The organism is Kineosporia sp. R_H_3 (assembly GCF_002198675.1).
Classification (GTDB): domain Bacteria; phylum Actinomycetota; class Actinomycetes; order Actinomycetales; family Kineosporiaceae; genus R-H-3.
Map to the genome: position 1 here is coordinate 1 of NZ_MWLL01000232.1, position 53,264 is coordinate 53,264.

The following is a 53,264-nucleotide window of genomic DNA, read 5'->3' on the forward strand; positions in this document are numbered from 1 at the left end:
AGGAACCCCGCACAAGTGCTGCTCATGCTCGCGGCCGGTACCGGATTCGGCGTGCGGACGGCCGCGGAACGGTACGTGCCGCGAGCATGAGCAGCACTTGTGCGGGGTTCCTCGTTGCGAGGTGTGGTGTGTCGGGCGCGGTACTGCGGGATGTGTAGTACCGTCGTCCACGCAGGAGCGGCCCGCGGGGCCGCGGTGAGCAGGGGAGGGAGGCGACCACGTGGACACGACCCAGCTGCTCAAGGGGGTGCTCGACGTCGCGGTGCTCGCCGTCGTCGCGGACGCCGACGGGTACGGCTACGACGTCGTCCGCCGGCTGCGGGCCGCGGGGCTGGACGACGTCGGGGACGCCTCGGTCTACGGCACGCTGCGCCGGCTCTACGCCGCGGGTGCGCTGACGAGCTACGTCGTCCCCTCCGACGAGGGCCCGCACCGCAAGTACTACGGCGTCAACGCGCACGGCCGGGCGCTGCTCTCGGAGCAGCGGGTCACGTGGAACGCGTTCGCCGACACCATGTCCCGGCTGCTCGCGGGCCGGATCCCGCCGCCCGCGGGGACCACCGAGCTGCCCGTGGACCGTGCCGCCCAGGAGGCCGTGCGATGAGCCAGACCGTCCGTCCCGAGGTCGCGAGCTTCGTGACGCTCGTGCGTGCCCACCTGTCCGACCTGACGCCCGAGGAGGTCGACGAGCTGACCGGCGGGCTGGAGGCCGACCTCGACGAGCGGCTCGCCGAGACCCTGCCCGGTGACCCGCCCGCCGACCTCGGCGACGCCGCCGCCTACGCCGCGGAGCTGCGAGCGGCGGCCGGGCTGCCCCCGCGCGGCGCCGGAGGGGGACGCCGCGCGGGCGCCGCCGGGCCGGGGCTGCTCGTCCGCACCGCGCAGTCCGTCGACCGCCGGGTCCGCGGGTTCGTGGACCCGGTCGTGACGACGGTGCGCCGCCAGCCGTGGTGGCCCGAGTTCCGGGCGTCCGTCGTCGCGCTGCGGCCCGCGTGGTGGATCGCCCGCGCATACGTCGCGTGGTCGCTGTTCGCGGCCTTCGACGGCACGACGCACGGGTTGCTGCCCGACGGGTTCGGCGGTCTCGTCGCGCTGCTGCTCTTCGTCGGCGTCAGCGTCGCCCTCGGCCGCGGCCTGCTCGACGCACCGCTGCGCCTGGACGCAGGCCGGTGGCGACGGCGGATCGTCCTGGCCCTCAACGTGTTCGCCGTCCTCGCGCTGCCCTTCGTGCTGTCGTCGATCGACTCCACGCGGTACGAGTACGTCACGACCAGCGATCCCGGGTTCGACGGGCTCGTCCTCAACGGCGAGCAGGTGCGCAACATCTACGCCTACGACGCGCAGGGCAACCCGATCGGGGTCGTCCAGCTCTACGACCAGAACGGCCGCCCGCTCAACGTCGCGCACCAGCCGTACACGGACGCGTTCAACCAGCAGGGCTACACGGACGTGAACGGCGATCTCGTGGCGCCGTTCGTCGACGACCGCAGCCGCAACCGGTGGAACGTGTTCCCGCTGCCGACGGCGTCGTACCCCGAGCCGCTCTACGGGGACGACGGCAACCCCACGGCGACCGCCTCCCCGGTGGCGACCCTGCCGGCCGCGCCGCTCGTCGCGGTCCCGCCGATCACCTCCGTGCTCGGCATCCCGGACGGCGCGGCGCTCGCCTCGGGTGCGCCGGCACCGCCGACGGGACCGTCGGCCTCCGCCACGCCGTCGCCGTCGGCGCCGTCGTCGGCGTCGTCCGGGCCGTCCGCCTCACCGACGGCCTCCGCGCCGACGTCCGCCGGGGCGAGCGCGAAGGCCTCACCGGCCCCGTCGACGACGAGGTCCTGACCCGACACGCCACGAAGATCCCACGCTGCCTTGCCGCCCACCCGTGCGCGGTGTTGGGTGAGCGCCATGGGAGAAATGGTCACCTTCGCAAGCAACGGCAGCACGGCCGAGGGCTACGTCGCGCTGCCGGAGTCGGGCAGCGGTCCCGGCGTCATCGTCGTCCAGGAGTGGTGGGGCCTCGTCGGCCACATCAAGGCCGTCGCGGACCGGTTCGCCGCCGCGGGCTTCGTCGCCCTCGCGCCGGACTTCTACCACGGCGCCAAGACCGACGAGCCCGACGAGGCGATGCGCCTGCTCATGGGCCTCGCGATGGACCGCGCCGCCAAGGACATCGCCGGCGCGGCCGCGTACCTGTCCGACCTCGAGGCCGTGACGAGCCCGGGCATCGGCGCCGTCGGGTTCTGCATGGGCGGCTCGCTCGCGCTGTGGAGCGCGACGGTCGCCGAGAACGTCCAGGCCGCCGTCGGGTTCTACCCGGCCGTGCCGTGGGAGCGGATGGACCCGACCTGGCCGAGCTACGCCGGCAAGTCCGCGATGATCCACTGCTCCGAGGAGGACGGCACGTCGTCCGCCCCCGGCATCCAGCTGGCGAAGTCCTCCATCGAGGGCGCCGACGGCGAGGTCGAGATCTTCGACTACCCGGGCACCAAGCACGCGTTCTTCAACGACGAGCGGCCCGAGGTCTACGACGCCGCCGCCGCGGACGCGGCGTGGACCCGGACGGTCGACTTCTTCCACTCGAAGCTCGGCTGACCTGCTGAGCGGTCACCCGGAGCCCCGCCGGCCTCGTCAGCCACCGCTGCCGCACCCGGCCACCGGGGAGGCCTTCGCCTCCCCGGTGCCGCCGGGCCGCGGCTGGCCGGGTGACCCGGCGACCGCCCGCACCCCGGTCGCGCACGACGCGGACGACGTCACCCGGCTCGCGCGGTCCGCGCGGACGCTGCCGGTGCTCGAGGCCCGGACGTCGGTCTGCCGCGCCTGCCCGCGGCTCGTCGCCTGGCGCGAGGACGTCGCCCGCACCCGGCGGCGGGCCTATGCCGCCGAGCCCTACTGGGGCCGGCCGATCCCCGGGTGGGGCGACCCGCGCGCGGGCCTGCTCGTCGTCGGCCTCGCACCCGCCGCCCACGGCGGCAACCGGACCGGCCGGGTCTTCACCGGCGACCGCTCCGGGGACTGGATCTTCGCCGCCCTGCACCGGGCGGGCTTCGCCTCGCAGCCGCACAGCGTGCACGCCGCCGACGGGCTGACCCTGACCGGCGCCCGGATCGCCGCCGCCGTCCGCTGCGCGCCGCCGGACAACGCCCCGGCGCCCGACGAGCGGGACACGTGCGCCCCGTGGTTCGACCGCGAGCTCGACCTGCTCGCACCGCACCTGCGGGTCATGCTCGCGCTCGGGGCGTTCGCCTGGGACGCCGCGCTCGCCGCCGCCCGCCGCCGGGACTGGGCCGTCGCCCGGCCCCGGCCGAGGTTCGGCCACGGCGCCCGCGCCCTGCTCGCCCGGCCCGGCGGCGCCGCGCCCGTCGTCCTGCTCGGCTCCTTCCACGTGAGCCAGCAGAACACCTTCACCGGCAGGCTCACCGAGGCGATGCTCGACGACGTCCTCGCGCAGGCGCGAGCCCTTCTCCGGTAACGGCTCGCACCCGCCGCGGCTCAGCCGGCCGGCACGTCGCCGAGGGCGACGAGCACCGTCCGCAGCGCGTCGGCGACCTCGGCCCGGCGCGCCGCCGGCAGGGCCGCGAGCAGGTCGTCCTCGACCGCCATGTGCCCGGCGACGACCTCGTCGACGAGCGCGAGCCCGGCGGCGGTGAGCCGCACGGGGACGCTGCGCCGGTCCGTGCCCGGCACCCGCTCGACGAGCCCGCGCGCCTCGAGCCGGTCGACCCGGTTCGTGATCGCCCCCGTCGTCACCATCGCCTGCCGGACGAGCTCGGTCGGCGTGAGCGTGTACGGCGGGCCGCCGCGCCGCAGCGTCGCGAGGACGTCGTACATCCAGTCCTCCAGGCCGTGCCGCGCGAAGTTCTCCCCGAGGCGGCGGTCGACGAGCCGGGACAGCCGCGACACCCGCGCGACGACCTCGAGCGGGGAGTGGTCGACGTCCGGCCGGACGGCGCGCCACTGCGCCGCGACGGCGTCGACGACGTCCGGGGCGGCCGGTGCTCTCCTGGTCACGGCCCGATCCTAGCCGATGCCTTGACATTCGTTATCTCAACATTGAGATTGTTTGCATGACCACGCAGACGACCGGGCGGCGCACCGCCGGCCCGGGGACCGCGGCCCTGACCCTGCTCGCCCCGGTCAGCTGGGGGACGACCTACGTCGTCGTCGCGGCGCTCCTGCCCCAGGGCCGCCCGCTGCTCGTGGCCGCCCTGCGGGTGCTGCCCGCCGCGCTCCTGCTGCTCGCCGTCGTCGTCCTGCGGCACGGCCCGGCGGCCGCAGGCGGGGGTGTGCGGACCTGGCTGCGCGAGGTCCCCGCGTCGCTCGCGAGCTTCGGGCTGTTCTTCCCGCTGCTCACCGTCGCCGTGTACCGCCTCCCCGGCGGGGTCGCCGCGGCCGTCGGCGGGCTGCAGCCGCTGCTCGTCCTCGCGCTCTCCGGTGCCCTCGACCGCAGCCGGCCCCGGACGCCGGACCTCGCCGTCGGCGTCGTCGCGGCGGTCGGCGTGGGGCTCGTCGTCGTCCAGCCGGGCGCCGGGCTCGACCCGGTCGGCGTCCTCGCCGCGGTCGCCGCCAACGTCTCGTTCTGCGCCGGGGTCGTGCTCGCCGGCCGGACGTCGTCCGGTGCCGACCCGGTCCTCGTCACGGCCCGCCGGCTCGCCCTGTCGACCGTCGTCCTCGTGCCGCTCGCCCTGCTCGTCGAGGGGGCGCCGCCCGCCCTCGACGCCGGCGCCGTCCTCGGCGTCGCGTGGCTCGGGCTCGGGGCGACCGGGGTCGCGTTCGTCCTGTGGTTCCGCGGCATCCCGCGGCTGCCGGTCGCGGCGCCGCCGCTGCTCGGGATCGCCGCCCCGGTGACCGGCGTGGTCCTCGGGGTGACCCTGCGCGGCGAGGTCCTCTCCGCCGTCCAGGTCGCCGGCTTCGTGCTGTCCGTCGCGGCGATCGCCTACGGCGCCGTGCTCCCTGCGTGCCGCCCGGTGATCTCCGCCACTCAGGACGTCGGTCCCTTGAAGAAGAGGCCGTCTCGACTTGTGAAAGTTTTCACAAGTGCTTAGCGTAGAACCATGTCCACCCCCGTGACCCCGAAGGCACCCCGCATCCTCGTCCTCGGTGGGGGCTACGTCGGCCTCTACACCGCTCTGCGCCTGCAGTCGAAGCTGCGCGCCGGGGAGGCGACGGTCACCGTCGTCGAGCCCCGCTCCTACATGACCTACCAGCCGTTCCTGCCGGAGGCCTCCGCAGGCTCGCTGTCGCCGCGCCACGTCGTCGTGCCGCTGCGGCGGGTCCTCAAGAAGTGCGAGATCATCAACGCCCGCGTCGTCGCGCTGGACCACACCGCCCGCACGGCGCGCCTGGACCCGATCGACGGCCCCGAGTACGACCTGGCCTACGACATCGTCGTGGTCGCCCTCGGCTCGGTCGCCCGCACGCTGCCCATCCCGGGCCTGGCGGACGAGGGCGTCGGCTTCAAGACCATCGAAGAGGCCATCTACCTGCGCAACCAGATCCTCAACTGCCTCGACGTCGCCGAGTCGACCGACGACCTGGCCCGCCGGCGCCGCGCGCTGACGTTCTGCTTCGTCGGCGGCGGGTACGCCGGTGTCGAGGCGCTCGCCGAGCTCGAGGACCTCGCCCGGGACGCGACGAAGTACTACAAGAAGATCACCCCCGAGGACCTGCGCTTCGTCCTCGTCGAGGCCTCCGACCGGATCCTCCCCGAGGTCGGCCCGGACATGGGCGAGTACACGCTCCTGCAGCTGTCCGAGCGCAACATCGACATCCGGCTCAAGACCCGGCTCGAGTCCTGCACGAACGGGGTCGTGACCCTCTCCGACGGCACGACCTTCGAGTCGGACACGATCGTGTGGACCGCGGGCGTCAAGGCCAACCCGGCCCTGACGAACTTCGCGGGCCTGCCGACCGACGAGCGGGGCAAGGTGCGCTGCGACGCGACCCTGCAGGTCACCGGTGTCGAGGGCGCCTGGGGCGCGGGCGACAACGCCGCCGTCCCGGACCTGGCGAACCCCGGCAAGGAGACCGGCCCGAGCGCCCAGCACGCCGTCCGGCAGGCGAAGCGGCTGGCGGACAACATCGTCGCGACCCTGCGCGGCGGCGAGGTGAAGGAGTACCGGCACAAGTACGTCGGCTCCGTCGCGAGCCTCGGTCTGCACAAGGGCGTCGCGCAGGTCTACGGCATCAAGCTCAAGGGCTGGCCGGCGTGGTTCATGCACCGGACCTACCACCTGAGCCGCGTGCCCACCCTGAACCGCAAGCTCCGCGTCGTCACCGACTGGACGCTCGCGCTGTTCTTCAAGCGCGAGATCGTCTCGCTCGGGTCGATCTCCATGCCGTTCCACGAGTTCGAGGCCGCCGCCGGGGTCAACACCTCCACCGGGGCGCTCTCGACCCACGAGGCCGCGCGGCGCTGAGCGAGCACCGGCCCGGCCGGACGCCGGTCACCCGGCACGTCGTCAGGTGACCGGCGTCCCCAGGTCGATCCGGCCGTCGAGCAGCGTCGTCGCGCGCCGCCAGGCGGTGGCGCTCGCGCCCGCCGGGGCGAAGCGGGTGTCCCAGCGGCCCAGCCGCAGGCCTTCGCGGACGTCCCAGGCGAGCACCGCCAGGCGGCCGTCGAGCACCTCGCCGAACAGCCGGCCAGCGGCGCCGTGACCGGCCGCCGTCCGCAGCCCGTGCCGCAGGCACACGCCGTGCCCGGCCCGCGCCGCCGCGGTGAGCGGGCCGTCGGCGGCGACGGCGTCGAGCAGGTCCCACGCCCGGTCGAGCGCGGTCTCCGCGGCCGAGCAGGCCCGGCAGCCGAGACCGGCCGCCGGGTCGTCGCGCCGGCCCGCCCGACCGCGGCGCCCGGGCGCCGTCAGGGCCCGCCCGACGCGGGCGCGCGCCGCACCCGCCGCCTCCTCGACCACCTCGTCCAGGCGCGGCCCGCCGACGTGCGCCGCATCGCTGAGGTGCACCTCGCAGAGGACCACGTCCTGCCGGGACGGCGCGTCGCCCCGGCCCGGTGCCGCGGCCGCGCCGACGAGCCAGGCGACGTAGCGCCATCCGGTGACCGCCGCCGCGGTGCACAGCGGGCACGTCGGGCGCGCGAGCCACAGCCGGGCGAGGGCGGCGCCGCCGCCCTCCGCCGCGGCCTCGTCGTCCTTCGCGGCGAGCCGTTCGAGGGCGGGGAAGAGCGCCGCCCGGCGGGCCGCGTCGGGGTCGTCCCCCGTCACGGCGAGGAGGCGGTCCTGCCCGGGTGCGCCCTCCAGCCGGTCGAGGACGAGCCGGGCCGCGAGGTCGCGGACGGCCGCCCCGTCCCGGCCCGAGGCGGCGTCGCCGGCGAGGTCGACGAGGTGCGGCGCGCACAGGCCGCCGGCGGCCTCGAACGCCTCCCGGACCCGGGCGTCGGGCAGCGTCGTGACGAGCGTGCCGGCCGCGCCGTCGGCCGACCGGGCCGCCCGCACGCAGGCCGGGCAGACGGCGACCCCGGCCGGGCGCCGTCCGGCGAGCCCGCCCCCGAGCCGCTCCCGGCCTTCGGCGACGACCTCGGCCGCGACCGCGGGCAGCACCCACGACGCGGCCGGGTCGGCGAGCATCCGGCGCGTGTGGACCGGGCAGAACCCGAGGGCGTCGCGGACGCCGTCCATCGCCTCGAGGTCGGCGCGCGCCTCGTTGACGAAGGCCCGAGCCCACGCCTCGACGCCGTCGCGCGTCGCCGCGCAGACCGGGCAGCCGCCCGGCGCGAGCAGGTGCAGGGCGTCGTCGTGGGCGCGGCCCGCGCCGCCCGGGGTGCTCATCGCCCCATCATCCACGCGGGCGACCCCGCGCGGGCCGCCGCGTAGCCTGGGGACGCCCCGCCGAGGCGGGTGCGCCCCCGTAGCCCAACGGCAGAGGCAGGCGCCTTAAAAGCGCCGAAGTGCGGGTTCGAGTCCCGCCGGGGGTACTCCGCGGCCCCGTCGCCGCGCCGCCGCCGCGTCGCCCTGTGCGTCGCCCTGTGGGTCGGCCCGTGCGTCGGCCCGTGCGTGACGTCCGGTCGCGCGACGAGAACGTCACCTGTCGCCCTTCAGTCCGGCCTCCCGCGCGACGACATGAGTGATCGGGACGACGGCGACCCTGCCTGCGTCGCGCCACACGTGCTCGAGAGGTTGGACATGCTGAAGAACGCCGGGATCGCCGCGCGGCTCAACGCCCTCGCGGGAGTCGTCGCCGTGTCGATCGTCGCCCTCGTGGGGATCGGCTTCTACGAGCTGAACACCCAGGTGGCGAACCAGCGCACGCTCAACGCCCTGGGGAACACCCGGGCGGCGGCCCAGACGCTGCAGTACGACTTCGCCGACTTCAACGGCTGGCAGACGGCGTACTCGCTCGACGTCGCGCTGCAGGGCCCGACGGCCGCGGCGGACGACGCGCCGTCGCGCAAGGCGTTCCTGGCCTCGGTCGAGCGCACGCGCAAGAACCTCGCGACGCTGCAGGAGGCGGCCAAGACCACCGAGGCGAACGACCCGGTGATGCGTGCCGACATCCAGGCCGCCGCCGACGGCCTCGACAAGTTCATGGCGCTCGACGAGCAGATCGCCGCGCTCTACCGGACGGGGGCGCCGGCCGACAAGGCGAAGGCCGACAAGCTCGTCCTCGAGGACGAGATCGAGATCTTCACCGCGGCCGCGGACCGGCTCAAGCACCTGTCCGACGGGACCGGCGAGGAGCAGGCCGCCGACGTCGAGGCAGCGGCCGCCGCCGGCACCACCGCGCTCTGGATCGAGGGCGTCGCGGGCGGGCTCATCCTGCTCGTCGTCCTCGTGCTGGCGACCCTGCTCGGGCGCTCGGTCAAGCGCCCGCTCGCCGAGCTCGCCTCCGCCTCCGACCGGCTCGCCGTCGGCGACCTCGCGTTCGACGTCGACACGAGCCGCTCCGACGAGGCCGGCCGGGCGCTGCAGGCGATGGACCGGATGAAGGCGACGCTCGGCGCGCTCATCGAGCAGCTGGGCCGGATGGCGGCCGAGCACGACCGCGGCGAGACCGACGTCCGCATCGACGCCGCGTCGTTCCAGGGCGGCTACCGCGAGGTCGCGCAGGGCATCAACGACATGGTCGCGGGCCACATGACGCTCAACACCAAGGCGATGGGGGTCGTCACGGCCTTCGGCAAGGGCGACTTCGACGCCCCGCTCGAGCGGTTCCCCGGCAAGAAGGCGGCGGTCAACGAGACGATCGAGCAGGTCCGGTCGAACCTGCGCGCGGTCATCGACGACACCGACGCCCTCGTCACGGCGGCGCTCGCCGGCAAGCTCGACACCCGCGCCGACGCCTCCGCGCACGCCGGCGGCTTCCGCCGGATCGTCGACGGCATCAACAACACGCTCGACGCCGTCATCGGGCCGTTCGACGAGGTGTCCCGGGTGCTCAAGGCGCTCGAGGCGGGCGACCTCACGCAGTCCATCGACACCCCGTACCGGGGCCGGCTCGAGGAGCTGCGGGTCACGACGAACAACACCGTCGCGACGCTGGCCCGGACGGTCTCCGAGGTCGTCGCGGCGACCGACCAGCTCATGAACGCGTCCAGCCAGATCAGCGGTGCGTCCCAGACCCTGTCGCAGGCGACGACGGAGCAGGCGGCGAGCGTCGAGGAGACGAGCGCGAGCATCGAGCAGATGTCCGCGAGCGTCGAGGGCAACAGCGACAACGCCAAGGTCACCGACGGCATCGCGAGCAAGGCCGCCGACGAGGCCCGGGAGGGCGGTGCGGCGGTGCAGCGCACCGTGGAGGCGATGAAGCAGATCGCGGCGAAGATCGCGATCATCGACGACATCGCGTTCCAGACGAACATGCTCGCGCTCAACGCGACGATCGAGGCCGCCCGGGCCGGGGACCACGGCAAGGGCTTCGCGGTCGTCGCGACCGAGGTCGGCAAGCTCGCCGAGCGCTCGCAGGTCGCCGCGCAGGAGATCGGCCAGCTCGCGACCGACTCGGTGCAGACCGCCGAGCGGGCCGGCAACCTGCTCCAGGAGATGGTGCCGAGCATCCGCAAGACGTCCGACCTCGTGCAGGAGATCGCGGCGGCGTCGGGCGAGCAGACCACCGGCGTCTCCCAGATCAACCGGGCGATGTCCCAGATGAGCCAGATCACCCAGCAGAACGCGTCGTCGTCCGAGGAGCTCGCGGCGACGTCCGAGGAGATGTCGAGCCAGACGGCCCAGCTCCAGACGCTCATGCAGTTCTTCAAGACCGGTGCGCACGCCCGCGCGTCGGTCGCGGCCCGGGCCGCCGAGCCGCAGTCCCTGCCCCGGATCCCGGCGCAGGCCCCCGTCCAGATGAAGCGCCCGGACACCGCCCCGGTGTTCGACGAGGCGAAGTTCGACCGGTTCTGAGAGGCGAGAGACGATGACGAACACCCTCGAGTCCGGCCCGGCCGCACCCGCCGGCGCGGTGAGCCAGCTGCCGCGGCAGCTGGGCCGGGACGGCGACGCCGAGCACCTCAGCTCGAAGTCGGACCGCTACCTGACCTTCGTGCTCGGCGGGGAGGTCTACGCCCTGCCGATCCTCGACATCACCGAGATCATCGAGTTCCGTCACCTGACGGTCGTGCCGATGATGCCGTCGTTCATCCGTGGCGTGATCAACCTGCGCGGCCGCGTCGTCCCCGTCGTCGACATGGCGGCGCGGTTCAGCCGCGGCAACACGGACGTCGCCCGCCGGACGAGCATCATCATCGTCGAGGCGGCCGGCGGCACCGAGGACGGCGAGGCCGGCCAGGACATGGGGATCATGGTCGACGCCGTGAACAAGGTCGTCCACCTCGGCGCCGAGGACATCGAGCCGCCGCCCGCCTTCGGGGCCGGCATCCGCTCGGACTTCATCAGCGGCATGGCGAAGTACAACGGTGAGTTCATCATCGTCCTCGACGTCAGCCGGGTGCTGTCGGTCGAGGAGATGGTCCTGCTCAGCAAGGCGTCGACCTCGGTCGAGGCACGGGCGGAGACGGTGCAGGAGTGAGCACGTCGACGGACACCCGGCCGGAGATCTCGGCCGACGAGTTCGCCTGGCTCGCGCGGTTCCTCCACGCGATGACCGGGATCGACCTCAAGCCGGGCAAGGAAGCCATGGTGATGGGCCGGCTCGACCGCCGGCTGCGGCACTTCGGGCTCACGAGCTACTCCGAGTACTTCCGCCGCCTCGGCGACGGGGACCCGCTCGAGACGCGTCTCGTCGTGGACCTGCTCACGACGAACGAGACCTCGTTCTTCCGCGAGCCGGCGCACTTCGACTTCCTCGACGGGTGGCTCGCGGACCTGCCGCGCAACCAGCGCGTGCGGATCTGGAGCGCGGCCTCGTCGTCCGGCGAGGAGGTCTGGACGATCGCCATGACGCTCGCCGAGCGGCTCGGGACCGACGGCGACTGGGAGATCGTCGGGACCGACATCTCCAGCCGGGTGCTCGAGACCGCGCAGCGTGCGCTGTACCCGGTCGAGGCGGCGCAGCGGATCCCGCAGAACCTGCTGCGCAAGTACTGCCTCAAGGGCCGCGACGAGTACGAGGGCTACCTCGCGATCTCGCCCGCGCTCACCGAGCACGCCCGGTTCCGCAGCGCGAACCTCATCAACCTGCCGAGCGACCTCGGCACGTTCGACGTGGTCTTCCTGCGCAACGTGATGATCTACTTCAACGCCGAGACGAAGGGGCAGCTCGTGCGCCAGGTCGAGGGCATGATCCGGCCCGGTGGCTACCTGTTCGTCAGCCACTCGGAGTCGGTCAACGGCCTCGGTTCGGGCCTGCGGATGATCCAGCCCTCGGTGTACCGGGCAGGCGCCGGCGATGACTGACCTGGAGGGGCCTCACGAGGTCTTCCTCCGCCCCGGGGAGCTGTGGTTCGGCGGCGGAGACATCCGCGTCCGCACGCTCCTCGGGTCCTGCGTCGCGGTGACGCTCTGGCACCCGGCCGCCCGCATCGGCGGCATGTGCCACTACATGACCCCCAGCCGGCCGGCGGGAACGCCGGCCGACGAGCTCAACGGCAGGTACGCCGACGAGGCGCTCCTCATGCTTCTCGAGGGCGTCGCCGCGGCCTCGACCTCACCCCAGGAGTACCAGGTGAAGATGTTCGGCGGCGGGACCCAGTTCGCGGTCCCGGCGGGTTCGCCCGTCGACGTGGCCGCGTGGAACGTCGAGGCCGGGCTGCAGCTGCTCGAGGCGCACGGCCTGCGACTGAGCGCGATGCACCTCGGGGGGACGGGTCACCGGCAGGTGATCCTCGACATCGACCGCGGCGACGTGTGGATGCGGCACGTCGACATCAGCGAGGAGCTGGTCCTGCGATGAGCCGCCAGGTGAACGTGCTGATCGTCGACGACTCGGCCCTGGTCCGCCAGGTGCTCACGAGCGTGCTCGACGCCGACCCGGGGATCCACGTCATGGGCACCGCCGCCGACCCGATCTACGCCATGAAGCGGATGAACGCGGAGTGGCCCGACGTCGTCGTCCTCGACGTCGAGATGCCCCGGATGGACGGCATCACGTTCCTCAAGAAGCTCATGGCGGTCAAGCCGACCCCCGTCGTCATCTGCTCCACGCTCACCACGCGCGGCGCCCAGACGACGATGGAGGCGATGGCGTCCGGTGCCTTCGCGTTCGTCACCAAGCCGACCGCGGGGCTCAAGCAGTTCCTCGAGCAGGACGGCAACGACATCGCGCACGTCGTCAAGCAGGCCGCCGCCGGGAACATGGCGCGGATGCGGGCGATCTCCACGACGCTGTCCCAGATGCCCGGGCAGCGCCGGCCCGAGCAGGCCATGGCCGAGGCGCCGGTGCACTCCGCGCGCACGTACATGGGCGTCACGACCGACCGGGTCGTCGCCGTCGGCACGTCGACGGGCGGCACCCAGGCGCTCGAGGCGGTGTTCACGCACATGCCCCGCGTGCCGGTCGGCATCGTCGTCGTCCAGCACATGCCCGAGAAGTTCACCGCGGCGTTCGCGGCTCGGCTCGACGGGGTCTGCCAGTCCGAGGTCATCGAGGGCAGCGACGGCGACCGGGTGCTGCCGGGGCGGATCATCATCGCCCCCGGCGGCCGGCACATGAGCCTGGTCCGGGACGGCGCCCAGTACCGCGTCAAGGTCGCGGACGGGCCGCCGGTCAACCGGCACAAGCCCTCCGTCGACGTCCTGTTCCGTTCGGTCGCGCAGTTCGCCGGTCCGAACGCGATGGGCGTGATCATGACGGGCATGGGGGACGACGGCGCGCGCGGCCTCAAGGAGATGCGTGACGCCGGCGCCCAGACGGTCGGCCAGGACGAGGCGACCTGCGTCATCTACGGGATGCCGGCCGAGGCCGTGCGGATGGGCGGGGTCGCCACCGAGATGCCGCTGCAGAGCATCCCGGGCGCCATCGCGGGCTTCGCGAACCGGAAGTGAGGAGAGACCTTCGTGGACATGCTCATCGGCCTCGTCGCCGGCGCACTCGTCGCCGGGGTGACGGGCTGGCTCGCGGGCCTGCGCCGGGGCCGCTCCTCGGGCACCGGGCCCGGCGCGTCCGCCGGGTCCGGCCCGGTCAGCGTCGACGACGTCCAGGCCTACGCCGAGAGCGTCAAGCGGCTCTCCGAGGTCGTGACCCCGGTCTGGTCGGCGCACGTCGAGTCCTCGCGGGTCCAGATGGGGGAGTCGATCAACGACCTCATCGGCACCTTCGGCGGCATCGTCAGCCACCTCAACGAGATCGTCGACCCCTCCCGTGAGGCGATGTCCGAGGCCTACCGGGACGTCTTCGACTACAGCCGCGAGCGCCTGCTCGAGGTCGTCGGCTCGCTCGACAACGCCCTCACGGCCAAGCGGCAGACCCTCAGCGAGCTGCGCCTGCTCATGTCCCTCAACGACGAGATGCGCAGCATGACGACCGAGGTCACCCGGATCGCCGAGCAGACCCACCTGCTCGCGCTCAACGCGGCGATCGAGGCGGCCCGGGTCGGGGAGGCGGGACGCGCCTTCAACGTCGTCGCCGTCGAGGTCCGCCAGCTCGCCGACATGTCCGGCACCACCGGCGCCCGGATCGGCCGCAAGGCCGACGAGGTGAGCACGGCGATCACCGCGGCGATCGACATGGCCGAGGAGAGCGCCCGCAACGAGGACCACCTCGTCGTGGACGCCAACGAGAAGGTCCGTGAGGTCCTCGACGACCTGCACGCCGTCGTCGTCGGTCTGCGCGAGTCCGGGGACCAGCTGAGCGTCGCCGCGGAAGGCGTCAAGAGCGAGCTGGAGAACTCGATCGTCCTGTTCCAGTTCCAGGACCGCGTCAGCCAGACCCTCGAGCACGTCCGGGACTGCATCGACGCGCTCCCGGTCCAGGTCGAGCGGTCCCTCGCGGAGGCCGCGCCCGTGCCGACGCCGCTCGACCCGGACGGTCTGCTCGAGATGCTTCAGAACACGTACACGATGGCCGAAGAGCACGAAGTGCACTCCTCCGGCGCACCGGTCGATGTCCACGACACCGAGATCACCTTCTTCTAGGAGCACGGAGACATGGGAAAGACGATCCTCGTGGTGGACGACTCCGCCTCGGTCCGGCAGGTCGTCGGCCTCGCCCTGCGGGGCGCCGGCTACGACGTCATCGAGGGCGTCGACGGTGTCGACGCGCTCTCGAAGCTGGACGGCCGGAAGGTGCACCTCATCATCTCCGACGTGAACATGCCGCGCATGGACGGCATCACGTTCGTCAAGGAGACGAAGAAGCTCGCGGCGTACAAGTTCACGCCCATCATCATGCTGACGACCGAGTCCGCGGACGGCAAGAAGGCCGAGGGCCAGGCCGCCGGTGCGAAGGCCTGGGTCGTCAAGCCGTTCCAGCCGGCGCAGATGCTCGCCGCCGTCTCGAAGCTGATCCTGCCGTGAGCCGCCGATCCGGGGCCGGTCGCAGCCCGCAGCAGGCCCGGGCCGCCCAGCCGCAGGCCGAGCCGACCACCAGCGAGCCGACCACCAGCGAGGCCGTCACCACCCAGGCCACCGCTGTCGACGCCGCCGCGCAGCCCGGCGGGGCCGAGCTCGTCATCGACGGCGAGCTGACGATCCACACCGCGGGCGACCGCAAGGTGGAGCTCCTCGCCCTCCTCGAGCGCGGCGACGCGCTGACCGTGGACCTGTCCGCCGTCACCGAGCTCGACACCGCGGGTCTGCAGCTGCTGCTGCTCACCCGCCGCGAGGCGACCCAGCTCGGGAAGACGCTCGAGATCACGGCCGCGAGCAACGCCGTCACCGAGGCGCTCGCGATCGTCCACCTCGACGCGCGCCTGGAGCGACTGACCCCGACGCCTGAAGGAGCGGACCGATGAGCTTCGAGGACGAGATGCGCTCGGCCATGGCGACCTTCGTCGTCGAGGCCCGCGAGCTGCTGCAGGACATGGAGACCGGGCTGCTCGGGCTCGAGAACGACACCGACCCCGAAGAGGCCATCGGCGCCATCTTCCGTGCCGCGCACACGATCAAGGGCTCGTCGGGCCTGTTCGGCCTGGACCACCTCGTGCGGTTCACGCACGTCCTGGAGAGCGTCCTCGACCGGCTGCGCAACGACGAGATCTCCGTGAGCCCCGAGCTCGTCGGAGCCCTCCTGCCGTGCTGCGACCACCTCGGGCGGCTCATGTCCGCCGTCGAGGAGGGCCGCCTCGACGAGGACCCGGCCCTGGCCGCCGAGGGCGTCGCACTGCACGCCCGGCTCGAGCCGTACCTCACCGACGCCGCCCCCGCGGCCGACGCCCCGGCCCCGGCCGCCGCCGACGCCGCGGGCGGCACCCCGGACGCCGCCGGCACCGGGGCGATGCACCTGTCGCTGCGGTTCGGCGTCGACTGCCTGCGCAGCGGCATGGACCCGCTGTCGTTCATCCGCTACCTGTCGACGCTCGGCGAGATCCGCGACGTCCGCGTCCTCGACGGGCTCTTCCCGGAGGCCTCGGCCTTCGACCCCGAGTCGTCGTACCTCGACTTCGAGGTGACCCTCGACACGGCCGCCGACGTCGCGTCCGTCGCGGACGTCTTCGAGTTCGTCCGCGAGGACAGCGAGATCACGGTGCTCGCGGGCGGCAGCCCGGCGTCGGACTACGCGACTCTGGTCACCGGGTCCGGCGAGCTCGCCGGTGCGGTCGCCGAGGTGCTCGTGACCTCCGGCGCCGTCACGCCCCGGGCCCTCGCGGAGGCGCTGGCGCAGGCCGGTTCTGCCGTCGAGGTCACCGGCACGGCCCCGGTCGCGCCGGCCGCTCCCGAGCCGCAGGCCCCTGCCGCGCAGGCACCGTCCGTCGTCGCCGCCGTGCCGGCCCAGAGCCGGGCGGGCGGGGCCGCCGCGGGCGACGCCCCGGCCACCGCGGCGAAGACGGTCACCCCGGCGGCGAAGAGCCCGGCGGCGAAGACCGCGGCGGCCGCACCNCTCCCGGGCCGCACCGGCCGGCGGCCAGGGCGGCGCAGCGGGTGCGGCCCGGGAGGCGCGGAGCATCCGCGTCGACGCGCTGCGGCTCGACCGGCTCATCGACGTCGTCGGCGAGCTCGTCATCGCCGGCGCGGGCGCCGGGCTGCACGCCACGACGAACGGCGACGAGACCCTGCTCGCCTCGATCAGCGAGCTCATGCGGCTCGTCGAGGAGGTCCGGGACAGCGCGCTCCAGCTGCGGATGGTGCCGATCGGCACGACGTTCAGCCGCTTCCAGCGCGTCGTGCGCGACGTGAGCGCCGACCTCGGCAAGGACATCGCCCTGGTCATCTCCGGCGGCGAGACCGAGGTCGACAAGGCCCTCGTCGAGCAGATCGGCGACCCGCTCATGCACCTGGTCCGCAACTCGATGGACCACGGGATCGAGTCGGCGGAGGTCCGCGCGGAGCGGGGCAAGCCGGCCCGCGGCACGCTGCGGCTCAACGCGTACCACGACTCCGGCAGCATCGTCATCGAGGTGTCGGACGACGGCGGCGGCATCGACCCGGAGAAGGTGCTCGCGAAGGCCGTCGAGCGCGGCCTCGTCGAGCCCGGCGCCTCGCTGTCCGAGCAGGACATCTACCAGCTCATCTTCGAGGCCGGCTTCTCGACCGCGGCGCAGGTCTCCGACCTGTCGGGCCGCGGCGTCGGGATGGACGTCGTCAAGCGCAACGTCACGGCGCTGCGCGGCATGATCGAGGTGGAGAGCAAGGTCGGCGTCGGCTGCACGATGCGGATCCGGCTGCCGCTCACCCTCGCGATCATCGACGGCTTCCTCGTGGGCGTCGGCAACGCGTCGTACGTGGTGCCGCTCGACCGCGTCATCGAGTGCGTCGAGCTGCCGCCGAACAGCGACCTGCGCGACTGCATGGACCTGCGCGGGGAGGTGCTGCCGTTCATCCGGCTCCGGTCGCTGTTCGGCATCGACGGGGAGCGCCCGCGCCGCGAGAACGTCGTCGTCGTCGAGTACGCCGGCATGAAGGTCGGGCTCGTCGTCGACGCCCTCGTCGGGGAGTTCCAGACCGTCATCAAGCCGCTCGGTCAGCTCTTCGGCCACGTCAACGGGATCGGCGGTGCGACGATCCTCGGCAACGGCGACGTCGCGCTCATCATCGACGTCTCGATGCTCGTGCGGCACTACGGCGAGCGGCAGGCCGAGCGCGACCTCGTCGTCGCGCGCTGACGCCCCGGACCCGGTCCACCACGACCCGGCGCCGGCACCCTTCGGGGTGCCGGCGCCGCGGTGCGTCAGGCCCGGGTGTGCGGGTTGAGCGGGTGACCGCCCGGCGGCAGGGCCGCGGCCCGCTCGGCGTCGTCCGGCCACACCTGGGGCAGCCCGAAGGCGTCGAAGAGCGCGGTGTCGAAGAACGCCGAGACGTGGGCGACCCCGACCCTGCCGTCACCGGCCTCGACGACGTCCAGGACGTGGAGCTGGAAGGCGCGGTGGACGCCGTCCGGCCCGAGCATCCACATCGCGCAGGCCGGCTGGCCGTTCGCCTCGACCGCGAGCATCTTCATGTCGTCCGGCCGTTCGGCGGGGCACTGGGTGCCGATCAGCGCCGCGATCTGCTCCGCGCCCCGGTACCAACCGGTGAACGGCGGCATCTCCCACGTCGCGTCGTCCTTGAGCAGGACGACGAGGGCGCGGGTGTCGTACCGCTCGAAGGCCGCCATGTACTGCTCGAGCAGGCCCCGGCAGCGCTCGTCGAGCGCGTCGACGCAGGCGCCGTCCCCGGTGCGCGGGTGCCGGGCGAGGCCCGCGCGGGCGCGCTGCAGGGCGCTGTTCGCCGACGCGACGGAGATCTCGAGCATCTGCGCGGTCTCCGCGGCGCTGAACGCGAGGACGTCGCGCAGGATGAGCACGGCGCGCTGCAGCGGGGTGAGGAACTGCAGGGCGGCGACGAGGGCGAGGCGGACGCTGTCCTTCGTCGTCGCCACCGCCGCCGGGTCGGCGCCCGGGGAGGTGACGAGCGCGTCCGGCACCGGCTCGAGCCACGGCACCTCGGGACGTGACTCGAGCGGGCCCAGCGGGTCGGACTCCGGCGCGCCGAGGCCGGTCGGCATGGGGCGGCGGCTGCGCTGCTCGAGCGCGGTGAGGCAGGTGTTCGTCGCGATCTGGTACATCCACGTCCGCACCGAGGACCGGCCCTCGAAGCGGGAGAACGCCCGCCAGGCGCGCAGGTACGTCTCCTGCACCTGGTCCTCGGCATCGTGGAGGCTGCCGAGCATGCGGTAGCAGTGCGCGGTCAGCTCACCCCGCAGCGGGTCGGTGAGCGCGGCGAAGTCCTGGTCGGTGAAGTTCTGGCCGGTGAGTGTGGTGGCAGTCACACAGAAGACACTAACCCTCACGTCCGACACGTACAGCCCAGCGGACGAGCGGGACCTGGAGCGGCAGCCGGGCCAGCGCGACGGCGCGGTAGACCGGGCCGGCCTTGTGCGAGCGCAGGGCGGTCACGGCCATCTGGACGTTGCCGGGGAAGACCCCGACGAACAGCGCCGCGGTCGCCCGGGCCGCGACCGGGCGGGTCCGGGGGTGCAGCAGCCCGGCCGCGCAGGCGACCTCGAGCACGCCCGACCCGAGCACCCACGGACGGGGCGGGCCGAGCCGGCGCGGGACGAGGGGTTCGAAGACCTGCGGGGCGACGACGTGCGTCACCCCGGCGGTGGCGAGCAGGACGGCGAGCGGGCGCCACGACGGGGCGCGGAGCGTCTTCGGCACCTGCTGATGGTGCCAGGCGACGGGGGCCGGTGCGGCCGCGGGGGCCGGTCGTCCTTGCCCGAACGGTCGTTGGCCGAAGGGGCAGGTTCCCGGGGCTGGTCCTAGCACCTGCTGCGCCGGCGACGGGCGTTCGGAGTAGCCCGGAAGTCCCTCTCGCAACCTGCCCCGCGGCGGCCGCAGGCTTCGAGTGCCGCAGCGGCGACCAGCGCCCCGGCCCCCGCTCCCCCGGGGGAGTCCCGTCGAAGGTCCTGGAGGCCTCCATGTCCACCACCCGATCCCCTCGTCGCACCGCCCGCGCCGGCGCCGCCGGTGCCGTCGCGGTCGCCCTGCTCGCGGGCGGCGTCCTCGCCGCCGGCCCGGCCGACGCCAAGGCCGGCCGCGTCGAGAAGCGCGGCTCGTGCTCGCCGAGCGGCTCCTGGAAGCTCAAGGCGGGCCCGGAGAACGGCAAGATCGAGATCGAGTACGAGGTCCACGCGAAGTCCGGCCAGCGCTGGAAGGTCGTCATCAAGGACAACGGCGTGACCCGCGTGAACACGACGAAGAAGACCGTCGCGGGCGTGTTCCACGTCCGCAAGGTCGTCACGAACCTCAAGGGCACCGACGTCATCACCGCGAAGGCGACGAACCTCGTCACCGGTGCCACCTGCTCGGGCAGCGTCCGCTACTGACCGCGCCCCCTGCCTCCGACCTGGTGACTCCGGGTCGGAGGCAGCGGTGTCAGGGGAGGGGGACGGTTTCGGCGGCCGCGCGCCACTGGGCGCGGGCGTCGACCGGCCGCGGACGCGGGCGCAGGGCGGCGACGAGCGCCGTCCGCTCGGCGGCAGGGAGCACGGACGGGGCCGCGGACGTGACCGCGGCTGGCGGGGCACCGCTCCTCGCGGTCCCGGCCTCTGCGGTGACCGGTGCATCGCCCGACCACGCGGCGGCGAGTCCCGCGTCGGTGTCGACGAGGTGCGCGACGACGAACGCGAGCGCCGCGGCGTGCTTGCACCACTCGACGGCGTCGCAGCCGTACGGGCACGTGCACGTGGCCTCGACGTCGCCGTCCGGCTCCCGGGTCAGGGAGACCGTGTACGGCGCGTCGTCCGAGCCCTGGATCGCCGCGGTCGCGCCCCGGCGCTCGACCCGGACCTCGACGACCTGGCCCGCCCGGGCGTAGGTGCGGCCGCGGGACCCGATGCCGGGCGTCGTCCGGCCCACGCTCACCACCTCGAGCCGGGCGGCCTCCTCGCCCTGAGGCTTCCACGAGCGGGGCACCTTGACCCCGCCCGCGACGGCCCGGCGCGGTGCGGACGGGCGGTCGAAGTCCGTCCAGTCCCGGGGCCGCCCGGTCGGGCGGCCGCCGGCCACGGGGGTCACGAGATCACCCGCTCGCGGACGAGCGTGACGAGCTCGGCGAGCTCGGCGTCGGTCAGCTCGGTGACCCGGGTCTCGGTCGCGCGGACGACGGACGACGCGACGGCCCGCTTGCCCGCGAGCATCGCGTCGATCCGGTCCTCGAGGGTGCCGGGGCACACGAGCGTGTGGACGAAGACCTTCTGCTTCTGGCCGATCCGCCAGACCCGGTCCGACGCCTGGTCCTCGACCGCGGGGTTCCACCACCGGTCAAGGTGGACGACGTGGTTCGCGCGCACGAGCGTGAGCCCGGTGCCGCCCGCCTTGAGCGAGACGACGAGCACGGGCGGGCCGTCGTCCGCGCCGAACCGGGCGACGGTCTCGGCCCGCCGGCCCCGGTCGTCGGCCCCGGTCAGGGTGAGGACGTCGACGTCGAGGACGCCGCGCAGGTGCGCGGCGAGGGTCGGCACGAACGAGGCGAACTGCGTGAAGACGACGACGGCCTGGCCCTCGTCGACGATCTGCCCGACGAGCTCGACGAGCCGGTCGACCTTGCCGGAGCGCCCGCCGAGGCCCGTGCGGCGCTCGGTGAGCAGCGCCGGGTGCACGAGGATCTGCTTGAGCCGGCTGATCCCGGCGAGGACGTTGAGCCGGCGCCCGCCGCCTCCTCCGGCCGCGCTGCCGTCGGCGACCTCCTCGAGCATCGCCGCGGCGGCCGCCTCGTAGGCGCCGACCTGCTCGCGGGTCAGCGCGCAGTCCTCCCGGATCACCGTGCGCGGCGGCAGGTCCGGGGCGACACCGGGGTCGGACTTCGTGCGGCGCAGCACGAACGGGGCCGTCGCGACCCGCAGCCGGGAGAGCGCCTCCGCGTCGACGGCGGAGCGGACGAAGACCCGCTCGAAGTCCTTGCGGCGCGGCAGGATCCCGGGCGCCGCGAAGGCCATGACCGACCAGAGCTCGCCGAGGTGGTTCTCCACCGGGGTGCCGGTCACCGCGAGCCGGTGGGTCGCCGTGAGGGCGCGGGCCGCGCGCGCCGTGCGGGTGTCGGCGTTCTTCACCGCCTGGGCCTCGTCGAGGACGACCCGGTGCCACGGCTGCGCGCGCAGCGACTCGTCCCGCGCGAGCAGGCCGTACGTCGTGAGGACGAGGTCGGCGCGGGCGGCGAGGTCGGCGACGTCCTCGCGGTCGGCGCCGTGGTGGACGGCGACCCGCAGGGACGGCGCGAACTGCTCGGTCTGCCGGGCCCACGTGTCGACGAGCGTCAGCGGGCAGACGACGAGCGTCGGCCCGGGCTCGGTGCCGGCCGCCCGGCGCTCCTCGACGTCGGCCAGCACCCGGGCGATGACCTGCACCGTCTTGCCGAGCCCCATGTCGTCGGCGAGCACGCCGCCGGTGCCGGTCTCCTCGACCCAGGTGAGCCAGTCGAGGCCGTCACGCTGGTAGTGCCGCAGCGTCGCGAGCAGCCCGGCGGGCGGCTCGACGCGGCGGGCGACCTGGAGCCGTTCCGGCGGCTCGACCTCCAGCCCGTCGAACGCCTCGTCGGCGAGCAGGTCGGCTGCGGTCACCGGTCGCTGCAGCCGCTGGAGCAGCCGGGCGAGCCGGGCCCGCTCGCCGTCGTCGACCCGGGTCCAGCGGCCGCGGACGGCGACGAGGTCGGACTTGCTCGCCGCGAGCGTCGCGATCTCCTCGGGGGTCAGCTCGACGCCGTCCACGCTCACGCCGACGGCGAGCCCGACGCCGTCCGCGGTGAGGCCGGAGCTCACGGACGTCGTCCGGGCCCGGCTGCGGACCCGGCTGCGGCGCAGCAGGCCGGACTCGGCGACGACGTCGAACCCGGCGTCCGCGAGCGCCTGCGCACCGTGGTCGAGGAGCGCGAGGACCTCCTCGACGTCCACCTCGACCTCGAAGGTGACGCCGCCGCCCGGGTCCCCGGACGGCAGCGGCTCCAACCGGCGGGCCCACGCTGCGAGGGTGCTCTCCGGCCAGGCGGCGCGGATCGCCTCGGCCTCCGCGGCGAGCAGGGTGCGCCAGGCCGCCGGGGTCGTGCCGAAGTCGGCGGGGCCCGCTCCGGCGAGCGGACGGCGGGTGGTGTCCTCGCTGACGCCGACCACGAGGGGGACGAGCCGCCACGGCGGGCCCGCCTCGGCCGGCGCGCCTGCGTCGGTGATCCCGACGGCGTCGGACGGCCCGGTCGCGGGGTCGTCGGCGGGCGGTGCGTCGAGCCGGAAGGCGAGCCGGGCGTCGGCCGCCCGGCGCGCCGCGACCCGGCGCGCCCAGCGCCGCAGCACCGGGGACCGCCGCCCCGACGGACGCGCCGAGATCTCGTCGGGGTGGCCCTCGACCGGGCCGGCGAGCACCGCGACGAGGTCGCCCGCGAGGTCGTCGACGAGCGCCCGCCCGGCCTCGCGCCCGCCGCCGAGGGCCTGCAGCGCCGCCGTCCTGGCGTCCGCCCAGGCCCGCGCGCCCTCCGGCCCGGGCGCCGGGCGCCAGCGCCACCCGGTGCCGTCCGGGGCGGGCACGAGCGGGCCGGACGCCGCCTCCTGGGCGGCGACGCAGAGCAGCGCGAGTGCGAGGAACCCGTCGCCCGGCTCGACGCCGGCCTCGAGGGCGTCGGCGACCCGCCCGGGCAGCGCGGCGTCGACCCGGAGGGGCCAGGCCTTGCCCGCGCGGAGCGCGGCGCCGTCCCGGACCGCGCGCGGGACGGGCTCGACGCCCGGGACCGGCGCGGTCGCCCACAGCCCCTCGTCGTCGAGGACGACGTCCGTCAGCACACGGGCATTCTGCCCGGTCGGTCCGACAGGGGCCGCCCGGTGCGAGGATCGGCCCGGACGCGCGGCAGGGGGCGGTGCGCTCACGGGGAGGATGCGGTGGCACGGTACGGCGCGGTCGACGTCCACTACCCGGCCCGCGGTGGTGCGGTCGCCGCCCTCGTCGTCGCCGACGACCCGGCGTTCGGCCACGTCGTCGAGGAGCGGACCGCGGTGCTCGCGGACGTCGAGCCCTACTGCCCCGGAGCGCTCTACCTGCGCGAGCTGCCCGCAGTCCTCGCGGTGCTCGCGACGACCGCACCCGTCGACCTGCTCGTCGTCGACGGCTACGTGACCCTCGACCCCGACGGCACCCCCGGTCTGGGGGCCCGCGCGCACGCCCGGCTCGGGATCCCCGTGGTCGGGGTGGCCAAGACCGCGTACCGGTCGGCCACCCACGCGGTGCCGGTGCTGCGGGGCGCGGCGTCGCGGCCGCTGCTCGTGACGGCCGCGGGGACCACCGCCGCCGCGGCCGCCGATCTCGTGCGGGCGATGGCCGGGCCGTACCGGCTGCCGACGGCGTTGCAGCGGGTCGACCGGCTGTGCCGGGAGGGGCACCTTCCTGTCCGCAGCCGGTGACCGTCGTCGCGAACGGGTGTTGACTTGCCCGAACCGAAGCGGCGACGGGAGAGCGATGGGCTACCTCAGGCAGATCGACGAGTCCGAGGCGACAGGGGAGGCGGCCGAGCTCTACGCGGCCGACCGGGCCGAGGGCGGCTACGTCGCCAACTACACCAGGACGTTCGCGCCGCGGCCCGCCGCGTACCGGGCCTGGGAGGCGCTCGTCGGCGCGGTCCGGGCGCCGATGACGCTGCGTCGTTACGAGGTCGTCACGCTCGCGGCCGCCCGCGCGCTGCGGTCGAGCTACTGCAGCCTCGCCCACGGCGCCGTCGTCTCCGAGCGGCTCGGTGCGCCCGAGGTGGTCGCGGCGGTGTTCGAGGCACCGGACGGCCCCGGGGGATCCCCGCTGGACGCCGCCGAGCAGGAGGTCGTGCGCTTCGCCGCCAAGGTCGCCCGCTCGGCGCCGGACATCACCGCCGACGACGTGGCCCGGCTGCGGGCGCAGGGGCTCAGCGACGAGGACGTGCTCGACGTCGTCCTCGCGACCGCGGCCCGCTGCTTCTTCAGCACGGTGCTCGACGCCACCGGCACCCTGCCGGACGCCGCGCTGCGCGACCGCCTCGACCCGGCCCTGCGTGAGGTGCTCGTCGTCGGGCGGCCGATCGACGAGGGGTGACAGGGGCCGCCGGTCAGGCCGCGACCCAGGCGGCGACCAGGTCGGCGACCCGCGCCGCCTTCGCCTCGACGTCCGCGAGGTCGGTGAACGTCACGACGCCGCGGTCGGGAGCGGCCCAGACCACGAGGCCGGTCGGGTCGGTGAACGAGAACCCGCCCTCGCGGACCGCCACGCCCTGGTGCAGCACGAGCTGGACCCGGTCGCCGGGGTGCAGCCGGAAGGTCACCCGGTCGACCCCGTCGACGGCGTAGCTCGGGGCGTTCCACTTCACGTGCTCGGTGGCACCGGGCAGCGCCCCGCGGACGACGGCCCGCAGGCGGAGCACCGCGTCCCGGTGCGCGTGCGTCAGCACGTCGAGGTACTCCTCGACGGTCTGGGACGGCGTGCTGCGGGCCCTCGTCATCGTGCCTCGCTCTCGTCGGCCGGTACCGGGGGCCTAGCCTGCCGTGCCGGGACGACGAAGGGGACGGTCATGGGCGAGGTGGACGCAGCGGACGGCGGCGGGCCGGACGTCGCGCAGGTGCTCGCGGCCCTGAGCCGCTGGATCGACGAGCACCCGGCGAACGCCGCGCGCGACCGCGAGGCCGCGTTGTGGGGCCGGCTCTCGAAGGTCACCGAGGAGGCCGGCGAGGTCGTCGCGGCGCTCATCGCCGTCACCGGCCAGAACCCGCGCAAGCCGCCGAGCGGCTCCATGGCGGACGTCGAGTCCGAGCTGCTCGACGTCGCGGTGACGGCGCTCGCGGCCGTCGAGCACCTGCGCGGCAACGACGGCAGCTCGACGGCCGCGCTCGAGGCGCACGTGCGGGCGCTCGCCGTCCGGGCCGGGCTGACCGGCTGACCGGCTGAGCTGGTCGGCCGCGGCGAGCGGCCCGTCAGTGCGACTCGCGGCTCACGGCGGACCCGCTGGAGCCGACGAGGAAGTCGAGGTCGGCGCCGCTGTCGGCCTGCTGGACGTGGTCGACGTAGAGCCGTTCCCAGCCCCGCGCAGGGTTCGCGAACGCGGCCGCGGTGGCGGGGTCGAGGGTCCGCCGGGCGAGCTCCTCGGCCGGGACGTCGAGCTCGAGCCGGCGGCCGGGGACGTCGAGGACGACCGTGTCGCCGGTGCGCACGAGGCCGAGGACCCCGCCGGCGGCGGCCTCGGGGGCGACGTGCAGGACGACGGTGCCGTACGCCGTCCCGCTCATCCGGCCGTCGCAGACCCGCACCATGTCCCGCACGCCGGCCTCGAGGAGCTTCGTCGGCAGCGGCATGTTCGCCACCTCGGGCATCCCCGGGTAGGCCTTGGGGCCGCAGCCGCGCAGGACGAGGACGGAGTCGGCGGTGACGTCGAGGTCCGGGTCGTCGATCCGGGCGTGGAAGTCCTCGATCGAGTCGAAGACGACGGCCGGCCCGCGGTGCGTGAGCAGCTCCGGGGACGCCGCGGCCGGCTTGATGATCGCGCCGTCCGGTGCGAGGTTGCCGCGCAGGACGGCGATCCCGCCCTCGGCGAGCAGCGGGGCCTCCCGGGGGCGGATCACCTCACGGTCCCAGACCTGGCCGTCGTCCCCGCCGTCGTGCAGGTGGTCGACGAGGCTGCGGCCGCTCACCGTGAGGGCGGCCGGGTCGAGCAGGTCCGCGACCTCGCGCAGGACCGCGTGCAGGCCGCCGGCCCGGTAGAGGTCGTCCATGAGGAACCGGCCCGCGGGCTGCAGGTCGACGAGGACCGGCACCCGGGAGCCGATCCGGTCGAAGTCGTCGAGCGTCAGGTCGATCCCGAGCCGGCCGGCGATCGCGAGCAGGTGCACGACGGCGTTGGTGGAGCCGCCGATCGCGGCGAGCGTGACGATCGCGTTGTGGAAGGACGCCTTCGACAGGAACGTCGACGGGCGGCGGTCGGCGGTGACGAGGTCGACGGCGAGCCGCCCGGTGGCGTGCGCGCCCTCGAGCAGCCGCGCGTCGGGGGCGGGGGTCCCGGCGAGGCCGGGCAGGACGGTGCCGAGCGCCTCGGCGAGCAGGCCCATCGTCGAGGCCGTGCCCATCGTGTTGCAGTGCCCCTTGGAGCGGATCATCGAGGACTCCGACCGGACGAACGCCTCGTTCGAGAGCGTCCCGCCGCGGACCTCCTCGGACAGCCGCCACACGTCGGTGCCGCAGCCGAGCGGGGTGCCGCGGAACGTGCCGGTGAGCATCGGCCCGCCGGGGACGACGACCGCGGGCAGGTCGACGGACGCGGCGGCCATGAGGAGCGCGGGGATCGTCTTGTCGCAGCCGCCGAGCAGGACGACCGCGTCGACCGGGTTGGCGCGGAGCATCTCCTCGATCGCCATCGCGGCCATGTTCCGCCAGAGCATCGCGGTCGGCCGGACCTGGGTCTCGCCCAGCGAGACCACGGGCAGCTCGAGCGGGGTGCCGCCCGCGGCGTGGACGCCGTCCCGCACCGACGCCGCCACCTCGGTGAGGTGACGGTTGCACGGGGTCAGGTCGGACGCCGTGTTCGCGATCACGACCTGCGGCCGGTCGAAGCCGTCGCCGGGGACGCCGCGGCGCATCCAGGCCCGGTGGATGTAGGCGTTCCGGTCGTCGCCGGCGTACCACTGCGCACTGCGGAGTCCGCTGCGCGACCCACCGCGCAGCGCCGTGCCGTTCTCGGTCCTGTCCAACGCGAACCCCTCACCGGTGCGGGCGACCTCGGCCACTAGCGTGTCTACCACCTGGACGGCGCACCTCACCCAGCCCTTGCCGTCAGCGAGCCCGGAGGACCCTTCATGAAGCTCATGCGGATCGGCGCCGCCGGTGCCGAGCGGCCCGTCGTGCGGGTGGACGACGCGACGTACGTGGACGTCTCGGACGTCACCGACACGTACGGCGAGGCGTTCTTCGGGTCGGGCGGGCTCGACCGGGTGCGGGCGGCCTTCGACGAGCGGGTGGCGTCCGGGCAGGTCCGGCGGTTCGCGGGCGAGCGGGTCGGGGCGCCGATCGCCCGCCCGCACCAGATCCTCTGCATCGGGCTCAACTACAGCGACCACGCCGCCGAGACCGGCGCGACCGTGCCCGCCGAGCCGGTGCTCTTCACGAAGTCCCCCAACACCCTCGTCGGGCCGGACGACGACGTGCGGATCCCGCGCGGGTCGACGAAGACCGACTGGGAGGTCGAGCTCGGGATCGTCATCGGCTCCCGCACGAGCTACCTCGACTCGCCGGAGGCGGCCCGCGACGTCATCGCCGGCTTCTGCGTGGTCAACGACGTCAGCGAGCGCGCGTTCCAGATGGAGCGCAGCGGCCAGTGGTCCAAGGGCAAGTCCGCGGAGACGTTCAACCCGGCCGGCCCGTGGCTCGTCACGCCCGACGAGATCCCCGACGTCCTCGCCCTGCCGATGTGGCTGGAGGTCAACGGCATCCGGCGGCAGGACGGCACCACGGCGAACATGATCTTCGACCCGTACGTCGTCGTCCACCACCTGAGCCAGTTCATGGTCCTCGAGCCCGGGGACCTCATCAACACCGGCACCCCGGCCGGCGTGGGCCTCGGGATGAAGCCGCCGACCTTCCTCGCCCCCGGGGACGTCATGACGCTCGGCATCGAGGGCCTCGGGAGCCAGCGCCAGACCGTGCTGCCGCCGCGGTGACGACGGCCGGCGCTGCGGACGACAGCCCGATGCGGGCCTTCGTCGTCACCGGTCCCGGCCGGGCCGGGGTCGAGGAGGTCCCGCGACCGGTCGCGGCGCCCGGCGAGGTCGTCGTGGACGTCGAGCGGGTCGGGGTCTGCGGCACCGACGTCGAGTTCTTCACCGGCGAGATGGCCTACCTGCACGACGGCCACGCCGCGTTCCCGATGCGGTTGGGCCACGAGTGGTGCGGCACGGTCGCCTCCGTCGGTGCCGGGGTCGACCCGGCGTGGACCGGCCGCCGGGTCGTCGGCGACACGATGCTCGGCTGCGGGGCCTGCGCGCGCTGCGCCTCGGGCCGTCAGCACGTCTGCGCGCAGCGCACCGAGGTCGGCATCCGGGGCGGGCGGCCCGGCGCGCTCGCCGAGCAGGTCGCCGTCCCGGTCACCTCGCTGCACGCACTGCCCGCCGCCGTCGACGTCGTCGCCGGGGCGCTCGTCGAACCCGGCGGCAACGCGCTGCGGGCCGCCCAGGGCGCCGCGCTGCACCCGGGCGACCGGGTGCTCGTGCTCGGCCCGGGGGCGATCGGGCTGCTCACCGCGCTGTTCGCCCGCGCGGCGCAGGCCGACGTGCACCTCGTCGGGCTCGACGAGGCGTCGCTCGCCTTCGCCCGCACCCTCGGCTTCGGGCAGTCGTGGACCTGGGAGACGCTGCCCGACCTGCCCTTCGACGCCGTCGTCGACTGCTCGAACGCCCCCGGCCTGCCCGCCCGGGCGCTCGACCTCGTCGAGCCGGGCAAGCGGGTCGTCTACATCGGGCTCGCGGGCACGCCGAGCCTCGTCGACACCCGCACCGTCGCCCTCAAGGACGTCACGTGCGTCGGGGTGCTGTCGGCGTCGCCCGGGCTCGCCGGGGCGATCGAGGCCTACGCGCAGGGCGCCGTCGACCCGAGGCCGCTCGTCGCGGCGACGGTCGGCCTGGACGCCGTGGCCGCCGTCCTCGCCGGCGACCGGCCGGCCGGGGCCGGCGACGGACCGAAGATCCACGTCGACCCGAGACTGCTGCCGTGACCGGGGCGACCGACCAGCCCGGCACCGACACCGAGCGCCTGCGCGCCCTGTGGTCGCGCGACCTGCCGGCGTTCGGCCTGTGGAGCGCCCTTGCGGACCCGGTCGTCGCCGAGCTCCTCGGCACCGGGCCGTTCGACTACGTCTGCCTCGACCTGCAGCACGGTTTCGGTTCTCTCGCAACGCTTCCGCCCGTCCTGGGCGCGATGCGGGCCGGCGGCCGGGCGCCGCTCGTGCGGGTGCCGTGGAACGAGCCCGCCGGCATCATGCGGGCGCTCGACTCGGGTGCGGCCGGCGTCGTCGTCCCGATGGTGAGCAGCCCGCAGGAGGCCGCCGCGGCGGCGGCCGCGTGCCGTTTCCCGCCGAAGGGCTCGCGGAGCTGGGGGCCGTTCTGGGGCGACGTCACCGGCCGGTCGGCGCCCGCGCCGCAGGTGCAGGACGACGGCGTGCTCTGCCTCGTCATGGTCGAGACGGCCGCTGGGCTGGCCGCCGTCGAGGAGATCGCGCGCGTCCCCGGCGTCGACGGGATCTACGTCGGGCCGAACGACCTCGCGCTGACGACTGGCCACGGCCGCACGACGTACCGCGAGTCGCCCGAGATCGGGGCCATGGTCGACCGGGTCGTCGCCGCGTGCGGCGCCGCCGGGATCGTTGCCGGGCTGCACTGCTCGGACGTCGCCATGGCGGCGCACTGGGCTCAGCGCGGCGTCCGGATGCTCACGGTCGCGCAGGACTCCGGGCTGCTGCGGGCGGCGCTGCGGCGCACCTGGCGCGACCTCGACGCGGCGACCGCGCTGTCGTCGACGCGCGGCTCCGCGCCGTTGCCGGACGGGGACGAGCGCTCCGCGTACTGACCGCCCGAGCCGACCGACCGCCGCCCGAGCCGCCGGTCAGGCGCTCGCGGCCCGCTGCGCCTCGACCTCGGCGATGCTCCGCAGCACGCAGAACTCGTTGCCCTCCGGGTCGGCGAGGACGACCCAGCCGGAGCCGTCGGGCTGCCGGCGGTCGGCGACCTCGGTGGCGCCGTGGGCGCGCAGCCGGGCCACCTCCTCGTCGCGGGTGCCGTCCGCCGGGCGCAGGTCGAAGTGGATCCGGTTCTTGACCTGCTTGACGTCCGGGACGGTGAGGAAGAGCAGCTGGTGGCCGCCGTCCGCCGAGCGGATGAGGCACTCCTCGTGGTCGGGCAGGTTCGGGTCGTCCGGGTCCTCGGCGTACCCGAGGACCTCGGACCACCACACCGACAGCGTGTGGGCGTTCGCGCAGTCGATGCTCGTGTGCGAGACGTAGGAGGTCATCCCGGCATCCTGCCGCGCGGCCCGGACGGCGTCAGGTCGGTTTCCCTCCGCCGGCCTCGAGCTGCGCCCGCATGAGCTCGACGAGCTTCTCCAGCCCGCGCAGCGGCCGGACCATGACGGTGAAGTCGACGATCCTCCCGTCGGCGTCCCAGCGCACGAGGTCGACACCGTGCACGTCGAGCCCGTCGAGGGTCGCGGTGAACTCGAGCACCGCCGAGTCCTCGCCGAAGAGCTCGCGGTGGTAGGTCAGGGTCGGACCGAGCACCACGAGGGCGGCCGACAGGTAGGCGAGCGTGAGCGGCTTGCCCTCCTGCGGGGCGTGCACGGCGGGGGAGCGGAACACGCAGCCGTCGGCGACGACCGACCGGAGCAGCTCCCGGTCGCGGGTCTCGACGACCCGGTGCCACGCCTCGACGGTCGCGGGGCGGGTGGTGCCGTCCGGTGCGTGCGTGCCTGGCATCGGATCCGTCCTCCGTCGTCGGGTGCCGTGCCGCGAACCTACCCGTCCGGGGCGGCGCGGCGGCCCAGGACGTTGGGGCGCTGACCGTGGGGCCCGACCGCAGGAGACTGGAACCGGGCGCCCGTCGGGTGTCCCGGCGGGCCTCCGGGGGAGGTCGCCATGCGCACCCGTACGTGCCGCACCGCAACCGTCACCACTGTCGCCGCGGCGTTCGTGCTGGCCCTCGCGGGCTGTGCCGGCGGTTCGCCGGGGGCGTCCGGGACCACCGGGACGGCACCGACGACGTCCGCCCCGACGGCGACGACGGGCCCCGCCGCCCCCTCGACCACCTCGCCCGGCAGGACGAGCACCACGCCGCCGCCGAGCACCTCGTCGACGAGTGCCGGCGTCCCGGCGCTGCGTCACGGCTACCTCCCGCTGTGGCCGTTCGCGTCCGGCCGCCAGGTCCTCGCCTGGCAGCGGGCGTACCGGTCCGCCGGCACCCAGGCGTGGCACCGCTCCGAGCGGGAGACCGCCGTCGCGTTCGCCCACGGCTACCTCGGCTACTCGGAGATCGACCGTGTGACGTCCCGTGCGGGGACGGCGTCCGACGCGCTCGTCGGCGTCGGCTGGGCGGACCCGAACGGGCGCGACGTCACCGTCGGCCTGGTCCACCTGCTCCGGTTCGGCACCGGGGCGGACGCACCGTGGGAGGTCGTCGGCACCCGCGACACCGTGCTGTCGCTGACGTCGCCGCGCTACGGCAGCACGGTGACCTCGCCGATGACGGTGGGCGGTCGGATCACGGGCGTCGACGAGAGCCTCGTCGTGGCCGTCCGGTCGCTGCCCGGCACCGACCCGCTCGTCGAGACCGAGGGCGTCCCGGCGGGCGGCGAGGACACCCCGTGGCGGATGCGGGTCCCGTTCACCGCACCGGACGGCGCCGTGCTCACGGTCTCGGTGTCGACGGGCGGGCACCTCATGGCCGTCGAGGCGTTCGCCGTCACCGGCGTGCGGGTCTCGTCGGCCACGGGGAGGTGACGGGCGCCCGTGGGACGGCTCACCGGCGCGGGCACCGCGCACGGGGTGCCGTGCGCCCGGGTCCTCGCCGACGCCGGCGCCGACCCGGTGACCGGTCTGGGTACGGCCGAGGCCGCCCGTCGGCTGGCGCGTGACGGCCCGAACGACCTGGCCGTCGAGCGCGGCGACACGCTCGCGACCCGGCTCGCCCGGCAGGCCCGGGACCCGCTCGTGCTCCTGCTCGTCGTCGCGGCGGTCGTCGCGGCCGCGGTGTGGTGGGTCGAGGGAGCGGTGGGGCCGCCCTACGACGTCCTCGTCATCCTCGTCGTCGTCGTGGCGAACACCGTGCTCGCGACGGTGCAGGAGGGCAGGTCCGCCCGGGCGGTCGAGGCGCTGCGCGCGCTGTCGGTGGCCCCCTCGTGCGTCGTGCGGGACGGCACCCTCCTGCGGCTGGAGTCGACCCGGGTCGTCGTCGGGGACCTCCTCGTGCTCACCGAGGGGGACGCCGTGACCGCCGACGGCAGGGTCGTCGCGTCGTCCGGTCTCGTCGTCGTCGAGGCGGCCCTCACCGGGGAGAGCGAGCCGGTGACCAAGGGCGCCGACCCGGTGCCTGCGGCGACCGACCTCGCCGACCGGCGGTCCATGGTGTTCGCCGGGACGGCGGTCGCCTCCGGCACCGGGCACGTCGTCGTCACGGCCACCGGCGCCGACACCGAGACGGGCCGGGTGGCCGGGCTCCTCGCGGCGGCGACGAAGCGGTCGTCGCCGCTGGAGCAGGAGATCGCGGCCGTCGGCGCGACGCTCGCGAAGGTCGTCCCCGTCGTCGCCGCCGGCGTCGTGCTCCTGCTCGTCGCGACGTCCTCGGGAGCCGGCGACCTGCACGGTCTGGTCGCCGCGCTCCTCGTCGGGGTCAGCCTTGCCGTCGCGGCCGTCCCGGAGGGCCTGCCGGCGGTGGTCACCCTCGTGCTCGCCCTGGGGATGACCCGGATGGCGGCCCGGCACGCCGTCGTGCGCCGTCTCGCCGCGGTGGAGACGCTCGGCTCCACGTCGGTGCTCTGCACGGACAAGACGGGGACGCTGACCACGGGGGACATGACCGTCCGGGAGGTCGTCGGCCCGTTGCCCCCGGGCGGTCCGACGGACCCCGGCGTCGTCCGCGACGTGCTCCGGGCCGCCGTCCTCGCCGGGGACGCCCGGTCCGCCGTCGGGAGCACCGGGACGCGGGACGTCGGCGACCCGGTCGACGTCGCGATCCTGCGGCGCGCGCGACGGTGCGACGGTGCGGTCCCGGCCGGCGCGGAGGTGCTCGGCCGGTACCCCTTCACCGCCGAGCGGCGCCGGGCGACCACCGTCTACCGGGTCGGGGCCGGTCCCTGCGCGCACGTCGCGGTCAAGGGCGCGCCCGACGTCGTCACCGCGCTGTGCGACCGGGTCCGCGTCGGCTGCGCCGACCTGCCGTGGGACGACGGGCTGCGGGCCCGGGTGCAGGCGCACGCCGACGCCCTCACCGGTGCCGGGCTGCGCACCCTCGCCGTGGCCGGCCGGACCGTCGCCGGCCCGCCCGCCGTCGCGGTCGACCCCGAGCAGAACCTGGTGCTCCTCGGGTTCGTCTGCCTCGCCGACCCGGTCAGACCCGATGTGCCGGAGGCGGTCCGGCGCGCCCGGCGGGCGGGCGTCGAGGTCCTCATGGTCACCGGGGACCACCCGCGGACGGCGGCCGCCGTCGCCCGCGAGGTCGGCATCCTCGGGCCCAAGGACGGGCCCGACGACACGCCCGACGGCGCCTCCGAGGACGGCGGCCCCGTCGTGACCGGCCACCGCCTCCGGGAGACCGGCGACGACGCGTTGCGCGACCTCGTGCGGCACGCCCGCGTGTTCGCGCGGGTCGTGCCCGAGGACAAGCTGCGGATCGTCGCGGCCCTGCAGCAGGGCGGGCACGTCGTCGCGATGACCGGCGACGGGGTCAACGACGCCCCCGCGCTGCGGGCCGCCGACGTGGGCGTGGCGATGGGGGCCGGTGGCACCCAGGTGGCGCGCGACGCGGCCGACGTGGTCCTCACCGACGACGCGTTCCCGACGATCGTGCGGGCCGTCGAGGAGGGCCGGGCGATCTACGACAACATCCAGACCTTCCTGCGGTACCTGCTCTCCTCGAACCTCGCCGAGATCCTCACGATGGCCGTGGGGGTCGCCCTCGGCGCCTGCGGCGTGCCGTTCTTCGCGGCGGGGGCGCCGCTGCTCGCCGCGCAGATCCTCTGGGTGAACCTGCTCACCGACACCGCTCCCGCCCTCGCCCTCGGTGTCGAGGCCGCCGACCCGGACGTCATGCGACGGCGCCCGCGGCCGCCCGGCCGCCACCTCCTCGACGGCGGCGTGCTCGCCGGGGTCGTCGCGCTCGCGGTGGTCATCGCGGCCTCGACGCTCACGGCGTTCGCGGCCTTCTCGTCGCAGGGCGCGGCCGTCGCCCGGTCAGCGGCCTTCACGACGCTCGTGCTGGCCCAGCTCGTCAACGTGCTCGTCGTGCGGGCCCGGCACCGCAGCGCGTTCGCCCGCCGGCCGCCGAACCACTGGCTGGCCGGCGCGGTCGGCCTCTCGCTCGTGCTGCAGGTCCTCGTCGTGCACGTCCCGCTGCTCAACGCCGTGTGCCGGACCGTGCCGCTCACGCCCGCGCAGTGGATGGTCTGCGCCGCGCTCGCCGGCGCCGTCCTGGTCTTCCACGAGCTGCGCCGGCTGCCGGGGACGTTCCGCCCCGGTCACGCGGACGGCGCCGTCGCACCCTGGACGTGATGCCGCCCGACGTGGCGGCGACGAGGGAGATGGTGGTCGTGCCGAACCTGGGGATCGCCGTGGTGCGGCAGTACGAGCGCGGGGTCGTGTTCCGGCTGGGGAAGCTGCGTGCGGTCCGGGAGCCGGGGATGCGCTTCATGATCCCGCTGGTCGACCGGATGCGGAAGGTCGGCATGAGGACGGTGACGATGCCGATCCAGTCCCAGCAGATCATCACGCGGGACAACGTGTCGATCGGGGTCGCGGCGGTCGCGTACTACCGCCGGGTCGACCCGGTGAAGTCGATCGTCGAGATCGAGAACGTGCACGCCGCGATCAACCAGATCGCGCAGACGACGGTCCGCAACGTCGTCGGGCAGTCGATGCTCGACCAGGTGCTCAGCGAGACGGAGAAGATCAACGAGTCCATCAAGGACCTGCTCGACCGCACGACCGAGCGCTGGGGCGTGCTCGTGGAGTTCGTCGAGCTCAAGGACATCGAGCTGCCGCAGACGATGCAGCGCGCGATGGCCCGGCAGGCCGAGGCCGAGCGGGAGAAGCGGGCGAAGATCATCGCGGCGGAGGGCGAGGCGCTCAGCGCCGGCCGGCTCGCCGAGGCGGCCGACGTCATCGCCGCGCACCCCATCGCGCTGCAGCTGCGGAACCTGCAGATCCTCTCCGAGATCGCCGTGGAGAAGAACTCGACGATCGTGTTCCCCGCGCAGTTCATGGACAGCGTCCGCGCACTGAGCAGCTTCGTGGGGCAGGAGAACGCGACCCGCTGACGGGCCGGGCCGCCGGCGCCGGCGGGACGCCGCTCAGCCGGGCGTCGTCCGGGGCTGGAACGCCTGTGCCGGCTGCGGTCTGGCGAGCAGGAACCCCTGCACGCGGTCGCAGCCGGCCGCGCGCAGGGGCTCGAGCTGGCTCTCGTGCTCGACCCCCTCGGCGACGACCTCGAGCCCGAAGGCGTGCGCCGCGTGCACGAGCAGCCGCACCAGCTCGCGGCTGCCCGGGGTGGTGGACTCGACGAGGCTGCGGTCGATCTTCAACCCATCGGCGTGCAGCGACTGGAGCTGGCCGATCGAGGTGTAGCCGGTGCCGAAGTCGTCGATGCTGATCCGCACCCCGAGCCGGCGCAGCGCCTGCAGCCGGCCGGCCGCCGCGTGACCGTCGACGAGGATCGTCTCGGTCATCTCAAGGACGAGCCGCTCCGGCGCGAGACCGGACGCCAGGAGGGCGTCGGTGACGTCGCGGACGAGCGAGTCGTCGTACAGGTGGCGTCCGGAGACGTTGACGGCCATCGAGACGCCGCCGAACGCCTCCGGGTCCTGCGTCGTCCAGGCGACGAGCTGCTGCGTCGCCTCGAGGAGCACCCACCGACCGAGCCGGCAGACGAGCGCGGACTGCTCCGCGAGCGGGATGAAGTCGGCCGGGGCGACGATCCCGTGCCCCGGCCTGGCCCAGCGCAGCAACGCCTCGTAGCCGGTGGCCGCGCCCGTCGCGACGTCGAAGACGGGTTGGTAGTGCAGGAGGAACTGGCCCTCGTCGAGCCCGGTCTCGATCGCCGTCTCGAGCGCGGCCCGGTCGTGCATCTCACGCCGCAGCGCCTCGTCGAAGATCTCGAAGCGGCCGCGACCGGCGCGCTTGGCCCGGTAGGCGGCGGCGTCCGCGTCGTGCAGCAGGACGATCGCGTCGGTGCCGCCGTCACGGCTCAGCGCGACGCCGACGCTCGCGCCGACGGAGACCTCGCGGGCCACGGACGGCAACCGGACCGGCTGGCGCAGGACGGTGACGAGCCGGTCGGCGAGCTGGACGACGTCCGTCTCGGCGGGCACCTGCTCGAGGACGACGACGAACTCGTCGCCGCCGAGCCGCCCGATGGTGTCGCCCGCCCGGACGGCCTCCCGCATCCGGGCCGCGGTGACCCGCAGGACGTGGTCGCCCGCCGCGTGGCCGTAGGTGTCGTTGACCCGCTTGAAGTCGTCGAGGTCGATGAAGAGCAGGCCCACGAGGCCGCCGTTGCGCTGCGCCCGGTGCAGGGCCGCCTCGAGCAGCTCGAGCACCCGGGGCCGGTTCGTCAGGGACGTCAGCGAGTCGTGCGCGGCCTGGTGCGCGAGGTCCGCGGCGAGCCGGCTCCGCACCGTCTCCGAGCGGCGGACCTCCCGGATCGCCAGACCCATCCGCAGCACGACGAGCGTGAACATCACCGTCGAGACGACGACGAACGCCCATCCGTCGGGGGTGTCGGACGTGAGGAGCTGGACGGCGTGGGTTGCGGGCGGCACGAGGACGGCGACGCCGAGGGCGAGCAGGCGGCGGCGGGTGAACGACGACGCCGCGACGTCGGGCGCCTCGCTGAGCCGGCTCATCCCCGGGTGCAGGGCCGCCGCGCCCCACAGCGCGTACGCCGAGAGCCAGCCGAGGTCGAGTGCGCCGAGCGGGTCGGCGAAGGCGCCGGCCTGGGCGAGGAGGAAGAGGCTGTCGCTGACGACGAGCACCCCGGCGGCCCCGGCGAGCAGCCGGAACGACGTGCTGCGGTGCCCGACGGAGGTCAGCAGCCAGGTGAGCGCGGCGAGGAGCACGATGTCCGTGGCCGGGTAGGCGACGCCGAAGAACCGTTCCGCGCCCGTCGTCCCGGAGCGGGCGACCGGCCCGGCGAGGACGACCCACGACACCAGACCGCAGGCGAGCGTGACGATCGCGGCATCGACCGACGCCGCGAGGTCCCGGCCGTGCCGGCGCTGCCAGGCCAGCCGGGACAGCCCGCCGCCGAGGAGCGGGTAGGCGGCGAGGTACAGGTAGTCGGCCGCGGACGGGAACGGCGCCACGTGCGCGATGTCCTCGTACCAGGAGTAGACGGCGTCCCCGGCGACCCACAGGGCCATCCCGGCGGCCATGAGCCACCAGGCCCAGGGCGTGGCCGGGCGGTTGTGCCGGACGCCGACGAGGATCGCGACGACGCAGGTCACGCCGACGGCGAGGTACACGGTGTCCCGTGGCACGCCGTTGGGCACCAGCAGGAAGCCCGCGAGGACGACGCCGCTGGCCAGCAGGTAGCGCCGCCACGCCCGGGTCACCCCCGTTGTGTCGGCAGGTCCGGCCCCCGGCTGAATCGTGCGGGGCCGTTCGTCCGACGGCCGCTCAGGCGGCCCGCGCCCGGTCCCGGCCCGGCGGGCGAGGTGTCACGGCCGGCGCTACGCCGGGGCCGCTCCCGCGTGCAGCACGACGTGCACCTCGATCCGGATGTGCAGCGGGTCGATCTCGAACGCCTCGCCGACGAAGACGGCCCGGGTCAGCCAGCCGTGCGGTCCGTCGTCCGCCGTCGTCGCCGGCGTGGCGCCGCGCCCGACCCGGAAGCTCGGCGTCGTCAGGTAGTACCGCGGGCCGTGCTCGCCCTCGACGTAGAAGCCGTGGTTGCGCACCTCGACGGGTGTCCCGTCGTCGAGCCGGACGGCGTAGCGCGCGTCGAGCTGCCAGGTGCCGTCGCCGCGGTCGACGGCCCAGTCCCCGCCGCCGGGCAGTACCTCCCCGGTCAGCCGTGGTCCGGTGACCCGGCCGCCCGCGATCTCGATGAACCAGTGCGCGCCGGCGGCCGAGCGGCCGAGGTCGAGCGGTGCGGCGAGGTCGATCTCGAGGTCGAAGGCGTGCTCGAGGACCGGGGGCGTCGGCGTGGTCACGGGGCCAGGATGACCGGTGCGCGGGCGGACCGTCGAGCCGGGGGAGGTGACCTGCGACCGGCGGCCCTGCCCGGAGGACCTCGGGCCCGGCACCGACCGGGGCCTGCGCGCGTAACGTCCTGGACGTCAGCGCCCGTCGCTGCGCAGCGACGTCCATCGGGGGCACCGGGACGGAGCCGGCCGGGCGGATCCCTCGTGGAAGGGACTGGCATGGACCTCTTGCGCAGAACCTCGATCGCGGCGGGGACGCTGTTCGTCGTCGCCACGGCCGCCTCGCTCACGGGGAACGCCCTCCTGCCCCCGGTCTCCGGGACCGACCGGTTGGCCCGGTTGGCCGAGCACCCCGACCGGGCGGCGACCGCGGTGCTCCTGTCCCTCGTCGCGGCCGCGTGCAGCGCCGCGATCGCCGTGGCGCTCTACCCGGTGCTGCGGACCGTCGACCCGGCGCTCGCGCTGGGCTCGGTCGTGTTCCGCGCCCTCGAGGCCGTGTTCTACTCCGTGGGCGCGGTCTTCCTGCTGACGCTCCTGTCGACCGCGGAGGACCTCGGCACGGTGGCCGCGGTGCCCGCGCAGGTCCGGACCGCGGCCGACGTCCTCGTCGCCGGGCACCGGCAGGCCGCGGCGGTCGGCGTGCTCGCGTTCGTCGTCGGTGCGTCCCTGTACTACCTGGTGCTCTACCGGTCGCGGCTCGTCCCGCGCTGGCTGTCGGTCTGGGGGCTCGCCGCCCTGGTCGTCATGGGCGTCGCGGCCGACTACGTGCGCGTCCACACCCGCAAGGAGTGCCGGCTCACCCTGGCCAGCCTCGTCAAGCACCTGGGCCGCCCGTACCAGCTGTCGCTCCTCGAGATCGACATGCCGTCGTTCAAGGGGCGCCTGCGCACCCGGGTCGACGAGTACGTCTGGCACTACGACCGCTGACCCCCCGCCCCTCGACGAAGAGGACCTGCGATGACGAACGTGAGTGCCCCGCGACCCAGGAGCCGCGGACTGAAGACCTGGAGCAGCTTCGGCAACCTCGGCCGCCGGCCGACCGAGTACGAGGTGCTCACCTGGAACATGAACCACACCGCCGGCTCGCCCGCGCTCGAGCTCGGGCCCGACGTCAACGGCAACGTGTGGCTGCGCGAGCACCGGGACGCGATGCGGTTCGTCGTCCCGTCGTGGGACGCCTTCCGCGACCCCGACCAGGTGACCTACGGCAGCTACGTCGCGATGCAGGACGACGCCGAGACGTACGTCGAGGGCCTGCTCGCCCAGTTCGACGCCGACGGCCACGACGCCTCGCTGCCGCTGGAGGCGCTCGACCTGCTCGCCCGGGCGCTGACGCCCTGCCGCTTCCTCGGCCACGGCGAGCAGATGCTCTCGGCGTACGTCCAGCAGCTGGCCCCGAGCAGCTTCGTCGCGACCGCCGCGACGTTCCAGACCGCCGACCAGCTGCGCCGCGTGCAGACCCTCGCGTACCGGACGACGCAGCTCGCCCGCACCCACCCCGACCACGGGTTCGGCACCGCCGAGCGGTCGGCGTGGCGCGAGCACCCGCACTGGCAGCCCCTGCGCCGGCTCCTCGAGCTCGCGCTGGTCGAGTACGACTGGGACCGCGCGGTCGTCGCCACCCAGCTCGTCGTCAAGCCGGTCGCCGACCTGCTCCTGCTCGACGCCCTCGCGCACCGGCTCGGTGCCGCCGGGGCCACGCTCGACGCCCTCGTGCTGGAGAGCCTCGCCAAGGACGCCCGCCGTTCGCAGCGGTTCTCGGTCGCGCTGACGCGCTTCGTCGTCGAGGCCGACCCGGGCAACGCGGCCGTGCTCCAGGAGTACCTCGACGCCTGGGCACCGCTCGGTCACGAGGCGGTCGCCGCCGGGTCCCGGCTGCTCGCCGGTGACGACGAGGACGGCGCCGGGCGGGTCCGGGAGTCCGTCACCGCCGCCTGGTCGGCGCTCGTCACGGACGCGGGCCTGCGCCTGCCGGACGCCTGACGGGACCGGTCGTGACGGGCAGGACGGCGGCGGCGGTGACGACGGTGACGCGCGTGCGCATCGGTGACGCCGACGTCGCCTGCGGCCGCGGCGAGACGGTGCTGCTCGCGGCCCTGCGCGCCGGCTGGGACGTGCCCTACGAGTGCGCGTCGGGCGGGTGCGGCTCGTGCAAGGTCGTGCTCCTCGACGGCCGCGTCGGGTCGCTGTGGCCGCAGGCCCCGGGCCTCACCGAGCGGGACCGGCGCAAGGGTGACCGGGTGCTCGCCTGCCAGAGCGTGCCCGGGGGCGCCTGCGCCGTCCGGCTGCCCGGTGCCGCCGGGCCGCAGCGGGCGCAGGCCGGTCCCGGTGACCGGCCGCTGCCGGACCGGGTCCCCGCCCGGATCGGTGCCGTCGAGCAGCTGTCCGCGGACACCGTCCTCGTCACCGTCGTCCCGGACCGACCGGTGCGCTACCTCGCCGGCCAGTTCGTCCTCCTCGAGCTGCCCGACGGCACCCGCAGGGCGTACTCCATGAGCCGCGAGCCCACGGACGACGCGGCGGGTGACACGTCGCTCGAGCTCGTCGTCCGCCGGACGCCCGGCGGCGTCGCGTCGTCCCGGCTCGCGGCCGCGTCCGCCGGTGACCTGCTCGTCGTCGAGGGCCCCTACGGCAGGGCGCACGTGCAGTCCCCGGTCGATCGGCCGGTCGTGTGCGTCGGCGGCGGGAGCGGGCTCGGCCCCGTCCTGGCGGTCGCCGAGCGCTGCCTCACCGAGGCGCCGGGCCGGCCGGTCCGGCTCTACTACGGCGCCCGCACCGACGCCGACGTCGTCCTCGCCGACCGGTTGCACCGGCTGCGGTCCCGCGGTGCGCAGGTCGACGTCGTCACCGACCGGCCGGCGTCGCCCGAGGCCGCCGGCCGGCTCGCACCGCTCGCCGTCCGCGACGGCCGCGTCGTCGACGCCGTCGACGCGGACCACCCGGGACCCGCCGACCTCGCCGGTCACGACGTGTACCTGGCGGGTCCGACGCCGATGGTCGACGCTCTCCTCGCGGGCCTCGTCCGCACGGGCCGGGTCGGCGCCGACCGGACGTTCTTCGACAGGTTCCTCTGAACCCGGCCCGCAGTCCGGGCCCGTACGACAGGACGGTCACGATGACGACGGACACGACCACGCGGACCACCGCGGCGGACCCGCCCGGCACGGCCGGCACGACGGTCGCGGGCGACGAGGAGTTCGCCCGCAACCTCGTCGACGGCCGGTGGCGGTTCCCCGCCGCACCGTACGAGTTCGAGATCCGCAGCCCGCGTGACAGCCGTGTCGTCGCGTGCGTGCCGCTGTCGAGCCGGTTCGACGTCGACACCGCCGTCCGGGCCGGGGCCCGGGCCGTCGCGGCGTGGGCCGCCGACCCCGCGGCCCGGCTGCGTGTCGTCGCCCGGGCGGTCGCCGACCTCGACCGGCTCACCGGGCCGGTCGCCGAGCTCGTGGCGACCGAGACCGGGCTCGAGCTCACGGACGCCGTCGAGCAGGTCCGCACCGGTGTGCGGTGGGCGCGGCACTGGGTCGCACTCGCCGCCGTGGACGACGCGGGGCCGCCCGCGGTCCGGGCACCGGGCGTCGCGGGTGTCGTCCTCGGCTGGGGCGCGCCGTTCCTCGAGGCGGTGTCCGGCATCCTGCCGCTGCTGCTGCGCGGGCACGCGGTCGTCGTCAAGCCGTCGCTGCGGGCGCCGCTCAGCGCCGTCGTCCTCGCCCACCGGCTCACCGCGGCCGGGCTGCCGGACGGTGTGCTCGGCGTCGTCCAGGGCACCGGCACCGACGTCGGGGCCGCCCTCGCCGGGCGGGGCGACCTCGCCGTCCTCCACGTCCGCGGCGGAGAGCGGACGCTCGACCTCGCGGCCCGCGCCGTCGCGTCGACCGGTGTGCCGCTGCACCCGTTGCGGGCCGGCGGGAACGTGCTTCTGGCGGGCCGGGACGCCGACCCGGCGCTCGTCGCGGCCACCGTGGCCGCGGGGATCCGGCTGCACAACGCGTCGGGGCCGGCGGCCGTGCCGTGGCTCGTCGTCCACGCCGACACCGCCGGCCCGGTCGTCGACGCCGTCGTCGCCGCGGTGTCCGCGACCCGTCCCGCGCCGCTGCCCACCGAGCCGGTCCGGGAGCGGGCGCTCGCCGCCGTCCGGGCGCTCGGGCGGCTCGGCGGGCGGGTGCTCACCGGTGGCGGCGTCCCGGACGACGTCGCGCACCGGATGGGCTGGCTCGTGCCCGCGACCGTCGTCACGGTCGGGGCCGTCGGCAGCCGGCTCGGGCCCCGCTCGGACGACGACCCGTGGCGCGAACCGCTCGGCCCCGTCGTGGCCGTCGCGACCTGGCGCGCGCCGAGCGACCTCGCGGACGCGTTCTCCCGCAACCGGTTCGGTGACGGCATCGGCTGGGTGCACCGGGTCGGTGACGACGCGGCGGCGACCCCGACGGGCGTGGTCCGGCAGGCCCGCGGCAGCGACCACGGCGTCGACGCCGACGACCTCCCGGTGGCCTGGACGGCCGGCTGCGGGGGCGCGCGATGACCGGGCTGCGGATGCTCTTCGTCGTCGACCCGCTCGACGGGTTGCTGCCGGCGCACGACACGTCGGTCGCCCTCATGGAGGCGGCGCAGGCGGACGGCCACGAGGTGCTCGCGACGACGATGCGCGAGCTGTCCGTCGTCGACGGCGGCGCGGTGGCGCGCGCCGTCCGGGTGACCGTCGACCCGTGCCGCGTCGTCGACGGCCGGTTCGTCGCCCCGCAGCAGTGGTACCGCGCCGAGCCGGTCGGGGACGTGGCGCTGGCCGACGTCGACGTCGTCCTCGTCCGCACCGACCCGCCCGTCGACGCCGACTACCTGCGCGGCACCTACGTGCTCGACGCCGCCCGCGCGCCGCGGACGCTGCTCGTCAACGACCCGCGCGGGCTGCGCGAGGTCAACGAGAAGCTCTACACGCTGCGGTACCCGGACCTCGTCCCGGAGACCGTCGTCCGGGCGGACCTCGACGGGCTGCGGGACACCGTCGCCCGCTGGGGCCGCGCCGTCCTCAAGCCGACCGACGCGATGGCCGGCCGCGGAATCCTCCTGCTCCGCGACGACGACCCGAATCTCGCCTCGCTCCTCGAGCTGTCGACCGGCCGCGGGCAGAGCCATGTCATCCTGCAACGGTTCGTGCCCGAGGCGGTCGACGGCGACCGGCGGGTCATCGTCGTCGACGGCGAGCCGGTCGGCGCGATCCGCCGGGTGGCCGCCGGCACCGAGTTCCGCTGCAACATGGCGGCCGGCGCGACGGTGCTGCCGGACGCGGTGACGAGCCGGGACAAGGAGATCTGCGACACCCTGGCGCCGGACCTGCGTGCGCTGGGCATCGTGCTCGCCGGGCTCGACGTCATCGGGGACCGGCTCACCGAGGTCAACGTGACGAGCCCGACGGGTGCGCGGGAGATCGAGGCGCTCACCGGTGCACCGGTCGCGTGCGTCGTCGTCGAGCGGATCGTCGGCCTCCACGCCCGGCGGGGCGCGGCGTGAGCCGTGAGCGGCTCGTCGTCGTCGGCGGCGACGCCGCCGGGATGTCGGCGGCGCACCAGGCGCTGCGCACGGCGGCGCGGAGCGGGCTCGACCTCGAGGTCGTCGCGTTCGAGCGGACGGAGCGGACGTCGTACTCGGCGTGCGGCATCCCGTACTGGGTCGCGGGCGACCTCGACGACCCGCACGACCTCGTCGCCCGGACGCCCGAGGAGCACCGGGCCCGCGGCGTCGACCTGCGGACGGGCGCGAGCGTCGAGGCGGTCGACCTCGACCGGCGGGAGGTGCGTGCGCTCGTCGACGGCGCGGAGGTCGCCGTCGGCTTCGACCGGCTCGTCCTCGCGACCGGTGCGCGGCCCGTCGTCCCGGACTGGGCGCGGTCCGCCGGCGGTGAGCTGCGGCCCGGTGTGCTGCCGGTGAAGTCGTGGGACGACGGCCTGGCGTGGCTCGACGTCATGGGCCGGGTGCGGCCGCCGGCCCGCGCGGTCGTCGTCGGTGCCGGGTACATCGGCCTGGAGATGGCCGAGGCGCTCGTGCGGCGCGGCTACCCGGTGACGGTGCTCGAGCTCGCCGAGGTCATGCCGAGCATCGACGCCGACATGGGCGCGCGGGTCCGAGAGCAGCTCGTGGCGGCCGGTGTCGACGTCCGGGTCGGGTGCGGCGTCGACGGCCTCACGGTCGGTGCGGACGGCCACGTCGACGGTGTCGCCGCCGGGGACGACGTGCTGCCGGCCGATCTCGTCGTCCTCGCGCTCGGCGTCCGGCCGGCGTCGGAGCTGGGTGCGAAGGCCGGGCTCGTGACGGGTGCGCGCGGCGGCTACCTGCCGGACGACGGCCAGGAGGTCGCGGACGGCGTCTGGGCGGCGGGGGACTGCTGCGAGAGCGTCCACCGGGTCAGCGGCGAGCGGGCGTTCGTCCCGCTCGGGACGCACGCCAACAAGCAGGGGCGGGTTGCGGGCGAGAGAGCGGCCGGCGGCTCCACCCGGTTCGGCGGCGTGCTCGGGACGGCGATCACGCGCTTCGATGCCGGCGGCGTCGCCGTCGAGGTGGCCCGGACCGGCCTCGGCGCCGCCGACGTGACCCGCCTCGGCCTCGACGCGGCGTCGTACGTGTCGCCGGGTAAGACCGCGAGCGCCTACATGCCCGAGTTCCGGCCGATGACGACGAAGCTCGTCGCCGAGCGGGGGAGCCGGCGGCTGCTCGGCGCGCAGATCGTCGGCGGGACCGGCGCGGGGAAGCGCATCGACACGATCGCCACCGCGCTGTGGGCCGGCCTCACGGTCGACGACCTCGCGGCCGCCGACCTCGCGTACGCGCCACCGTTCGCCACCGTCTGGGAGGCGGTCCAGCTCGCGGCCCGCCGGCTCGCGGACCGGATGCACTGACCGATGCCGTACGTCTTCGGCTACGGGTCGCTCGTCGACCGCGGCTCGCTCGAGGCGAGCATCGGCCGCCCGGTGGCGGCCGCGGACGGCCCGTTCCGCCTGCGGCTGCACGGGTACCGGCGGGCCTGGAACGTCATGGGGCACAGCAGCGAACGGCCCGAGTACGTCTTCACCGACGACGGCGGGAGCGCCTGGGAGGGCTGGCTCGCGTTCCTCGGCCTCGAGCCGGCGGTCGGCGCCACCACGCCCGGCGCGGCCTGGCGCCTCACGGACGCGGACCTGGAGGCCCTCGACGACAGGGAGCGCAGTTACGACCGAGTCGACGTGACGCCGCTCCTGGGCGCCGTCACGTCGCGGCGCCCCGACGGGCCGGTGCTGACCTACGTCCCGCGCGACGACGTCGTGGGGCGCGCGCCCGCCGTCCGTTCCCTCGGGACGGTGATGGCGAGGTACCTGCGACTGGTCGACCGGGGCTACCGCGATCTCGGCGAGCCCCTGTACGCCGAGCACCTGGCGGGCCTGCCCGCGCCCGAACCTCTGGCCGTGCGGGAGATCCGGGTGCGGCCGGTCGTGCCGGGCGGGCGCAACGAGGCCGTGGACCCGGACGGCGTCACCTGACGTCGGACGCCCTGGGCCGGTGCTGCCGCCGTGCAGCCCGCGTATCAGGCGGTCTCGTCCGTCGCTCCGGGCGGGTGACAGCCGTCGGCGTCGTGCGACAGCCGAACGCTCCCAGGGAGGCAGCCATGAAGCTCGCCGATGTCGCCGGGTCGGGCAAGTCCGTGCACGTGAACGATCTGGGTGACGACAAGGCCCTGTGCAAGGAGATCCAGGCACGGCTCACCGCGCTGGGGTGTCTGGACCCCAAGCCCGACGGGATCTTCGGGGCGGTGAGCAAGCTGACGCTCGCCCTGTTCGCGAGCCAGATGAAGCTGACCTACGACGACAAGGTCACGGGCCCGATCGCCACGGCCCTGCTCGAGCGGAAGAGCGGCACCTTCCTGCCGATGCAGCCGGGAAACGATGTCGCAGGCCGGATCGCCACGTACATGGGCCGCAACGGCCAGTTCTTCGCGAGGCTCCCCGGCTTCCTCACCATCGTCTACCTCGAGGGCGCCGACCCGGACGGCCGACCCAACGCCGACGCCGCGGACAGGTGGAACGACCTGCGACTGGTCCTGCGGAGGAACGCCAAGGGCACGCCGGAGGTCGCCTTCTCCGCGCTGGCGACGACCGAGCCCGGCCGCTTCTACACGGCTGTGAAGCCGCTGTCCTCGCGCGGCGCCGCGAGGATCGCGTTCGGTCAGTTCAAGGCGTGGCGCGTCGGTACCCACCATCCGCACCTGCTGCCGCCTCGCCGGCACGAAGCCCTGACGCAGGCGCTCCCCATCACGGTGTTCCGGGACAAGAACAAGGACGGCATCCGACCGGGCGACGCGACCCAGACCGGCGTGTTCGGGATCAACCAGCACTCCGGTCTCGACCAGTCGCTGAAGAGCATCGGCAAGGCCAGCGCCGGCTGCCTGGTCGGGCGGGTCGACGCCGACCACAAGGCGTTCATGAAGCTGGTCAAGACCGACCCCCGCTTCCGGCAAGCGAGCAAGGGGTACACGTTCATGACGTCCGTCATCGCCGGCGACGACCTCGCGAAGCAGGTTCCTCTCGCCTGAACCGCACGGGGTGCGAGCGGTCAGGGCAGGACACACTGCGCGGCTTCTTCACGAACGACGAAGTCGCCGGGCCAGGACCGGCCCCTGCTCGACGGGGCTCAACGCCGCCCGCCGAAGTCCCAGCGGTGGACCTCCACGGCTGCGTAGTGGCGCTCGGGAAGCACATCTCGGACGTCGCCCGCGACGGCCGGCTGGACGAGCGCCGCCGCACCCAGGACGTGGATGCCGTCATCCGACAGCAGCTCGCCGCAGACGATGGTCCCGGGACGGTACGGAGCCTCGACACGCTCGGTGGTCGGGGCAACGGTGAACCCGAGAACCAGGAACCGCTCCGAGTCGTCGGAGCCGACCGAGGGGTCGTACATCGTCCGGTCGGACAAGCTCTCCCAGCGACGGATCAGGACATCGCGGTACGCACCGGCTTGGTAGCAGGGCTCGTCGAAGGCGAACGCCCGCGCCGCCGCCGGGTCCGGCAGGGAGACGATGTGCACGCTCCCGGTCAGGGTCTCGTCCGTGAACGTCGGCCCGCGGGCGATCATGCGGTCCTGGAAGGCATCCATGTACGCCCAGTGGCTCTCCGACAGCTGCTGCCGCAGCGGTGTCGACCCGACGCGGTCCCGGTGGTAGCAGAAGACGTCCACGACACGATTGTCGTGCGTGCTCCGGTGGCCGTGGGGCGGCCGTGGGTGAGCCGGTCGGTGACGTGTCCGATCAGTGCGGTGACGGTGATGGTCCCGGCCCGGCGGACCTGCCCGGCCGCGCGGGAGACCCGGGCCTGGGCCCCGACCCGCTCACCGCGGGTGGACCGCTGCCGGCCTGCACCGGCGCCACCGCACATCCCGGCAACGGCCTGGCCACGGGTCGGCGAGGCGTGAGACCGAGGTGATCGGCGGCGCGTTGCACGCGGACCGTGGGTGCAACACACGTCCTGGGTCTTCGGGCACCGGCTGCGCTCGGCCGGCCAGGACGCCACCATGAACCCTCGCGCCGTCGCTGCCTCCCTCGTCCGGCGGCGAGGCCAGTTCGAGCGGCCGAGGTGGTGCCGTCATGATGTCCCGCATGCGCATGCTGCTCACGTCGAACGGGGTGCAGGACGGCCCTGTCCGGGACACCCTGCTCGACCTGCTGGACAAGCCCGTGTCGGCGAGCCGCACGGTCGTCGTGCTCGACGCGATCCTCCCGTTCCCTGGTGACAAGACACGACTCCTGCAGCACCTGGAGCAGTACCGAGCGATGGGCTGGGCGGAGTGCGATCTGCTGACGCTCTTCTCGGGGCCGGCCTCGCTGGTCGAGTCTCGGCTGCGGTCGGCGGACGTGATCTACGGGTACGGCGGCACGAACCACTGGCTCGCGCACGCGTGGCGGCAGTCGGGGCTCGCGCCGGTTCTGCGCGAGCTGCTCGACGAGAAGGTCTACGTCGGGGCCAGTGCGGGTTCGATGATCTTCTCGCGGGCGCACGCCGCCGCCGTCGACGCGCTCGACGACCAGGAGGAGGTCGACATGCTTCGGCTCGACACTGTCGGCCCGGCGCTGCCGCTGTTCGACTGGTTCCTCACGGCGCACCTCGGTGCTCCGTACTTCTCGCACACGACGGACGAGTGGGCGCAGCGCACCGCAGCCCGGCTCGGCAGCCCGCTGTGGTGCATCGACGACGGCTCCGCACTGCTCGTGCGTGATTCTGCCGTCGAACCTGAGGTCGTGTCGGACGGTCACTGGCTCCACTTCGACTCCGCCGGGAACCTCGTCGACTCGCGCTGACCGCCGCCGCGACCACGAAGGACTACCAACGCCGAGGCCTCTGGCCAGGCCCAAACGAACTGGTCCGAACCCCCGTAGGGTTCGGACCAGTTCCGATGTCTTGCGACATCACATCAATGGCCCCGTGGGGATCGAACCCACAACCCGCGGATCAAGAGGACTCTGACGAGCGTGTACTGGGGCCTCTGGGGGCCTCATCTGTGCGCCACGCAGTCACTTTGGTCATCTGCTGGCGCGTGGATCTCCGGCTGTTCGTGTCACATCGGTGTCACGACGTGTGTTGTGCAGCAACTGTCGTCGAGCTGATCCAGAGTTTCATGTGCTGGTCCCGTGCCACGCTCGGGCTGGGGCCGACCATACGCCGGCCGGTTCGTCGCTGAGGAGCGGGTCGGCGAAGGCGATCAAGTCGTCGAGCAGTTCGGCGAGGTCAGTCGGTAGGTCGAGGGCGTCGTCGTCGATGCGGGACAGGAAAGCCGTGTAGACGTCCGCGCGTAACGCGGCCAGGTCGCCGATCGCATCGGACAGCCGGCGTAGCTCGACGCCGCGGTGGCGGGCGGTGGCTGCCAGTGCGTTGCGGAGGTCGGCGGCGTCGAGGTCGTGGCGGCGGGTGAGGATCCAGATGTCGGCGTAGTCGCGGACCCGGGTGCTGGTGTCGCCCAGGTCGATCGCGGTGCAGACCTTCTCGGCGATGACGGTGGCCATCGGATAGCCCAGGATCCGCACGGGCGGGTGTTCCTCGCGAAGGGTCGGGTACTCGATGAGCTGCGGGCCGGGGGTGACGGGGTCGCCGAAGTTGATGTCGAGCTGGACCTTGACGGTGGCGGTCGCGATCGAGGCTTGCATGGTGACGCGGACGCCGGAGTAGAGGTTCTCCTCGCGGATCACACGTGCTCGCGCGGTCTGGGGGAGGAAGATGACGCCGTCGTCGTCCGCGGGCTCGGTGCCGGCGACCTCCCGGATCCGGGACAGTGCGGCGTCCTCGTCGTTCGGGAAGCCGGTGGCGAGCAGGTCGGCGTCAACGGTGGGGCGGCGGGCGTCGAAGGCGGCCAGGAGCATCCCGCCCTTAAGGACGAACGCGCTTGCGTGCGGGCTCGCCGCGAGACGGGCGAGGAAGCGTTCGAGGGCGTACAGGACGAGGAGCTCCTGGGTTGGGCGGCCTTGGCGACGGGCCCGGTTCTGCAGGTCCAGGTACGCCTGGCCGCCGGCATGGGCCCGGGTCGGCCGGCTCACGACGCCGCCAGCACATCGACGGCCGCCCTGACCGGACCGAGGATGTCCAAGGGGCGTGCGAGCTCGACGAGTGCCGCGGGGCGGCCGCCGCCAGCCAGATAGCGGCGCAGGGCGACCAGGGCCAGCGGTTCGCCGATGCTGCGTCGCAGTCGCATGAGATCGACGACCGTCCGGGCCGGGTTCGTGATCCGTACGGTCTCGCCCGGGGCGGCCTCGAACGCGTCCATGCCGAGGTCGAACGTCGCCGCAGCGAACTTGAAGACCTGGACCGGCGGGTGGGTGATCTGCGGGGGGCGGGTCCCCCGCGGGACGGCGATCTGTACCGCGCGCGGGATCTCGTCGGTCAGCTCGTGGACCTCGGCCGCGGACACCAGGCAGACCGCGGCCCGGGGTGCCCGACGTGACACCGCCAGCAGGTCCGGGTACGACGCCGTGGGGGCGTCCGCTCGGCGGAACACCCCTCGGGAGAGCTCCACCGTCAGACCGTCATCCCGCCATCGGTAGAGGTCTCGTGAATGGACGCCGGCAGCCAAGGCCTGCCCCGTGGTGAAGGTCGCAGGTAACGCACGTGGCAGGACCATGGATGAAAGTGTACCCAGTAGATCGACGGATGGGTACATATTCGATCGGGTGTACAAGCACCCCTTGAGCAGACGCCTGGCCTAGCTTTGCAGACCCAGTCGCCGTGCCTGCCCGAGCTCGGCGGCGGACTCGGCGGCGGGCTGCCTCGACGACAGTGAGCTCGGCCCACGCCAACCAACGAAGCCTGTCACGATCCACGTCCAGTGCCCGCTCATGCCGACGACAGCGCGTTGGATTGGGCGCGATCAGTGCCGTGTGCCTCAGTGTGGCCCATCCTGGTTGGGGTATCAGTCCGGTATGACGCTAAATCACGTGAGGCGGGGGAATGGCAGCCCGCTGTTGCTCGTGCATGGTCTGGGTGCCGGATGGCAATCGTGGTCCCCGATTCTTGATGGACTGGCCGAGCACCGTGAGGTGATCGCCGTCGACCTTCCGGGATTCGGCGAGACGCCGCCGTTGGCCGGCGACGTCTCGATCGCCACTTTGACCGACTCGGTCGTGGACTTCATCCGCGAACAGGACTTGGACGGGATCTCGACCGTCGGTCAGTCGATGGGCGGCCGGATGGTGCTCGAGCTTGCGCGGCGGGGTGTCGGCGGCGACACCGTGGCCTTGGACCCGGGCGGTTTCTGGAGCGACCGAGAGGTTGCTCTCTTCGGCGCCACACTGCGGCCGTCGATCGCGTTGGTCAAGGCGTTGCGGGGCATGTTGCCGGCGCTGCTCAGTAACCCGGCGGGAAGGACTCTGCTTCTGGCGCAGTTGTCGGCACGCCCCTGGGCGCTCTCGCGCGAGACCGTGCTGAACGACGTGCGCGGGCTGGCCGACTCCCCTTCGACCGACGCGGCCTTGATCGCCCTGATCAAGGGGCCCAAACAGCAGGGAGCCCCGGCCGGCAAGGTCCCCGGCCGGGTCACGATCGGGTGGGGTCGTCGCGACCTGGTGACCGTGCCAAGACAGGCCGCACGCGCGACGCAGCTCTTCCCGGACGCGGTACTGCACTGGTTCGAGGGATGCGGTCATTTCCCACAATGGGACGCACCGCACGAAGCGACTCGACTGATCCTCGACCACACCGATTGAGGCTCATCGCCCGGCCGACCAACGGCCGTCCCGTATCCGTCGTCGTCGGAGGATCGGGGACGCCGCTGGTCTGCGCCGGCAGTGACCTTCACCTGCTCAGAGACGTTCCAGAGAGTTCGTGGAAGTCCTGTCCGGGTGGGCCTGGTTGTCACGCAGTTAGTCACGCAGGACGTAAGCGGACCGGAGGGGATTTGAACCCCCGGCGGGGGCTGGCACACCGAGCCCCCGCGAGCCGTGGTCCCGCCGAGTGTGCTCGACGTGGGAGTGCACAGCTCTGCGATAACCAGCCTCTGCCACCGGTCCGTGAGCATCATGACTGCCCGCCTCGTCGCCGTGCATCCGATTACAAGCGCGGTAACCACCGTCGGCTGTGGCCTGGTGACAACCGTTGCGCCTATGTCAGAACCGGCCAGTAGGCGATCCGCGTCCTTCAGGGTCGGCGTCGGTCTCGGGCTGTCGCGCTGGTCCAGTGACATCGGCGTGACATCGAGCATTCGTCATCGCCCGGCTGTCTCATGGCCCGTTGTGCCAGCCGAACCTCCGGGCAGCCCAATGCTTGGATCTTGACTTGGTGGTCTTGTCGTACCGGGTCCCTACGCTGTGCCGATGACACGATTCGTGCAGCAGCCCGACTACGAGGGTGCGGAGTTCATCGACCTGTCCATGGCCAGCACGACCTTCCGCGAGGTGGATCTCAGCGGCGCCCGGATGCGTGGCGTGCTGCTGTTGGACGCCGACATCGACGGGGCGATCGACGGCCTGCGCGTCAACGGCGTGGAGGTCATGCCATTGATCGAGGCCGAGTTGGATCGCCTGCACCCCGAACGGCTTCGACTGCAGCCAACCACACCCGAGACGATGCGCGATGCGGTGGATGTCATCGAGGAGCTGTGGCAAGCGACGCTGCAACGCGCAAGCGTGCTGCCAGAGGAAGCCGTCCACAGATCAGTGAACGACGAATGGTCGCTCGCCCAAACCCTGCGCCACACGATCTTCGTCGTGGATGCCTGGTATGGCCACGCGGCGGCCCTTCGCCCGAAGCCGTTCCATCCGATCGGCGTACCCGCATCGTTCACCACCAACGGCGCCGAGTTCGGCATCGACGAGTCGGCCGCGCCCCCCTCGGCGAAATCCTGGCCGTGCGCGCCGAGCGGATCGCCGATCTGCGCGGATACCTGGCGCAGGTCGCGCAGGAGGAGCTGGACCGCGTGCGGGGGCCGAACACCGCGATCGGCTGCCCGCCGCTCGCCGAACGTACGGCGGTCAAGTGCCTGCAAGTCATCTTCAGCGACCAGTGGGCGCACGTGCAGTTCGCCGACCGTGACCTGGCCATCCTGGAACAGGAGTATGCGTGATGCTCCGGGAGGTCCGCTGCTACACCGTCCGCGTACTCGTTTGATGGGCAAGTGCAGAATTCGCGGTGGTGTTGATGTGGTCTCCTCGGCACCGTGAGGTCAACGGCCTTCCGCTCCCAAAACGGATCAGTGCTGTGGCGTCGTCACCGCCGGGCGCCTGACCGACCGGCAGACCGCCGACGTCCTGGAGGGGACGTTGATGTCCCGACCGGCGAATAGTGTCCCAATGATGTCCCGCAGGGCCGTTCAAGCTGCGCTCATGGGGACTCTCGGGTCTGTGACCGGGGGGTTTGTGGGCCTGTGGACCTTCGGTTGATGCTTGACGGATCTGTTTCGGTTGATCCTTGAC

50 protein-coding genes, 2 tRNA genes and 3 pseudogenes are annotated in these 53,264 nt (G+C 74.1%); 39 read left to right on the forward strand and 16 right to left on the reverse strand.

What is annotated here, in order from left to right; all coding sequences use genetic code 11:
* The first annotated feature begins 220 nt into the window (after window positions 1–220).
* The 4 genes from ECOMGDLI_RS29245 to ECOMGDLI_RS29260 all read left to right on the forward strand — a co-directional run bounded on the left by ECOMGDLI_RS29245 (window position 221) and on the right by ECOMGDLI_RS29260 (window position 3,466).
* The gene (locus tag ECOMGDLI_RS29245) at window positions 221–604 is read left to right on the forward strand and encodes a PadR family transcriptional regulator (protein ID WP_088283329.1); all 384 of its coding nucleotides are present in this window, start codon (window positions 221–223) and stop codon (window positions 602–604) included.
* Window positions 601–1,836, forward strand: coding sequence for a hypothetical protein (locus ECOMGDLI_RS29250; protein ID WP_088320363.1), 1,236 nt, complete (start codon window positions 601–603; stop codon window positions 1,834–1,836). Before ECOMGDLI_RS29245 ends, ECOMGDLI_RS29250 begins: the two co-directional genes overlap by 4 nt.
* 66 nt (window positions 1,837–1,902) lie before the next feature.
* Window positions 1,903–2,589 (forward strand): dienelactone hydrolase family protein, encoded by a 687-nt coding sequence (locus tag ECOMGDLI_RS29255; protein ID WP_088320364.1) that lies wholly within the window; start codon window positions 1,903–1,905, stop codon window positions 2,587–2,589.
* 85 nt (window positions 2,590–2,674) lie between these two features.
* Complete coding sequence (locus ECOMGDLI_RS29260; RefSeq protein WP_233153671.1) at window positions 2,675–3,466, forward strand: uracil-DNA glycosylase; 792 nt, start codon at window positions 2,675–2,677, stop codon at window positions 3,464–3,466.
* 20 nt (window positions 3,467–3,486) lie between these two features.
* On the opposite strand, the gene ECOMGDLI_RS29265 is transcribed toward ECOMGDLI_RS29260, so the two are convergent.
* Complete coding sequence (locus ECOMGDLI_RS29265; RefSeq protein ID WP_088320366.1) at window positions 3,487–4,005, reverse strand: MarR family winged helix-turn-helix transcriptional regulator; 519 nt, start codon at window positions 4,003–4,005, stop codon at window positions 3,487–3,489.
* A 56-nt stretch (window positions 4,006–4,061) separates the two neighbouring features.
* Between ECOMGDLI_RS29265 and ECOMGDLI_RS29270 the strand changes: the two genes are divergently transcribed.
* Together ECOMGDLI_RS29270 and ECOMGDLI_RS29275 are read left to right on the forward strand one after the other, a co-directional pair.
* The gene (locus ECOMGDLI_RS29270; protein ID WP_088320367.1) at window positions 4,062–5,039 is read left to right on the forward strand and encodes an EamA family transporter; all 978 of its coding nucleotides are present in this window, start codon (window positions 4,062–4,064) and stop codon (window positions 5,037–5,039) included.
* 9 nt (window positions 5,040–5,048) lie between these two features.
* Window positions 5,049–6,413 carry an NAD(P)/FAD-dependent oxidoreductase gene (locus ECOMGDLI_RS29275; protein WP_088320368.1) on the forward strand — a complete coding sequence of 455 codons (1,365 nt, stop codon included), beginning with the start codon at window positions 5,049–5,051 and terminating at the stop codon, window positions 6,411–6,413.
* A 42-nt stretch (window positions 6,414–6,455) separates the two neighbouring features.
* On the opposite strand, the gene ECOMGDLI_RS29280 is transcribed toward ECOMGDLI_RS29275, so the two are convergent.
* Entirely contained in the window at window positions 6,456–7,775 is a 1,320-nt protein-coding gene (locus ECOMGDLI_RS29280) for a hypothetical protein (RefSeq protein WP_088320369.1), read from the reverse strand.
* A gap of 73 nt (window positions 7,776–7,848) precedes the next feature.
* Here ECOMGDLI_RS29280 and ECOMGDLI_RS29285 point away from each other — a divergent pair.
* From ECOMGDLI_RS29285 to ECOMGDLI_RS37070, 11 genes and pseudogenes are all read left to right on the forward strand, one after another.
* Window positions 7,849–7,921 (forward strand) — tRNA-Leu (locus ECOMGDLI_RS29285).
* Between the two features lie 208 nt (window positions 7,922–8,129).
* On the forward strand, window positions 8,130–10,346 hold the full coding sequence (locus ECOMGDLI_RS29290) for a methyl-accepting chemotaxis protein (RefSeq protein WP_143448020.1): 2,217 nt from the start codon (window positions 8,130–8,132) through the stop codon (window positions 10,344–10,346).
* A gap of 13 nt (window positions 10,347–10,359) precedes the next feature.
* A complete protein-coding gene (locus ECOMGDLI_RS29295) occupies window positions 10,360–10,971 on the forward strand; it encodes a chemotaxis protein CheW (protein WP_088320371.1) in 612 nt (203 codons plus the stop codon).
* A complete protein-coding gene (locus tag ECOMGDLI_RS29300; RefSeq protein WP_198955292.1) occupies window positions 10,968–11,798 on the forward strand; it encodes a protein-glutamate O-methyltransferase CheR in 831 nt (276 codons plus the stop codon). Before ECOMGDLI_RS29295 ends, ECOMGDLI_RS29300 begins: the two co-directional genes overlap by 4 nt.
* Window positions 11,791–12,294 (forward strand): chemotaxis protein CheD, encoded by a 504-nt coding sequence (locus tag ECOMGDLI_RS29305; protein WP_088320372.1) that lies wholly within the window; start codon window positions 11,791–11,793, stop codon window positions 12,292–12,294. The genes ECOMGDLI_RS29300 and ECOMGDLI_RS29305 overlap by 8 nt, the downstream gene beginning before the upstream one ends.
* On the forward strand, window positions 12,291–13,385 hold the full coding sequence (locus ECOMGDLI_RS29310; RefSeq protein ID WP_088320373.1) for a chemotaxis response regulator protein-glutamate methylesterase: 1,095 nt from the start codon (window positions 12,291–12,293) through the stop codon (window positions 13,383–13,385). Before ECOMGDLI_RS29305 ends, ECOMGDLI_RS29310 begins: the two co-directional genes overlap by 4 nt.
* An 18-nt stretch (window positions 13,386–13,403) precedes the next feature.
* Window positions 13,404–14,474 carry a methyl-accepting chemotaxis protein gene (locus tag ECOMGDLI_RS36145; RefSeq protein ID WP_143448022.1) on the forward strand — a complete coding sequence of 357 codons (1,071 nt, stop codon included), beginning with the start codon at window positions 13,404–13,406 and terminating at the stop codon, window positions 14,472–14,474.
* A 12-nt stretch (window positions 14,475–14,486) separates the two neighbouring features.
* Window positions 14,487–14,855 (forward strand): response regulator, encoded by a 369-nt coding sequence (locus tag ECOMGDLI_RS29320; RefSeq protein ID WP_088290031.1) that lies wholly within the window; start codon window positions 14,487–14,489, stop codon window positions 14,853–14,855.
* Window positions 14,852–15,292 carry a lipid asymmetry maintenance protein MlaB gene (locus ECOMGDLI_RS29325; protein ID WP_088320375.1) on the forward strand — a complete coding sequence of 147 codons (441 nt, stop codon included), beginning with the start codon at window positions 14,852–14,854 and terminating at the stop codon, window positions 15,290–15,292. The genes ECOMGDLI_RS29320 and ECOMGDLI_RS29325 overlap by 4 nt, the downstream gene beginning before the upstream one ends.
* A gap of 68 nt (window positions 15,293–15,360) precedes the next feature.
* Window positions 15,361–16,376, forward strand: a 1,016-nt coding sequence (locus ECOMGDLI_RS37065) for an Hpt domain-containing protein (RefSeq protein WP_369812807.1), incomplete at its 3' end; no start/stop codon positions are given.
* Between the two features lies 1 nt (window position 16,377).
* Window positions 16,378–17,599, forward strand: a pseudogene (locus tag ECOMGDLI_RS37070) (chemotaxis protein CheA); the annotation flags it as partial.
* Between the two features lie 65 nt (window positions 17,600–17,664).
* Here the strand turns inward: ECOMGDLI_RS37070 and ECOMGDLI_RS29345 are convergent.
* Complete coding sequence (locus ECOMGDLI_RS29345) at window positions 17,665–18,744, reverse strand: sigma-70 family RNA polymerase sigma factor (RefSeq protein WP_088320378.1); 1,080 nt, start codon at window positions 18,742–18,744, stop codon at window positions 17,665–17,667.
* Between the two features lie 10 nt (window positions 18,745–18,754).
* The gene (locus ECOMGDLI_RS29350) at window positions 18,755–19,135 is read right to left on the reverse strand and encodes a DoxX family protein (RefSeq protein WP_088320379.1); all 381 of its coding nucleotides are present in this window, start codon (window positions 19,133–19,135) and stop codon (window positions 18,755–18,757) included.
* Between the two features lie 260 nt (window positions 19,136–19,395).
* On the opposite strand from ECOMGDLI_RS29350, the gene ECOMGDLI_RS29355 reads away from it, so the two are divergent.
* Window positions 19,396–19,803: a hypothetical protein gene (locus ECOMGDLI_RS29355; RefSeq protein WP_088320380.1), complete on the forward strand. Its 408-nt coding sequence runs from the start codon at window positions 19,396–19,398 to the stop codon at window positions 19,801–19,803.
* 49 nt (window positions 19,804–19,852) lie between these two features.
* Here the strand turns inward: ECOMGDLI_RS29355 and ECOMGDLI_RS29360 are convergent, their stop codons facing one another.
* Window positions 19,853–20,494 carry an SWIM zinc finger domain-containing protein gene (locus ECOMGDLI_RS29360; protein WP_088320381.1) on the reverse strand — a complete coding sequence of 214 codons (642 nt, stop codon included), beginning with the start codon at window positions 20,492–20,494 and terminating at the stop codon, window positions 19,853–19,855.
* Complete coding sequence (locus tag ECOMGDLI_RS29365; RefSeq protein ID WP_143448021.1) at window positions 20,491–23,241, reverse strand: DEAD/DEAH box helicase; 2,751 nt, start codon at window positions 23,239–23,241, stop codon at window positions 20,491–20,493. The genes ECOMGDLI_RS29360 and ECOMGDLI_RS29365 overlap by 4 nt, the downstream gene beginning before the upstream one ends.
* A gap of 96 nt (window positions 23,242–23,337) precedes the next feature.
* Here ECOMGDLI_RS29365 and ECOMGDLI_RS29370 point away from each other — a divergent pair, with 96 nt between their 5' ends.
* Both ECOMGDLI_RS29370 and ECOMGDLI_RS29375 read left to right on the forward strand, forming a co-directional pair.
* Entirely contained in the window at window positions 23,338–23,856 is a 519-nt protein-coding gene (locus ECOMGDLI_RS29370; protein ID WP_088320407.1) for an endonuclease V, read from the forward strand.
* Window positions 23,857–23,911: 55 nt separating this feature from the next.
* Window positions 23,912–24,514 (forward strand): carboxymuconolactone decarboxylase family protein, encoded by a 603-nt coding sequence (locus ECOMGDLI_RS29375; protein WP_198955295.1) that lies wholly within the window; start codon window positions 23,912–23,914, stop codon window positions 24,512–24,514.
* Window positions 24,515–24,527: 13 nt separating this feature from the next.
* Here the strand turns inward: ECOMGDLI_RS29375 and ECOMGDLI_RS29380 are convergent, their stop codons facing one another.
* Complete coding sequence (locus ECOMGDLI_RS29380; RefSeq protein ID WP_088320383.1) at window positions 24,528–24,917, reverse strand: DUF1801 domain-containing protein; 390 nt, start codon at window positions 24,915–24,917, stop codon at window positions 24,528–24,530.
* Window positions 24,918–24,986: 69 nt separating this feature from the next.
* Between ECOMGDLI_RS29380 and ECOMGDLI_RS29385 the strand changes: the two genes are divergently transcribed.
* The gene (locus ECOMGDLI_RS29385; protein ID WP_088320384.1) at window positions 24,987–25,352 is read left to right on the forward strand and encodes a MazG-like family protein; all 366 of its coding nucleotides are present in this window, start codon (window positions 24,987–24,989) and stop codon (window positions 25,350–25,352) included.
* 34 nt (window positions 25,353–25,386) lie between these two features.
* On the opposite strand, the gene ECOMGDLI_RS29390 is transcribed toward ECOMGDLI_RS29385, so the two are convergent.
* Window positions 25,387–27,153, reverse strand: coding sequence for an IlvD/Edd family dehydratase (locus ECOMGDLI_RS29390; protein ID WP_233153672.1), 1,767 nt, complete (start codon window positions 27,151–27,153; stop codon window positions 25,387–25,389).
* A gap of 105 nt (window positions 27,154–27,258) precedes the next feature.
* On the opposite strand from ECOMGDLI_RS29390, the gene ECOMGDLI_RS29395 reads away from it, so the two are divergent.
* From ECOMGDLI_RS29395 to ECOMGDLI_RS29405, 3 genes are read left to right on the forward strand one after another with little or no spacing between them, the layout of a single operon-like run.
* Window positions 27,259–28,119: a fumarylacetoacetate hydrolase family protein gene (locus tag ECOMGDLI_RS29395; protein WP_088320385.1), complete on the forward strand. Its 861-nt coding sequence runs from the start codon at window positions 27,259–27,261 to the stop codon at window positions 28,117–28,119.
* A 29-nt stretch (window positions 28,120–28,148) separates the two neighbouring features.
* On the forward strand, window positions 28,149–29,168 hold the full coding sequence (locus ECOMGDLI_RS29400) for an alcohol dehydrogenase catalytic domain-containing protein (protein ID WP_088320409.1): 1,020 nt from the start codon (window positions 28,149–28,151) through the stop codon (window positions 29,166–29,168).
* Window positions 29,165–30,019: an HpcH/HpaI aldolase/citrate lyase family protein gene (locus tag ECOMGDLI_RS29405; RefSeq protein ID WP_088320386.1), complete on the forward strand. Its 855-nt coding sequence runs from the start codon at window positions 29,165–29,167 to the stop codon at window positions 30,017–30,019. Before ECOMGDLI_RS29400 ends, ECOMGDLI_RS29405 begins: the two co-directional genes overlap by 4 nt.
* A 36-nt stretch (window positions 30,020–30,055) precedes the next feature.
* On the opposite strand, the gene ECOMGDLI_RS29410 is transcribed toward ECOMGDLI_RS29405, so the two are convergent.
* Both ECOMGDLI_RS29410 and ECOMGDLI_RS29415 read right to left on the reverse strand, forming a co-directional pair.
* Window positions 30,056–30,460 carry a VOC family protein gene (locus tag ECOMGDLI_RS29410; protein ID WP_088320387.1) on the reverse strand — a complete coding sequence of 135 codons (405 nt, stop codon included), beginning with the start codon at window positions 30,458–30,460 and terminating at the stop codon, window positions 30,056–30,058.
* A gap of 31 nt (window positions 30,461–30,491) precedes the next feature.
* Window positions 30,492–30,920 carry a nuclear transport factor 2 family protein gene (locus ECOMGDLI_RS29415; protein ID WP_088320388.1) on the reverse strand — a complete coding sequence of 143 codons (429 nt, stop codon included), beginning with the start codon at window positions 30,918–30,920 and terminating at the stop codon, window positions 30,492–30,494.
* A 159-nt stretch (window positions 30,921–31,079) separates the two neighbouring features.
* Between ECOMGDLI_RS29415 and ECOMGDLI_RS29420 the strand changes: the two genes are divergently transcribed.
* The 3 genes from ECOMGDLI_RS29420 to ECOMGDLI_RS29430 are packed head-to-tail and all read left to right on the forward strand — an operon-like array spanning window position 31,080 to window position 35,470.
* Window positions 31,080–31,940, forward strand: a complete 861-nt coding sequence (locus ECOMGDLI_RS29420; protein WP_088320389.1) for a hypothetical protein — start codon at window positions 31,080–31,082, stop codon at window positions 31,938–31,940.
* A 9-nt stretch (window positions 31,941–31,949) separates the two neighbouring features.
* Window positions 31,950–34,706, forward strand: a complete 2,757-nt coding sequence (locus tag ECOMGDLI_RS29425) for a cation-translocating P-type ATPase (protein ID WP_088320390.1) — start codon at window positions 31,950–31,952, stop codon at window positions 34,704–34,706.
* Window positions 34,706–35,470 (forward strand): slipin family protein, encoded by a 765-nt coding sequence (locus ECOMGDLI_RS29430; RefSeq protein ID WP_088320410.1) that lies wholly within the window; start codon window positions 34,706–34,708, stop codon window positions 35,468–35,470. The genes ECOMGDLI_RS29425 and ECOMGDLI_RS29430 overlap by 1 nt, the downstream gene beginning before the upstream one ends.
* 33 nt (window positions 35,471–35,503) lie before the next feature.
* Here ECOMGDLI_RS29430 and ECOMGDLI_RS29435 read toward each other — a convergent pair whose 3' ends face one another.
* Window positions 35,504–37,762 (reverse strand): bifunctional diguanylate cyclase/phosphodiesterase, encoded by a 2,259-nt coding sequence (locus tag ECOMGDLI_RS29435; RefSeq protein ID WP_088320391.1) that lies wholly within the window; start codon window positions 37,760–37,762, stop codon window positions 35,504–35,506.
* Window positions 37,763–37,879: 117 nt separating this feature from the next.
* Window positions 37,880–38,362, reverse strand: coding sequence for a DUF3237 family protein (locus ECOMGDLI_RS29440; protein ID WP_088320392.1), 483 nt, complete (start codon window positions 38,360–38,362; stop codon window positions 37,880–37,882).
* A 210-nt stretch (window positions 38,363–38,572) separates the two neighbouring features.
* Here ECOMGDLI_RS29440 and ECOMGDLI_RS29445 point away from each other — a divergent pair.
* From ECOMGDLI_RS29445 to ECOMGDLI_RS29480, 9 genes and pseudogenes are all read left to right on the forward strand, one after another.
* A pseudogene (locus ECOMGDLI_RS29445) lies at window positions 38,573–39,088 on the forward strand (DUF4386 domain-containing protein); the annotation flags it as partial.
* 24 nt (window positions 39,089–39,112) lie between these two features.
* Window positions 39,113–39,280: pseudogene (locus ECOMGDLI_RS36150) on the forward strand (MmoB/DmpM family protein); the annotation flags it as partial.
* Between the two features lie 30 nt (window positions 39,281–39,310).
* On the forward strand, window positions 39,311–40,336 hold the full coding sequence (locus tag ECOMGDLI_RS29450; RefSeq protein ID WP_088320394.1) for a toluene hydroxylase: 1,026 nt from the start codon (window positions 39,311–39,313) through the stop codon (window positions 40,334–40,336).
* An 11-nt stretch (window positions 40,337–40,347) separates the two neighbouring features.
* Window positions 40,348–41,427 carry a 2Fe-2S iron-sulfur cluster binding domain-containing protein gene (locus ECOMGDLI_RS29455; protein ID WP_233153673.1) on the forward strand — a complete coding sequence of 360 codons (1,080 nt, stop codon included), beginning with the start codon at window positions 40,348–40,350 and terminating at the stop codon, window positions 41,425–41,427.
* A gap of 41 nt (window positions 41,428–41,468) precedes the next feature.
* Window positions 41,469–42,875, forward strand: coding sequence for an aldehyde dehydrogenase family protein (locus ECOMGDLI_RS29460; protein WP_088320396.1), 1,407 nt, complete (start codon window positions 41,469–41,471; stop codon window positions 42,873–42,875).
* Window positions 42,872–43,861 carry a glutathione synthase gene (gene gshB / locus ECOMGDLI_RS29465; protein WP_198955297.1) on the forward strand — a complete coding sequence of 330 codons (990 nt, stop codon included), beginning with the start codon at window positions 42,872–42,874 and terminating at the stop codon, window positions 43,859–43,861. Before ECOMGDLI_RS29460 ends, gshB begins: the two co-directional genes overlap by 4 nt.
* A complete protein-coding gene (locus tag ECOMGDLI_RS29470) occupies window positions 43,858–45,243 on the forward strand; it encodes an FAD-dependent oxidoreductase (RefSeq protein WP_088320397.1) in 1,386 nt (461 codons plus the stop codon). The genes gshB and ECOMGDLI_RS29470 overlap by 4 nt, the downstream gene beginning before the upstream one ends.
* Before the next feature lie 3 nt (window positions 45,244–45,246).
* Complete coding sequence (locus ECOMGDLI_RS29475) at window positions 45,247–45,861, forward strand: gamma-glutamylcyclotransferase family protein (RefSeq protein WP_088320398.1); 615 nt, start codon at window positions 45,247–45,249, stop codon at window positions 45,859–45,861.
* A 125-nt stretch (window positions 45,862–45,986) separates the two neighbouring features.
* Complete coding sequence (locus ECOMGDLI_RS29480) at window positions 45,987–46,910, forward strand: peptidoglycan-binding protein (RefSeq protein ID WP_088320399.1); 924 nt, start codon at window positions 45,987–45,989, stop codon at window positions 46,908–46,910.
* A gap of 98 nt (window positions 46,911–47,008) precedes the next feature.
* On the opposite strand, the gene ECOMGDLI_RS29485 is transcribed toward ECOMGDLI_RS29480, so the two are convergent.
* Entirely contained in the window at window positions 47,009–47,551 is a 543-nt protein-coding gene (locus ECOMGDLI_RS29485) for a YciI family protein (protein WP_088320400.1), read from the reverse strand.
* 418 nt (window positions 47,552–47,969) lie between these two features.
* Between ECOMGDLI_RS29485 and ECOMGDLI_RS29490 the strand changes: the two genes are divergently transcribed.
* Window positions 47,970–48,668 (forward strand): Type 1 glutamine amidotransferase-like domain-containing protein, encoded by a 699-nt coding sequence (locus ECOMGDLI_RS29490; RefSeq protein ID WP_158221206.1) that lies wholly within the window; start codon window positions 47,970–47,972, stop codon window positions 48,666–48,668.
* A 315-nt stretch (window positions 48,669–48,983) separates the two neighbouring features.
* Here the strand turns inward: ECOMGDLI_RS29490 and ECOMGDLI_RS29495 are convergent, their stop codons facing one another.
* On the reverse strand, window positions 48,984–49,898 hold the full coding sequence (locus ECOMGDLI_RS29495; RefSeq protein ID WP_088320402.1) for a nucleotidyl transferase AbiEii/AbiGii toxin family protein: 915 nt from the start codon (window positions 49,896–49,898) through the stop codon (window positions 48,984–48,986).
* On the reverse strand, window positions 49,895–50,479 hold the full coding sequence (locus tag ECOMGDLI_RS29500) for a type IV toxin-antitoxin system AbiEi family antitoxin (protein ID WP_088320403.1): 585 nt from the start codon (window positions 50,477–50,479) through the stop codon (window positions 49,895–49,897). Before ECOMGDLI_RS29500 ends, ECOMGDLI_RS29495 begins: the two co-directional genes overlap by 4 nt.
* 298 nt (window positions 50,480–50,777) lie before the next feature.
* Here ECOMGDLI_RS29500 and ECOMGDLI_RS29505 point away from each other — a divergent pair, with 298 nt between their 5' ends.
* Window positions 50,778–51,560: an alpha/beta fold hydrolase gene (locus ECOMGDLI_RS29505; RefSeq protein WP_088320404.1), complete on the forward strand. Its 783-nt coding sequence runs from the start codon at window positions 50,778–50,780 to the stop codon at window positions 51,558–51,560.
* Window positions 51,561–51,736: 176 nt separating this feature from the next.
* Here ECOMGDLI_RS29505 and ECOMGDLI_RS35005 read toward each other — a convergent pair.
* Window positions 51,737–51,863, reverse strand: a tRNA-OTHER gene (locus ECOMGDLI_RS35005).
* Window positions 51,864–52,166: 303 nt separating this feature from the next.
* Here ECOMGDLI_RS35005 and ECOMGDLI_RS29510 point away from each other — a divergent pair.
* A complete protein-coding gene (locus ECOMGDLI_RS29510; RefSeq protein WP_088320405.1) occupies window positions 52,167–53,012 on the forward strand; it encodes a DinB family protein in 846 nt (281 codons plus the stop codon).
* The last annotated feature ends 252 nt before the right edge of the window (window positions 53,013–53,264 follow it).

Bases quoted from the DNA above. Each gene is read 5' to 3' on its own strand.
- ECOMGDLI_RS29250 (WP_088320363.1), top strand. From the start codon at position 601: ATGAGCCAGACCGTCCGTCCCGAGGTCGCGAGCTTCGTGACGCTCGTG.
- ECOMGDLI_RS29255 (WP_088320364.1), top strand. From the start codon at position 1,903: ATGGGAGAAATGGTCACCTTCGCAAGCAACGGCAGCACGGCCGAGGGC.
- ECOMGDLI_RS29270 (WP_088320367.1), top strand. From the start codon at position 4,062: ATGACCACGCAGACGACCGGGCGGCGCACCGCCGGCCCGGGGACCGCG.
- ECOMGDLI_RS29275 (WP_088320368.1), top strand. From the start codon at position 5,049: ATGTCCACCCCCGTGACCCCGAAGGCACCCCGCATCCTCGTCCTCGGT.
- ECOMGDLI_RS29280 (WP_088320369.1), bottom strand. From the start codon at position 7,775: ATGAGCACCCCGGGCGGCGCGGGCCGCGCCCACGACGACGCCCTGCAC.
- ECOMGDLI_RS29290 (WP_143448020.1), top strand. From the start codon at position 8,130: ATGCTGAAGAACGCCGGGATCGCCGCGCGGCTCAACGCCCTCGCGGGA.
- ECOMGDLI_RS29295 (WP_088320371.1), top strand. From the start codon at position 10,360: ATGACGAACACCCTCGAGTCCGGCCCGGCCGCACCCGCCGGCGCGGTG.
- ECOMGDLI_RS29305 (WP_088320372.1), top strand. From the start codon at position 11,791: ATGACTGACCTGGAGGGGCCTCACGAGGTCTTCCTCCGCCCCGGGGAG.
- ECOMGDLI_RS29310 (WP_088320373.1), top strand. From the start codon at position 12,291: ATGAGCCGCCAGGTGAACGTGCTGATCGTCGACGACTCGGCCCTGGTC.
- ECOMGDLI_RS36145 (WP_143448022.1), top strand. From the start codon at position 13,404: ATGCTCATCGGCCTCGTCGCCGGCGCACTCGTCGCCGGGGTGACGGGC.
- ECOMGDLI_RS29320 (WP_088290031.1), top strand. From the start codon at position 14,487: ATGGGAAAGACGATCCTCGTGGTGGACGACTCCGCCTCGGTCCGGCAG.
- ECOMGDLI_RS29355 (WP_088320380.1), top strand. From the start codon at position 19,396: ATGTCCACCACCCGATCCCCTCGTCGCACCGCCCGCGCCGGCGCCGCC.
- ECOMGDLI_RS29375 (WP_198955295.1), top strand. From the start codon at position 23,912: ATGGGCTACCTCAGGCAGATCGACGAGTCCGAGGCGACAGGGGAGGCG.
- ECOMGDLI_RS29380 (WP_088320383.1), bottom strand. From the start codon at position 24,917: ATGACGAGGGCCCGCAGCACGCCGTCCCAGACCGTCGAGGAGTACCTC.
- ECOMGDLI_RS29385 (WP_088320384.1), top strand. From the start codon at position 24,987: ATGGGCGAGGTGGACGCAGCGGACGGCGGCGGGCCGGACGTCGCGCAG.
- ECOMGDLI_RS29395 (WP_088320385.1), top strand. From the start codon at position 27,259: ATGAAGCTCATGCGGATCGGCGCCGCCGGTGCCGAGCGGCCCGTCGTG.
- ECOMGDLI_RS29400 (WP_088320409.1), top strand. From the start codon at position 28,149: ATGCGGGCCTTCGTCGTCACCGGTCCCGGCCGGGCCGGGGTCGAGGAG.
- ECOMGDLI_RS29410 (WP_088320387.1), bottom strand. From the start codon at position 30,460: ATGACCTCCTACGTCTCGCACACGAGCATCGACTGCGCGAACGCCCAC.
- ECOMGDLI_RS29415 (WP_088320388.1), bottom strand. From the start codon at position 30,920: ATGCCAGGCACGCACGCACCGGACGGCACCACCCGCCCCGCGACCGTC.
- ECOMGDLI_RS29420 (WP_088320389.1), top strand. From the start codon at position 31,080: ATGCGCACCCGTACGTGCCGCACCGCAACCGTCACCACTGTCGCCGCG.
- ECOMGDLI_RS29430 (WP_088320410.1), top strand. From the start codon at position 34,706: ATGCCGCCCGACGTGGCGGCGACGAGGGAGATGGTGGTCGTGCCGAAC.
- ECOMGDLI_RS29450 (WP_088320394.1), top strand. From the start codon at position 39,311: ATGACGAACGTGAGTGCCCCGCGACCCAGGAGCCGCGGACTGAAGACC.
- ECOMGDLI_RS29460 (WP_088320396.1), top strand. From the start codon at position 41,469: ATGACGACGGACACGACCACGCGGACCACCGCGGCGGACCCGCCCGGC.
- gshB (WP_198955297.1), top strand. From the start codon at position 42,872: ATGACCGGGCTGCGGATGCTCTTCGTCGTCGACCCGCTCGACGGGTTG.
- ECOMGDLI_RS29475 (WP_088320398.1), top strand. From the start codon at position 45,247: ATGCCGTACGTCTTCGGCTACGGGTCGCTCGTCGACCGCGGCTCGCTC.
- ECOMGDLI_RS29480 (WP_088320399.1), top strand. From the start codon at position 45,987: ATGAAGCTCGCCGATGTCGCCGGGTCGGGCAAGTCCGTGCACGTGAAC.
- ECOMGDLI_RS29490 (WP_158221206.1), top strand. From the start codon at position 47,970: ATGCGCATGCTGCTCACGTCGAACGGGGTGCAGGACGGCCCTGTCCGG.
- ECOMGDLI_RS29500 (WP_088320403.1), bottom strand. From the start codon at position 50,479: ATGGTCCTGCCACGTGCGTTACCTGCGACCTTCACCACGGGGCAGGCC.
- ECOMGDLI_RS29505 (WP_088320404.1), top strand. From the start codon at position 50,778: ATGACGCTAAATCACGTGAGGCGGGGGAATGGCAGCCCGCTGTTGCTC.
- ECOMGDLI_RS29510 (WP_088320405.1), top strand. From the start codon at position 52,167: ATGACACGATTCGTGCAGCAGCCCGACTACGAGGGTGCGGAGTTCATC.